At 68.0% G+C, this 40,391-nt stretch carries 27 protein-coding genes (1 of these 27 running past the window's edge); 17 read left to right on the top strand and 10 right to left on the bottom strand.

Going from position 1 to position 40,391, the window contains the following annotated elements; translation table 11 throughout:
- From BT264_RS17130 to ccrA, 5 genes are all read left to right on the top strand, one after another.
- Positions 1-4,899, top strand: a 4,899-nt coding sequence (locus BT264_RS17130; protein ID WP_072439067.1) for an SDR family NAD(P)-dependent oxidoreductase, incomplete at its 5' end; no start/stop codon positions are given.
- A gap of 8 nt (positions 4,900-4,907) precedes the next feature.
- Positions 4,908-12,053, top strand: coding sequence for a type I polyketide synthase (locus tag BT264_RS17125; RefSeq protein ID WP_256260646.1), 7,146 nt, complete (start codon positions 4,908-4,910; stop codon positions 12,051-12,053).
- Between the two features lie 124 nt (positions 12,054-12,177).
- On the top strand, positions 12,178-12,660 hold the full coding sequence (locus BT264_RS17120; protein WP_083534076.1) for an avidin/streptavidin family protein: 483 nt from the start codon (positions 12,178-12,180) through the stop codon (positions 12,658-12,660).
- Positions 12,661-12,820: 160 nt separating this feature from the next.
- Positions 12,821-14,080: an MFS transporter gene (locus tag BT264_RS17115; RefSeq protein WP_072439063.1), complete on the top strand. Its 1,260-nt coding sequence runs from the start codon at positions 12,821-12,823 to the stop codon at positions 14,078-14,080.
- A gap of 34 nt (positions 14,081-14,114) precedes the next feature.
- Positions 14,115-15,329: a crotonyl-CoA carboxylase/reductase gene (gene ccrA, locus BT264_RS17110; RefSeq protein ID WP_072439103.1), complete on the top strand. Its 1,215-nt coding sequence runs from the start codon at positions 14,115-14,117 to the stop codon at positions 15,327-15,329.
- Between the two features lie 48 nt (positions 15,330-15,377).
- Here ccrA and BT264_RS17105 read toward each other — a convergent pair whose 3' ends face one another.
- The 8 genes from BT264_RS17105 to BT264_RS38330 form a co-directional block, all read right to left on the bottom strand.
- Positions 15,378-15,650, bottom strand: coding sequence for a phosphopantetheine-binding protein (locus BT264_RS17105; protein ID WP_110281290.1), 273 nt, complete (start codon positions 15,648-15,650; stop codon positions 15,378-15,380).
- Between the two features lie 23 nt (positions 15,651-15,673).
- Positions 15,674-17,335 carry an AMP-binding protein gene (locus tag BT264_RS17100; RefSeq protein WP_072439059.1) on the bottom strand — a complete coding sequence of 554 codons (1,662 nt, stop codon included), beginning with the start codon at positions 17,333-17,335 and terminating at the stop codon, positions 15,674-15,676.
- A 47-nt stretch (positions 17,336-17,382) separates the two neighbouring features.
- The gene (locus BT264_RS38335; protein WP_110281289.1) at positions 17,383-18,225 is read right to left on the bottom strand and encodes a ferritin family protein; all 843 of its coding nucleotides are present in this window, start codon (positions 18,223-18,225) and stop codon (positions 17,383-17,385) included.
- A 53-nt stretch (positions 18,226-18,278) separates the two neighbouring features.
- Positions 18,279-20,153, bottom strand: coding sequence for an acyl-CoA dehydrogenase family protein (locus BT264_RS17090; protein WP_072439056.1), 1,875 nt, complete (start codon positions 20,151-20,153; stop codon positions 18,279-18,281).
- Positions 20,154-20,289: 136 nt separating this feature from the next.
- Positions 20,290-21,189, bottom strand: a complete 900-nt coding sequence (locus tag BT264_RS17085) for a ferritin-like domain-containing protein (protein ID WP_143155738.1) — start codon at positions 21,187-21,189, stop codon at positions 20,290-20,292.
- A 92-nt stretch (positions 21,190-21,281) separates the two neighbouring features.
- On the bottom strand, positions 21,282-21,515 hold the full coding sequence (locus BT264_RS17080; protein ID WP_072439052.1) for a ferredoxin: 234 nt from the start codon (positions 21,513-21,515) through the stop codon (positions 21,282-21,284).
- Positions 21,516-21,542: 27 nt separating this feature from the next.
- Positions 21,543-22,388 carry a ferritin family protein gene (locus BT264_RS17075; RefSeq protein ID WP_143155737.1) on the bottom strand — a complete coding sequence of 282 codons (846 nt, stop codon included), beginning with the start codon at positions 22,386-22,388 and terminating at the stop codon, positions 21,543-21,545.
- A 341-nt stretch (positions 22,389-22,729) separates the two neighbouring features.
- Positions 22,730-23,209, bottom strand: coding sequence for a hypothetical protein (locus BT264_RS38330; RefSeq protein ID WP_143155736.1), 480 nt, complete (start codon positions 23,207-23,209; stop codon positions 22,730-22,732).
- A gap of 33 nt (positions 23,210-23,242) precedes the next feature.
- On the opposite strand from BT264_RS38330, the gene BT264_RS17070 reads away from it, so the two are divergent.
- The 9 genes from BT264_RS17070 (at position 23,243) to BT264_RS17030 (ending at position 35,638) form a co-directional block, all read left to right on the top strand.
- Entirely contained in the window at positions 23,243-24,217 is a 975-nt protein-coding gene (locus BT264_RS17070) for an ABC transporter ATP-binding protein (protein ID WP_072439047.1), read from the top strand.
- Positions 24,214-24,966 carry an ABC transporter permease gene (locus BT264_RS17065; protein WP_072439045.1) on the top strand — a complete coding sequence of 251 codons (753 nt, stop codon included), beginning with the start codon at positions 24,214-24,216 and terminating at the stop codon, positions 24,964-24,966. Before BT264_RS17070 ends, BT264_RS17065 begins: the two co-directional genes overlap by 4 nt.
- A gap of 115 nt (positions 24,967-25,081) precedes the next feature.
- The gene (locus BT264_RS17060) at positions 25,082-26,779 is read left to right on the top strand and encodes a non-ribosomal peptide synthetase (RefSeq protein ID WP_072439043.1); all 1,698 of its coding nucleotides are present in this window, start codon (positions 25,082-25,084) and stop codon (positions 26,777-26,779) included.
- Positions 26,760-27,665 (top strand): transglutaminase domain-containing protein, encoded by a 906-nt coding sequence (locus tag BT264_RS17055; protein ID WP_072439041.1) that lies wholly within the window; start codon positions 26,760-26,762, stop codon positions 27,663-27,665. The genes BT264_RS17060 and BT264_RS17055 overlap by 20 nt, the downstream gene beginning before the upstream one ends.
- Entirely contained in the window at positions 27,650-28,027 is a 378-nt protein-coding gene (locus BT264_RS39235) for an ester cyclase (RefSeq protein WP_175959322.1), read from the top strand. The genes BT264_RS17055 and BT264_RS39235 overlap by 16 nt, the downstream gene beginning before the upstream one ends.
- A 1-nt stretch (position 28,028) precedes the next feature.
- Positions 28,029-30,701: a beta-ketoacyl synthase N-terminal-like domain-containing protein gene (locus BT264_RS17045; RefSeq protein WP_072439037.1), complete on the top strand. Its 2,673-nt coding sequence runs from the start codon at positions 28,029-28,031 to the stop codon at positions 30,699-30,701.
- Positions 30,686-31,000, top strand: coding sequence for a Dabb family protein (locus BT264_RS17040; protein ID WP_072439035.1), 315 nt, complete (start codon positions 30,686-30,688; stop codon positions 30,998-31,000). Before BT264_RS17045 ends, BT264_RS17040 begins: the two co-directional genes overlap by 16 nt.
- On the top strand, positions 30,997-33,864 hold the full coding sequence (locus BT264_RS17035) for a polyketide synthase (RefSeq protein ID WP_072439033.1): 2,868 nt from the start codon (positions 30,997-30,999) through the stop codon (positions 33,862-33,864). Before BT264_RS17040 ends, BT264_RS17035 begins: the two co-directional genes overlap by 4 nt.
- A 13-nt stretch (positions 33,865-33,877) precedes the next feature.
- The gene (locus BT264_RS17030) at positions 33,878-35,638 is read left to right on the top strand and encodes an amino acid adenylation domain-containing protein (protein ID WP_072439032.1); all 1,761 of its coding nucleotides are present in this window, start codon (positions 33,878-33,880) and stop codon (positions 35,636-35,638) included.
- Positions 35,639-35,702: 64 nt separating this feature from the next.
- On the opposite strand, the gene BT264_RS17025 is transcribed toward BT264_RS17030, so the two are convergent.
- Complete coding sequence (locus BT264_RS17025) at positions 35,703-36,722, bottom strand: AraC family transcriptional regulator (protein WP_072439030.1); 1,020 nt, start codon at positions 36,720-36,722, stop codon at positions 35,703-35,705.
- Positions 36,719-37,174, bottom strand: coding sequence for a GNAT family N-acetyltransferase (locus tag BT264_RS17020; protein ID WP_072439028.1), 456 nt, complete (start codon positions 37,172-37,174; stop codon positions 36,719-36,721). The genes BT264_RS17025 and BT264_RS17020 overlap by 4 nt, the downstream gene beginning before the upstream one ends.
- A gap of 539 nt (positions 37,175-37,713) precedes the next feature.
- Here BT264_RS17020 and BT264_RS17015 point away from each other — a divergent pair.
- The 3 genes in view from BT264_RS17015 to BT264_RS17005 are tightly spaced (each overlapping or abutting the next) and all read left to right on the top strand, a layout consistent with a single transcriptional unit that may run on beyond the window.
- Positions 37,714-38,559 (top strand): ABC transporter permease, encoded by an 846-nt coding sequence (locus BT264_RS17015; protein ID WP_256260650.1) that lies wholly within the window; start codon positions 37,714-37,716, stop codon positions 38,557-38,559.
- Positions 38,546-39,397 carry an ABC transporter permease gene (locus BT264_RS17010; protein ID WP_072439024.1) on the top strand — a complete coding sequence of 284 codons (852 nt, stop codon included), beginning with the start codon at positions 38,546-38,548 and terminating at the stop codon, positions 39,395-39,397. The genes BT264_RS17015 and BT264_RS17010 overlap by 14 nt, the downstream gene beginning before the upstream one ends.
- A protein-coding gene (locus tag BT264_RS17005; protein WP_072439022.1) for an extracellular solute-binding protein crosses the window boundary here: on the top strand, positions 39,394-40,391 show its 5' portion. Its footprint extends 34 nt past the window's final position; only the first 998 of its 1,032 coding nucleotides appear in the window; its start codon is at positions 39,394-39,396; its stop codon lies off the right edge, out of view. Before BT264_RS17010 ends, BT264_RS17005 begins: the two co-directional genes overlap by 4 nt.

The raw sequence follows: 40,391 nt of genomic DNA, 5'->3' as shown, positions 1-40,391 counted from the left end.
TCGGCGGATCTGGCGTCGATCTGCTACACGGCGAACACGGGACGCAGCGCGTTCGAGCAGCGCGCTGCGTGGGTCGTGCGCGAGCGCTCGGAGCTGGTGTCGCGGCTGCGCGCATTCGGCGAGGGTGGTGAGCAGCCGGCGCTGCTGCGCGGGGTGTACCGGAACCGCCGGCCGCGGGTGGCGATGCTGTTCACGGGCCAGGGCTCGCAATACGCGGGGATGGGCCGTGAGCTGTACGAGCGCGAGCCGGTGTTCCGGGCGGCGCTGGACGATTGCGCGAGGCTGCTGGAAGGCGAGCTGGAGGTGGGGCTGCTGGAGGTGCTGTTCGGGGCGTGGACGGCGCTGCTGGACCGCACGGACTACACGCAGCCGGCGCTGTTCGCGCTGGGGTATGCGCTGCGCCGGACGTGGGAGGAGTGGGGTGTGACGCCGCAGGTGGTGATGGGTCACAGCCTGGGCGAGTACATGGCGGCGCAGGCGGCGGGGGTGCTGACGCTGGAGGCGGGGCTGAAGCTGGTGGCGAGCCGTGGGCGGCTGATGCAGGGCCGTTGCGAAGGCGGGGCGATGCTGTCGGTGATGCTGGATGCGGCGACGCTGCGCGAGCGGCTGGCGGAGCAGGGCGGCGGGCTGGTGATCGCCGCGCTGAACGGGCCGTCGCAGCAGGTGGTGGCGGGGACGTCGGCGCAGATCGAGGCGCTGCGTGCGCGGCTGGCGCGGGACGGGGTGCGCACGGACCTGCTGCCGGGCTCGCACGCGTTTCACTCGCCGCTGGTGGAGCCGATGCTGGGGGCGTACGAGGACGTGCTGAAGGCGACGCGGCTGTGGGTGCCGCAACTGCCGCTGGTGTCGAACGTGAGCGGCGCGATGGCGGGCGCGGAAGTGGCGGCGGCGGGGTATTGGGTCGAGCATACGCGCGCGCCGGTGCGGTTCGGCGTGGGGATCGAGGCGCTGGCGGCGCAGGGCGTGGATGTGGTGCTGGAGATCGGAGCGCGTCCGACGCTGACGGCGCTGGCGCGCCAGACGCTGGGGCCGGACAGCGAGGTGGTGTTGCTGGCGAGCCTGCGCCCCGGGCGCGGAGAGGTGGAGCAGATGCTGGAGAGCGCGGCGGCGCTGTACGTGCGCGGCGCGGCGCTGGACTGGGCAGCGCTGCATCGTGTCGACCGGCCGGTCAAGGTCGCGTTGCCGACCTATCCGTTCCAGCGCAAGCGCTACTGGGTCGAACCGGACGATGCCGAGACCGCGGACGGTGCGCCTGGCGTCGCGGTGTCCGGGCTCGGCGCGCGGGTCGACGTCGCGGACGGCACGATCGTGTTCGAGCAGCGTTGCAGCGCGCGCAGCCACGCGTTCCTGCGCGACCACCGGTTGTCCGGAGCGATCCTGGTGCCGGGCAGCTTCTACCTGAGCCTCGCGCTCGAAGCGTGCGACGCGTTGGGCGACGGCGTCGCGACGGGCGTGCGCGACGTGGTGTTGAGCGCGCCGCTGCGCCTCGCCGAGGACGAGACCCGGGTGATCCAGCTGGTCGTCTCCGCGCCGGCGAACGGTGCGCGCCGCTTCGCGATCCACAGCCGGGGCGACGCCGCGCGCACGGAAGCGGGCTGGACCGAGCATGCGCGCGGCGAGCTGGCGCCGGTCGCGCGCGAAGCCGGCGCGCCGCCGTTCGACGCCGCCGACGACGCGCTCGTCGGGCACCTGGGCGGCGCCGCGCTGCGCGCACAATTCGCGCGGCGCGGGCTCGGCTACGGCGGCAGTTTCCAGGCGCTCGCCGACGTGCGTCACGGCGCGCATCGCGCCGAGGCGACCCTGGTCGACCAGGGGACGACGAACGGGCTCGCGGTGCATCCCGGCCTGCTCGACGCCGCGCTGCAGGCGAGCGCCGCGTGCCTCGTCTATCAACTGCGCGACGGGGCCTTCGTGCCGCTCGCGTTCGACGAGGTCGTGCTGTCGCGCGGTACCCGGCCGTTCGCCGCGTCGCGGGTGGCCGTCTGGCTGGACCGCGATGGCGACGCGCAGCCGGACACGATCCGCGCGACGCTGCGCCTTTTCGCGGACGACGGCGCGCCGGTGATGGAGGTGCGCGGCATGACGCTGCGCCGCCTCGCGGAGCCGGCGCTCGACGCGGCGCCCGAGGCGGCGGAGCCGACCGAGCACGCGATCGAATGGACGCCGGTCGACGCAGCCGTCGGGCCGGAGGATCCGGCGGGCGTCTGGCTGCTCGTCGGCACGCCCGCGCGCTGCGCCGCGCTCGAGGCAAGGTTCGCGCGCGGCGGCGCCGGCATGACGTTCGTGCGCGTCGACGAGGCGGCGGGGCGCGACGCGATCGCCGACGCGTTGCGCGACGCGCCCGGCCCGTTGCGGGGCGCGCTGCGCGTCGTGCCGGAGCTGGACGTCGCGGCCGGCAGCGCGGCGATCGCCGGCGTGGCCGCGCGCGTCGGCGCATTGGCCGTCGCGCTCGCCGCGGCGCCGCTGGCGCCGGGGTTCAAGCTCTGGCTCGTGACCGCGGGCGCGTGGTCGCCGGCCGACGATCCGGAGCCGGGCGTGCCGGCGGCCGGCGCGATCGCGGCGCTGGGGCGCACGCTCGCGGTCGAATACCCGGACCTGCGCTGCACCAACGTCGACCTGGCGCGCGGCCTGCCGGACGACGCGGCGGCGGACGCGCTGTGGCCGGAGCTGTGGCGCACCGACGGCGAGACCGATGTGTGCCTGCGTGCGCGCCGCTACGCGTTGCGGCTGCGGATGGCTGCCGGCGACGACAGCCTGGCCGTGCCGTCCGCGGCGTCGTACCGGCTCGCGGCGGCGGCCGACGGCCGGCTGGAGTCGCTGGCGCTGGCCGCCTGCGCGACGCCGCGGCCGGAACGCGGGGAGGTCGCGATCGCGGTGCGCGCCGCCGGCCTCAATTTCCGCGACGTACTGCGCGTGCTCGGCAAGCTGCCGGCGAGCGCGAACGGCATCGGCGGCGAGTTGAGCGGTGTGGTTACCGCGATCGGCGATGGCGTGACGACGCTGCGGGTCGGCGACCGCGTGATGGCGATGGCCGACGGGAGCTTCGCGTCGCATGCGGTCGTCGACGCCCGCTACGTGGCGCGGATGCCCGACGACTGGTCGTTCGAGGCGGCCGCCACCGTGCCCGTCGCCTTCCTGACCGCGCACCATGCGCTGACGACGCTCGGCGGTCTCGCGCGCGGCCAGCGCATCCTGATTCACGCCGCCGCCACGGGCGTCGGCCTCGCGGCGGTCCAGCTGGCGCAACGCATGGGCGTGCAGGTGTTCGCCACCGCGAGCGCGGGCAAGCGCGGTGTGCTGGAGCGGCTGGGCGTCGAGCATCGCTTCGATTCGCGCAGCCTGGGATTTGCCGACGAGATTCTCGCGAGAACCGGCGGCCGCGGCGTCGACGCCGTGCTCAACGCGCTGACCGGCGACTTCATCCCGGAAAGCCTGCGCGCGCTGTGCCCGTCGGGTGTCTTCCTGGAAATGGGCAAGGCGGAGATCTGGCCGCCGGCGCGCGTCGCCGCGCATCATCCGGGCGCGCGCTACCTGCCGTTCGACATTGCCGACGTGCCGGGCGACCGGATCGAGGCGCTATTCAGCGAGCTGCAGGCGATGTTCGCGCGCGGCGAGCTGCAGCCGCTGCCGCGCACGGTCCATCCGCTGCGCGCCGCTCGCACGGCGTTCCGCACGATGGCGCAGGGCCGTCACGTGGGCAAGGTCGTGCTGCGCGTCGCCGACGACGACGCCGATGCGTTGCCGGCCGGCGCGACCTACCTCGTCACCGGCGCAAGCGGCGCGCTCGGCCGGGAAGCCGCGCAATGGCTGGTCGAGCGTGGCGCCAGGCACCTGATGCTGGCCTCGCGCACCCGCAACGCGGCGCTTGACGCGCTGCTCGAACACCTGTCGGCGCGCGGCGTGCGGTGCGGCTGGACGCCTGCCGATGTCGGCGTCGAGGCGGATGTCGACAGCCTGTTCGGCGCGCTCGCGGACGGCTGGCCGCCGCTGCGGGGCGTACTGCACGCCGCCGGCACGCTCGACGACGCGCCGCTGAGCGCGCTCGACGAGATGCGCTACGGCCGCGTGATCGCGCCCAAGGCGGACGGCGCACGCTGGATTCACGAGCGGACCGCGCGGGCGCCGCTGGACTTCTTCGTCGTCTACTCGTCGATCGCGTCGACGCTCGGCGCAGCGGGCCAGGGCAACTACGCGGCGGCCAATGGCTATCTCGACGCGCTGGTCCAGCACCGACGCCGCCTCGGCCTGCCGGCCCTTGCCGTCAACTGGGGCGGCTGGAGCGGAGCCGGCATGGCGGGCTCGATGGAGGCCCCCGCGCTGCGCCGGCTGCACGCACAAGGCCAGTTCCTGCTGAAGCCGGCGAGCGGCATGGCCAGCCTCGCGCGGCTGCTGCGCGCCCCCGACAGCCAGGTCGCGGTGATCGCGGCCGATTGGGCGACGCTCGCGCAGGCGCGCGTCGTGCGCCCGTCACTGCTGGCGGACGTCGGGAGCCCGCCGGCCGCATCGTCGCCGGCCGCCGCCGCGCCGGAGCGCGACGTCGATCCGCGCGCGCTGGTCGAGCAGGCGGTGCGCAAGGTGACCGGCACCCGGCCGTCGACGCGGCTCGACGTGCGGATGCCGTTGCGCGACCTGGGCCTCGATTCGTTGATGGCGATGGAACTGCGCAACGAGCTATGCGCGCTCACGGGCCGGCGCCTCGCGCCGACGATCGCGTTCGACTACCCGAGCATCGAGGCGCTTGCCGCGCATCTCGCCGTGCTGGCGGGCGACGAGGACAAGACGGACAAGACGGGCGCAGCGGCCGCGCCGGCAGCGCCGGTCGCGCGGACCGACCTGTCCGCGGACGAACTGGTCGCCCGGCTCGAACGGGAAATCTCTGCATTGGAAGGACATCTGTGATGACGGCAATGGGTGCTGATTCTTCGCTGTTGCGCGCGCTGTCGGCGCTCGAACGCAGCCGGCTCAAGCTGGAGGCGGTCGAGCGCGAGCGCTCGGAGCCGATCGCGATCGTCGGGGCGGCTTGCCGGCTGCCGGGCGGCGTCGTCGATCTCGACAGTTATTGGGCGTTGCTGGCAAGCGGCGGTGATGCGGTATCCGGGCTGCCCGAGGCGCGCTGGAACGCCCCGGGCCTGTTCGACCGGAATCGCAACGCGGCGGGCAAGGTATACAGCGACGCGATGGCCGTGCTGGACGGCGCGGACCGTTTCGATCCGGCCGCGTTCGGCCTCTCCGCGCGGGAGGCGGAGCGCATGGAGCCGCAGCAGCGGCAACTGCTCGAAGTGTCGTACGAGGCGCTCGACCACGCGGGGCTGGACATCGACGGCTTGCGCGGCAGCGACACCGCCGTCTACGTCGGGATCTGCGCGAACGATTTCGTGCACCGGTTCGCGACCGAGTCCGCCGACACCTACTCGGCAACCGGCGCGTCGCTCGCCACCGCGTCCGGGCGGCTCGCCTACACGTTCGGCTTCCAGGGGCCGGCGCTCAGCATCGACACCGCCTGCTCGTCGTCGCTGGTCGCGCTGCACCTGGCATGCCAGGCGCTGCGCAAGGGCGAGACGCGCATCGCGCTCGCGGGCGGCGTGCACGTGAGCGCCGGCCCGGAATCCTCGGTGGCGCTTGCGAAGCTCAATGCGCTGTCGCCGAGCGGGCGGTGCCGCGCATTCTCGGCGGACGCGGACGGCTACGTGCGCGGCGAAGGTTGCGTCGTACTGGTCCTGAAGCGGCTGGGCGATGCGCTGCGGGATGGCGATCGGATCCTCACGTCGGTACGCGAGACGGCGCTCAACCAGGATGGGCGCAGCAACGGGCTGACCGCGCCGAACCGGCTCGCGCAGACCGAGCTGCTACGCGCGTGCCTGTCGCGCGCGAAACTGAGCCCGAGCGACGTCGGCTACCTGGAGGCGCACGGCACCGGCACCGAGCTGGGCGATCCGATCGAACTCTCCGCTGCGGCGGCGGCCTACGGCATCGATCGCGCGTCACCGCTGTGGGTCGGCTCCGCGAAGACCAACATCGGTCACCTCGAAGCGGGCGCGGGACTGGCCGGGCTGCTGCGCGCGGTGCTCGCGCTGCGGCACGCGACGATTCCGCCGAACCTGCACCTGAACGGAGTCAATCCGCATTTCGACTGGGAGGCCGAGCGGCTGCAGGTGCCGACGGTGCCCACGCCGTTTCCGCTCAACCCGTCCGGCAGCCGGATCGCGGGCGTCAGCTCGTTCGGCTTCAGCGGCACGAACGCGCACGCGCTCATCGAGCAGCCGCCGTCGTCCGCCGAGGCCGCGGCGCCCCTGCCCGGCGACGCGGATGCCGTGTTCCTGAGCGCCGCGTCGGAGGCGGGGCTGCGCGACCAGGCGCGGCGCTTCGCGCGCCGTCTCGCCGATGCGCCCGCGCAGTGGCGCGAGCTCTGCCACACGGCACGCGCGCGGCGCAATCCGGGCGCGCTGCGCATCGCGGTCGCGGGCTGCGACGCGGCCGAACTCGCGGCGCAACTGAACGCGTTCGCGGACGGCGCGGCGCCGGCGGAGGTCATGCGCGGCGAGCGGCTGCCCGGCGAGCGCGGCGTCGTAGCGGTGTTTTCCGGGCAAGGCGCGCAATGGGTCGGGATGGGGCGCGAACTGATCGCGACGAGCCCCGCGTTCGCCCGTGGATTCGATGAGTGCGCGCAGGCGGTCGAGCGCCATTCGGGGCGCGTGATGCGCGACGCGCTCGCCGCCGGCGAAGCGGCCTTCGCGGCGCTCGACGCGGCCACCGTCCAGCCGCTGCTGTTCTCGGTCGCGGTTGCGCTGGCCGCCCACCTGCGGGCGCTCGGCGTGCGCTTCGACGCGGTCGTCGGGCAGAGCATGGGCGAGGTGAGCGCGGCGGCCGTCGCCGGCGCGCTGTCGATCGACGATGCCGCGCGCATCATGTGCGAGCGCAGCCGCCTCGGCGTCTCGGCAAAGGGTGGTGCGATGGCGATGCTCGCGATGAGCCGCGCGGAAGTCGAGGCGCAGGTCGCGGCCGAAGGCCGGGCCGTGACCCTCGCCGCGTGCAACGGGCCGGCGTCGACGCTCGTGTCCGGCGAGGAAGCCGAGATCGATGCGCTCGTCGGCGCGTGGCAGGCGCGCGGCGTGTTCTGCCGCAGGCTGCGGGTCGACTACGCGTCGCACAGCGCGTTCATGGAGCCGCTGCTCGCGCCGCTGAAGGCCGGGGTGGCCGCCATTTCGCCGCGCGCGGCGGAGATCCCGCTGTATTCGACGGTGACGGCCGACGAGATCGACGGCGCGACGCTGACGCCCGACTACTGGGCCGCCAATCTGCGGCAACCGGTGCTGCTCTACCCGACGCTCGAAAGACTGATCGCGCGCGGCTACCGGCTGTTCCTGGAAATCTCGCCCCGTCCGGCGCTGAGCGCCTCCATCGAGGATGCGCTGGCACAGGCGGGCGTCGACGGCTGCGTCGCATGCGCGATGAACGACGATGCCCCGCAGGCACGCACGGCGCTGCTGGCCGCCGGCCGGCTGTTCGCGCACGGCGCGCGCCTCGACGTCGAGCGCGCGCCCGGCCGGGTGGCCGAGATTCCGCCGCGCAGCTGGGAGCACGTCGAGTTTCCGCTGCCCGCCTATCGGCGCGCGGCGGGCGCGGACGGGTACACCGACGCGATCCTCGGCGCCGCGCGCGCGATCGCGTGCCAGGCCGGCACCCTGGTGGCCGACGGCTGGCTGAGCGTCGGGCATCCGCTCGTCGCGCAGCATCGCATCGACGGCAGCGCGCTGCTGCCTGGCACGGGGTTCCTGCGGCTGGCGCTGCAGGCCGCGCTGGCGCGCTGGCCGGACCAGGATCTGGCGGTCACCGACGTCGTGTTCCGGCAAGTGCTGGCATTGCCTGACGACGCGACCGAGCCGCGGCCGCTGCAGCTCGTGCTGGTCGACGAATCGCCCGACGCGGCCGGCTGGCGCGTGAGCAGTCGCGACAGCGAGCGCGACGACCGCTGGGTCGAGCATGCGGGCGGCCGCGTGACCCGCCTGACCCGCGCGAGCGGCCCGGCGGACGACGGCGCGCAGCCGGGGGTTGCCGACGCGCAGGCGCGCATGCGCGACGAGGTGGACGGCGCGACGCTGTATGACGCGCTCGACGGGATGGGGCTGCAATACGGCCCGCGGTTTCGCTGCGTCGAGCGGCTCTGGTGGGCGGACGATGCGTTCGTCGCGAGGCTGGCCGACGGCGGCGCCGCGCAGCCGGACGCATTCAACCTCGATGCGTGCCTGCACGGGCTGGCGTGGCTCGGCTTCCGGCACGGCGAGCCGGCCCGGGTGCCGGTCTCCGTCGAACGGGCGACGATCGCCGCCGGCGCGGGCGCGCCCGCCTGGGTGCACGGGGTGCGCGCGCTCGACGGCGACGCGTCGACGGCTGATTTGGTCGTGTGGGACGCGGCGGGCCGCGTGGTGGCGCGAATCGTCGGGCTGCGCGCGCTGAGCCCCGAGCGCGCCGACGCGGCGCTGCCCGCGCAGGGGCGCTGGCTGCATGGCCAGGCATGGATCGAGCAGCCGTTGCCGGCCGAGGCGCAAGCCGCGCCGCGCGATTGGCTGATCGTGGCCGCCTGCCGCGACGCATCCGGCCCATGGCTGGAGCGGCTGCGGGCGCGGCTCGGCGGCGCTGCGCTGCTGCACTGGATGCCCGACGACGGCATGCCGTTTCCGGCGGTCGCATTGCGCGCGTGGGCGGAATCGGACGGGCACGGCACGCGCTCGATCGTCTGGATCGGCGACAGCGTCGAGCGTGCGCTCGCGGGCGACGCCGGCGGCGATCCGGCGATCCGGGCGAGCATCGATGCGCTCCGCCTCGTGCAGGCCGTCCTTGCCGCGTTCGACGGCCGCGAGGCGCCGCGCCTGAGCTTCGTGTCGGCCGGCGCGCAGGCCGTCGCCGGCCAGTCCGCGCCGGCCCGCGCGGCGCTGGGCGATGCCGGCCTCTGGGGGCTGGCGCGCGCGCTGTCGGCGGAGCACGCGGAATGGCACGTGCGGTGCATCGATGTCGATCCGTGCGACGCGCATGCGCAAGCGGAGCGGCTGGCCGACGAGCTTGCCGGCGGGTCCGCCGAAACGGAAGTCGCGCTGCGCGCGGCGCGCTGGGTCGGCAGGCTGGCGCGCCGGCCGCTCGGCGAAGAGCGCGAGCCGGGCAGCCGGCTGGCCGGCGAACCCTATCGCGTCGAGATCGACCGGCCGGGCGTGCTGGGTTCGATGAAGCTGCGGGCGACGCCGCGCGTCGAACCGCGAGCCGGCGAGGTGGAAATCGAGATCGACGCGGCCGCGCTCAATTTCGCGGACGTGATGCGTGCGATGGGCTTTTTCCTCGCCGACGACGAGCGCTCGGTCGCACTCGGCAGCGAATGCGCCGGGGTCGTGTCGCGCGTCGGCCCGGGCGTGTCGACCGTGGCGGTCGGGCAGCGGGTGGTCGCGATCGGCGCGCACTGCTTCGCGAGCCACGCGTGCGTCGACGCGGCGCTGGTGGCGCCGCAGCCCGACACGCTGTCGGCGGCGCAGGCGGCCGCGTTGCCGATCGCATCGATGACCGCGTGGTACGCGCTGAAGGAGGTCGCGTCGCTGCGCGCGGGGCAGCGCGTGCTGATCCATTCGGCGACGGGCGGCACGGGGCTGGCGGCCGTGCAGCTCGCGCTGTCGCTCGGCGCGGAGGTGATCGCGACGGCCGGCAGCGAAGCCAAGCGCCAGTTGCTGCGCGAGCTCGGCGTGCGGCACGTGTTCGATTCGCGCAACGCGACGTTCGAGCGCGCGACGCTCGACGCGACCGGCGGGCGCGGGGTCGACGTGGTGCTCAATTCGCTCGCGGGCGCGGCGATCGAGCAGAACCTGCGGGTGCTGGCCGCCGACGGCTGGTTCCTCGAACTGGGCAAGCGAGACATCTACGAGGACGGCCGGCTGTCGATGCGCCACTTCAAGAAGCGGCTCCGCTTCGTGGCGATCGACCTGGGCGGCTTGCAGCGGGAACGGCCCGAGCAGTTCGCCGCGCTGTTCCGGCGGGTGCTGGACGCGTTCGCGCAGGGCGAGCTCGCGTCGCTGCCGACCACGGTGCTGCCGGTGTCCCGCGCCGCCGACGCGTTCCGGCAGATGGCGGCGGCGCAGCACGTCGGCAAGCTGGCGCTGGCCATGCAGGACCCCGATGTCGTCGTCGCCGAGCCGGGCGGGCCGGCGCCGCTGCTGCGCGGCACCCACCTGATCACGGGCGGCACCGGCGGCCTCGGCGCGGCGCTCGCCGGCTGGCTGGTCGCGAACGGCGCGCGGCGGATCGTCCTGATGGGGCGCTCGGCCGCGGGCGCGGCGGCGCAGGCGCAGGCCGAGCAATTGCGGCGGCAGGGCGCCGAGGTGCGGACGGTCGCGATCGACGTGGCGTCGCGCGCGGACCTCGCACGCGAACTCGACGCGATCGACGCCGGCTTCGGTCCGCTGCGCGGCGTGTATCACCTGGCCGGCGTGCTGAACGACGCGCTGGTCGACACCCAGACGCCGGACGCGTACCGGCGCGTGCTGGGCCCGAAGGCCGACGCCGCATGGCACCTGCACGAGCTGACCGCCGGGCGCGCACTCGATCATTTCGTCGTCTATTCGTCGGCGGCGGCCTTGCTGCCTTCGCCGTCGCAAACGAGCTATGCCGCGGCGAACGCGTGCCTCGATGCGCTCGCCGCGTGGCGGCGCGGGCAGGGCTTGCCGGCACTCAGCCTCCAGTGGGGACCGTTTTCGGACGCTGGTCTTGCGGCGGCCCGCGGCGACCGCGGCGCGCGCCTCGCGGAGCGTGGCGCGGCCAGCCTGACGACCGGCGAGTCGCACTGCTACCTCGGCATGCTGATGAAGCGCGACGAGCCGGTGGTCGGCGTGTTCCCGTTCGACGCCGCGCGCTGGCTCGATGCGTCGCCCGCGGTGGCGATGCAGCCTCGCTTCGACATCGTGCGCGACGGCGCCGCCGCGCGGCCGGGCCACGGCGCGGCGCAGGCGCGCCTCAAGGACGCGCCGCCGGCGATGCGGCGCGAGCTGATCCAGGCCCTTTTGCGCCGGCATGCCGCCGCGGTGCTGCGGGTGCCGGAAGCCGCGCTGACGCCCGCGACGACCTTTCCGCAGGCCGGGCTGGATTCGCTGACGGGCCTCGAACTGCGCAACCGGATCGAGAGCGAGGTAGGTCTGCCGCTGTCGTCCGCGGTGCTGTGGCGTCATCCGACGATCGACGCGCTCGCCGAGTTCCTGACGCAGCAGCTCGGCGCATCGGACCGTCCGGCCGATGCGCCGCCGCCGGCGCAGACCGTTGCCGCGCCGGCGGCGGAGGCGGGCAAGTGGTTTCTCGTGCCGCGGCCGTCGCGCGCGCCGCGTCTGCGGATCTTCTGCATTCCGTTCCTCGGCGGCCTGGGCTCGGTGTTTTCCGGCTGGATCCGGCACTTGCCCGAGGAGATCGAACTGCAGGCGCTGCAGCTTCCGGGCCGGCCGCCGCGCCACGCCGAAGCGGCGCATTCCCGCTATCCGGCGCTGGTCGACGCGTTGCGCGATGCGCTGCTGCCGCGTCTCGACGCACCGTACGCGATCTACGGGCACAGCCTCGGCGCGCTGCTGGCGTTCGGGCTTGCGCATGCGTTGCGCGACGCGGGGGCGCCCGCACCGGAGCACCTGTTCCTGGCCGCGTATCCGGCGCCGCACCTGCACAACCCTGTCGGCGACATCGCGGGCCTGCCGGAAGCGGAATTCATCGAGGGGCTGAAGCGCCTGCGCGGCATTCCGGAACAGGTCCTCGCGGACAGCGAACTGCTGAACGTGTTCCTGCCCAGCCTGCGGGCCGAGATCGCGCTGCTGAACTCCTATGTCCACGAGGGGCGCGCGCCGCTGGCGGTGCCCGCGACGATCCTCGGCGGCACGCACGACCACGTCGTCACCGCCGCCGAGATCGACGCGTGGCGGCAGCACTTCGCGGGCGCGGTCGACGTACGCGAGATCGACGGCGGGCATTACTTCGTGAAGGACGCGCCCCGCAGCGTGGTCGACGTGGTGCTGGCGCGGCTCGCGCTGGCCCAGCCGGCCTGACGTCGGTGACGTGCGCCCGGCCGGGACTGGCGGGGGCACCCGAATTGCAGGCGAACGCTGCCGTTTGTGCGGAGCGGCAGCGGGGAGCAACGATCCGCACATTCATGACCAAGGAGATGAAAAAGTGAAAAAGATGCTCATGTCGTTCGCGACCGTCGGTGCGCTGTCCTCGTCCGCTCTCATGCTGGGCATGATGCCGGCGCCGGCCTGGGCCGGCACGCCGTCGTGCGCGAGCCTGGTCGGCTCGTGGGGCAACCAGCTTGGCTCGACGATGAACATCCAGTCGGTCGATCCGGTGACGGGCGCGATCGCCGGCACCTACCGGTCGCCGTCGGGTACGAGCGGGCAGCAATTCCCGCTGGTCGGCTGGACCAACACCGCACCGGCGCAGAACGGCCAGGACAACGTCACGCTGGTGTCGTTCGCGGTGAACTGGGGCAACTACGGCACGGTGACGTCGTGGTCGGGTCTGTGCCGCACGCAGAACCAGGTGCCGACCATTTCCGCGCTGTGGCATTTCGCGCAGTCGAACGCGCAGTTCACGTGGAGCCACGTGCAGACGGGCCAGGACGTGTTCAGCCCGTCCAGCTCGTCGACCGCGCGCTGAAGCAACGCGCCCGCGCAAGCAGCAGGCGGGCGCGCGCCGCCGTGGCGCGGCATCATGCAGACCCGGTTTCCCCGCGCCGCGCCGTCAGGCCGGCGCGGGCGAACACCGGCGGCGCGCGAGCGCGCCCACTATCCGGATTCATCAGCAGGGAGACGATTTCATGGCGTCAGCCGCCGAACTGAAACAGAACGCATCGCTGTATTTCCTGGCGCTGGGCGCCTTTGCGATCGGCACCGAAGGATTCATGCTCGCCGGGCTGCTGCCGATCATCGCGAAGGATCTGTCCGTCAGCCTCGCGGCGGCGGGGCAGCTCGTCACCGTCTTTTCGATCTCCTATGCGATCAGCTCGCCGATCCTGACGACGGTCAGCGCGGGGGTCAATCGACGGCGCTTCCTGATCGTCGCGCTGCTGTGCTTCTCCGCGGCCAACTTCGCGGCCTGCGCGTCACCCGGCTATCTGTCGCTGCTGGCCGCGCGCGTGCTGCTGGCCGTGTCGGCCGGCCTGTACATGCCGAGCGCAAATGCGCTCGCCGGCTCGCTCGTCGCGCCGGAGCGCAGGGGGCGCGCGCTCGCGACCGTCCATGGCGGGATCACGATCGCCGTCGCGCTCGGCGTGCCGCTCGGCGCGTGGATCGGCGGCCACTTCGGCTGGCGCGCGACATTCGCCGGCATCGGCGTGTTGTCCGCGATCGTGACGCTCGGGGTGGTGGCGGGCCTGCCGCGCGGGATCGGCTCGAACCTGTCGGTGCCGTCGCTCGCGCAGCGCGTGGCAGTCGGGCGGCAGCCCGCCGTGCTGGTCACGCTGCTCATCACGACCCTGTGGGCCGCGGGCATCTGGACCATCTACCCGTATCTCGCGCCGTTCCTGACGGGCCGCCCCGGCTTCAGCGACGCGGAAGTCGGCGCCGTGCTGCTGCTGTACGGCGTGTTCGCCGGCATCGGCGTGTTCATCAGCGGCCGTGCGATCGACCGCCTCGGCAGCGGCAAGGTGCTGATCGTCTGCCTGGTCGTGATGATGCTGTCGTACGAGAGCCTGACCGCCAGCGCGCTGCACCTGGAGCCGGCGCATGCACGCGTCGCGATCCTGGTCGCGATCGCCGCGTGGGGCGCGGCCGGCTGGGCGTTCAACCCGGCCCAGCAGACCAAGCTGATCGGCATCGCCGGCCTCGACGTCGCGCCGGTCTCGCTGTCGCTCAATTCGTCGTTCACGTATCTCGGCTTCGCGCTCGGCGCGGCGCTCGGGTCGTTCATCGTCGCGTACAGCTCCGTGGCGGACATCGGCGCGATCGGCGGGCTGTGCGAACTGGCCGCGCTGATCGTCACGCTGGCGGCCAACCGCCATGCCCGGCGCGCGGCGACGCGCGTGCACGTCGTGGTCGAGGCCGCCGCGCCGCGCGCCGAACGCTCGACGCAGCCGTGACACGGCGCGTACGCACAACAACGAAGGAGACACCATGAGCAGGGAAACGATCAAGGCGCTGTACGACATCGGCGAAATGCCGCCGCTCGGTGGCGTGCCGCGTCTCATGCATGCGTGGACGATTCGCGCGGATCGCCACGGGCCGCCGCACCGCGCGTTCCAGAGGGAAGTGGTGCCGGTCTGGACGATCGGCGACGACGAGGTGCTGGTTTACGTGATGGCGGCGGGGCTCAACTACAACGGCGTGTGGGCGGCGGCCGGCATGCCGCAATCGGTGCTCGGCATTCACGGGCATCCGTTCCACGTCGCCGGCTCGGACGCGTCGGGCATCGTCTGGGCGGTCGGACGCAACGTCCGGCGCTGGGCGGTCGGCGACCACGTGGTCGTGCATTGCAATCAGGTGGACGGCGACGACGAGGAGTGCAACGGCGGCGATCCGATGCTGTCGCCGAGCCAGCGGATCTGGGGGTTCGAGACGCCGGACGGCTCGTTCTCGCAGTACGCGCGCGTGCATCGGAACCAGCTGCTGCCGAAGCCGGCCGGGTTGGGCTGGGCCGAGGCCGGCTGCTACTTGCTGACGCTCGCGACCGCCTACCGGATGCTGTTCGGCCAGCATGCGCCGGGCATGCGGCCGGGCGGCGCCGCGCTGGTGTGGGGCGCCGCGGGCGGCGTCGGCGCGTTCGCGGTGCAGCTCTGCCGCTTGAACGGGATGGAGGCGGTGGGTGTCGTGTCCAGCGAAGCGCGCCGCGAATTCGTGACCGGGCTCGGCGCGAAGGGCGTCATCGACCGCAGCCGGTATGACTGCTGGGGCGAGATGCCCGACGTCCAGACGCTGCGCTACGACGCCTGGCTCGGCGAGGCGCGGCGCTTCGGCAAGGCGATCTGGGATTGCCTCGGGCGGCGGGAGAACGTCGACGTGGTGATCGAGCATCCGGGGCAGGCGACTTTCCCGCTGTCGTGCTACCTGGTGAAGCGCGGCGGCACGGTGTTGTTCTGCGGTAGCACGACCGGCTACAAGCTGACCTTCGACGCCCGCTACGTATGGATGCACCAGAAGCGCATCCAGGGTTCCCATTTCGCGCACATGAAGCAGGCCGCCGAAGCGAACCGGTTGGTCGAGCGCGGCAAGGTCGAGCCGTGCCTGTCCCGCACGTTCGCATGGGATGCGCTGCCGGATGCGCACGAACTGATGGCGCAGAACCGGCTGCCTCCCGGCAACGCCGCGATCCTGGTGGGCGCGCCGGCCTGACGCCGCGGCGGGCGGCTAGGGGCCCGCCCACGCCCGGGCGGGTTGCGGCTATTCCGCGACCGGCCCGGCCGGTTCCGTCTCGCGCATCAGTTCGTCCACCTTATTGAAGATGTCGCCGAGCTTCATGTCGAAATCGACCTGCAGTTTCTCGAGGTCGATGCGCCGTTCATAGACGACCTCGGCGGCGATCGCCAGCTCGACGAGCATCATCGAATCCCAGCCCATGCCGGCAATCGTCGCATTGGTGTCCAGCTGCTCGACGTCAAGCAGGCGCGCGAGTTCCGCCGCCAGTTTTTCCGTCATCTGTTTACGTTCAGTCATTCTCCCGCTCCTTGGCTTGGTGGCTACACTTCCTGAAGTTCATCGATGATCGCCAGACTTCCGTCGACGAGGCTTTCCCTGCATAGCGATCTGATGAATTTTCCGCTCGACGTCCGGCTCAACGAGCCGCGCAGGACGAAGCAGACCCTCGCGACGCTGACGCCCGCGTGCAGCGAGACGGCCTCGCGGATCTGCGAGACCAGCGTGCTTCGCGCGGACGAGGCGGTCGTTCGCGAGATCTCGACGACGGCCGCGACCGTCTCGTCGCCGTTCGCGGCGGGCAGGCCGACGATGCAGACCGTGTGATCGTCGATCTGCGGACACTCACGCTCGATGATGCTTTCGACGTCCTCGGCGTGATACGTGACGCCGCGAATCTTGATCGTGTCCTTGCGGCGCCCGGTCACGAACAGTTGCCCGCGTTCGATCTTGCCGAGGTCCCCCGTGCGGTGAAACAGCCGGCCCTCGTGGGCCGCGAAGCGGTACGCGAACGGCGCGGTCCGGATGCCGCATTCGTCACGGTAGGCGCTCGCCACCGACGGTCCGGAGATGAAGATCTCGCCGGTCGAGCCATCGTCGAGCGGCGCGAGCGACACGGGATCGGCGACCACGATCGTCGTCTCCGCATCGATCGGGCCGCACGATACAAGCGTACCCGTGGAATCCGTCGCCGGCGCCGCCGTGTCGCCATCCGTCCCGAAGAAGCGGTGGCCAGAGACGAACAGGCTCGCTTCGGCCATCCCGTAGCACGGAAAGATCGACGTGGCCCTGAAGCCGGATGCGCGGAATTTTTCCGCGAATCGCTCCAGCGTGTGGCGCCGCACCGGTTCCGAACCGTTGTACGCGGTTTCCCATGCGCTCAGATCCAGGCTCGCCGCTTCGTCCGCCGACACGCGCCGCACACACATGTCGTAGATGAAATTCGGGCCGCCGCTCGTGTGCGCGCGTGTCCGCTCGATCAGCTTCAGCCAGCTCGCCGGCTTCGACACGACGTCGAGCGGAGACTGCATCAGCGCGGTGCCGCCGAGGAACAGCGGCTGCAGCACGTTGCCGATCAGGCCCATGTCGTGAAAGAGCGGCAGCCAGCCCAGCAGACGCAGGCCGTCGCGATGGCCGAAGTGTTTCGCGATCGCGATCTGGTTGGCGACGATGTTGGCGTGCGAGATGAGCACACCCTTGGGCGTCGCCGTCGAGCCGGAAGTGAACTGCAGCAGCGCGGCAGCCTCGCCCGGGATCCGCCGCACGGGGGGCACGGTCCCGCCGGCCTGCGCCGGCGCGGACAGGTCTAGCGCATGCACGTCGTGGCGCGCGAGGATGCCTTCGGTGAAATCGTTCAGCCCGTCGTGCAGCATCGCGACCGACTGCCCGACCCGCAGCATGGCTTCGAGACGCTGCGACGAGCGGCGGTTCGCCGGCATGCCCGGGATCGCCACGCCGCCGAGCGACAGGATCGCGAGCAGGGCGACGAGGTAGTCGATGCCGTACTTCATCGCGACGAGTGCGGTGTCGCCGGGCCGAACCCGGTCCGCGAGCCGGGCCGCCATTTTCTGCATCGACACGACGAGATCGCCGTAGGTCAATCCGGCGATCGGTTCGAGGTGCGCGTCGTAGTGCTGCATCGCGAGCTGATTCGGGCGGGATGCCGCGTGCTGTTGCAGGACCTCTACGATCGATTCGGGTGTCATGTGGCGAAGGAGGATGAGATTGCGTGAAAACCGGCGAACCTGGCGCTTCAGCCGAGCGCGAGTCGGCGGATCTGTTCCATCACGTCGTCCGCGCTGTCGAGCGAGATGCCGACGAGCGTGCCGATGACCGAGCGCATCCGCGCATCGATCAGCCCGCGATCGTCGACGCCCGGCAGTTCGTCGGACTCCCGGGACAGGCCCGACACGAGGCGCGACACGATTGCAACCGGGTGCTGCACGTCGCGCAGCGAGGTGAGCCAGAAGTACAGGACCTTGAGCGCCTCGATCCGTTCCGTGCGCGGCCGATTCGAGCACGCGATCATCTTGCTCGCATACACGTAGAAGCTGCCGGAGTGGCGCGCCTCGTCCGACGACAGCAATCGCGTGATGGTCTTCAGCACGGGTTCCCGTACGGCCTTCGACAGCCGCATGTAGATCGACGACGCCTCGATTTCGGACAGGATGTTCATCACGAGGGTGCCGACGCGGGAACGGATGAACGGCTCGGTCGCGCGCCCGGACGCGACGAAGTCCGCGTCGAACGAACGCCCGGCCAGCTCGAGCCAGCGCATCAGGACGTACGGGTGCTTGGTCTCCTCGTACATCCAGACGGATACCCATTGCGTGAAATCGACGTCGTCGTGGAATTTCTCGAGGAACATCCGCGAGGCCGACCACGTGGTCAGCTCGGACATCGCAATCTCGGTGACCACGTCCAGCAGCTCGTCCGAAACGAGCGAATGGTCGAGCCGCTCCCACGGCAGGTCCGATATCTTCCAGCGCACCGATTCGGCCTGGTCGAACAGATGGTAGAAGCGCGCGCTGCCGAGCACGGACTCACGGCTGCCGGGCTCGGCGCGGGACGACGGGGACATGCTGGCAAGGGCCATGGTGCTGGATCTCCTGAAAGCGCGGTTCGAACGTCGAAGGGCGGCAGGCCCGCTCACGCGGACGCATGCAGCCGCAGGCCTGCGGTCACGCGCCGGCTGTAGTAGTCCTTCATGACGCCGGACGCGCCGGTGAAGAGGCTCATCACGCGGCCGTCGAGGCGCGCGCGCTGAAGCCACGCGATGTCGCCCGGCGCGCGGCGACCCGCGAGCAGCGCGTCTTCGCACGCATCGATGCAGTCGCGCACGAAATCGCCGCACAGGTACTTGAGCATCGCCGCGTCGGTGGAAATCGACGTGCGTGCCGCCGCGCGCCGTGCCGTTTGCCAGCAGCGCACGCGCAGCGCCGCCGCCTCGCAGCGCAGATCCGCGAGCGCCGCCGCGTCGTTCCGCGCGGGCAACTGCGCGAGCGTACGGTTCAGGCAGTAGAGCGCATACGAAACCGCGGCGGCCGCAATCAGCACGCGCTCCTCGACGATCACGTCGACGACGTATAGCAGGCCGGACCCGACATAGCCGACGGTGTTCTGCTTCGGCACCTTCACGTCGGTAAACCGGATATGCCCGGTTTCCGACGCGTGTGCGCCGAGCTTCGCGTATTTCTCCACGATCTCGACGCCCGGCAGGTCCATCGACACACACAGCAGCGTGAGACCCTGCGCGTCGGCGCCGCGCGTCGTGCGCGTGAGCACGAACGCGACATCGGCGGCGGGCGAGTTCGTGATGTAATGCTTGTCGCCGTTCACGACCCAATGGTCGCCTCGATCGTCTGCGGTCGTCGCGAGCGTGGTCACCATCGCCCCGGCGCTACCGCTCTCGGTCACCGCGAGGCAGGGGATCGTGCGGCCGGCCGCGATCGCCGGCAGGAAGCGGTCCTTCAGGTCCTCCGAGCCGTAGCGTGTCAGGATCGGCACGACCGTATTCGCGATCAGCATCGTGCTGACCGTCAGTCCGAACAGATTTTCGAGCATCATCTGCTCGGTCATGTGCATGTGCCGAATCATGCCGGCGCCGCCACCGCCCCATTCTCGCGGGCACGCCTGCCCGAGGTAGCCGCGCTTGCCCAGTTCCTCGAATCCCTCGCGTGGAATGCGGCCGCCGGCCTCCCATGCGTCGAACACGGGCGCGACCCGTTCGTGCAGATACTCGGCGAAGGTCGCGCGGAACGCGTGCTCGTCGTCGGTGGCCGCGACGAACGGCTGGGTCCAGTCGATCGGGGTGCCCGGGCCGGTCGCGCTGATCCGCAGCAGCGGACGAGCCGCATTCAGGTCGCGGTAGAACGCGGCGACCGGATTGCGCTCGATGTAGCCCCAGCCGCCGTTCAGCTGAACGCACTGATTGGCGAACATCTGCAGTTTCCTGAGCGCGGCGACCAGCAGGACTTCGGCTTCTGCGCACGTGCCCGGCGAAGCGGGCCGCCCGGTCAGTTCGGCGTGCGCGGCCTCGAGCACGTCGAGCCACGCATGGACATGCGAAAGCTGCGTGCGAACGTCCGGCAGGTCGATCAGGACGCCGGTCGTGCTTTTCCTGTCGATCAGGAAGCGCGCGGTCTGCCGCTTGACCTCGGCGGCCTCGCCGACGAGTTCCGCGATCACGCGCAGCAGGTAGCCGGCGCGAATGCGCGACAGCTCGGCGTCGGTCAGCGGCTGCCCTGCGAGGTTCGCGTCATCGGCGATGGAGAGCTGACCGAGCGCGTTGTCGCCGTCGCCGGACGAGCGCAGCGCGATCGCGCTCCGGTACGCGGCGGCGTCGAGATACAGTACGCGGCCGCCGTCGGGCGCCGGTGCGACACACGCGAGCAGTCCGCCGTCCGGAATGCCGAACAGCGCGCCAGTCAGCCCGCCGACGTCGTCGTCGGCCGGCCGCAGGTCGACGAACGCGGCGGCGTCGCCGCGAACCGTCTCCGGCAGGCAGGTATGGCGAAGTTGCATCGCGAATTCGGCATTCGCTGTCCGCAGTCGCTGAAGAAGACCCATTTGATGACCCTTTGCAGATTGGACGACGACGCGAGGCGTGCGGCGTCGGTTGACATCGAATGACGGATGAACGGCGTTTGGCCGGCCGGCGTCAGCTGGCCAGCCCCGCCAACGCCTCGAGGCGTTGGCGAGTCTTCGCACGCGGGTCGAGATCCAGCTCGAGCACCGGCCTGCCGATCTGCCCGAATACCGTCCGGCGGAACTGCTTGCCGAACGACGATCCGTCGATCAGTTGCTTCGCCTGGTCCGCCGAGCATCCGAATCGCGCCAGCACCTCGGTCGGGCGAAGGTACTCGTCGAGTAGGGCGAGCGCTTCGTCGAGGAAATCGTCGAGTTCGGCCGGACCGACTTCGTCGTTGAGTCGCTCGGGCTCGCTGACGATCAGGCGCCCCAGCGCGAAATGGCGGGCCTCGTCCTTCATGATGTAGGAGAACAGCGTGCGCACGAACGCCGACTCGGTCGCGATGCTGATGCGCCGGAACGCGCCGATGCCGACCCCTTCGATCAGGATCTGCATGCCGAGCGACAGGAAGCTGATCCGGTTGTCACGCCCGACCTGGTCAATCAGCGTCCCGAGCGACGGCGTGATCGGGAACGGGGCCGAGCCGATTTCGTCGAGAAGCCGCGTGAACACCTGCACGTGCCGCGCCTCGTCGGCGGCCTGCAACGTGCAGCAGAGCTTGGCCGGCACGTCCGTGTGAAGCTGCGTGAGTTTCGCGCACACGTCGAGCGCGGCCAGCTCCGCGTGCAGCATCTGCGACAGCCGCCAAACCTGGAAGTCGCGTGACAGCGACTCGCGGCCTCTGTCGCCGACCTTGCTCCAGAACGCCCCGTCGCTGATCTCGTATTCGAGGCTCGCCATGCGCAACGGGTTCGCATAGTCCCATTCGACGTTCCATTCGAACGTCTGGCCGGGCACCCACTGTTCCTCGGTGGCATTGCGGAACAGCTTCATCAGGCGTTCGTCACCGGGTAATGCTGTTGGACGCATGGCAAATCCTTCAATCGTTAGGCAAGGCGATGGCCTTGCGGTCATCAGGCGGGCGCGATCGCGGCGGCGCGCCGTCCGTTCGGCGAGCCTCGTCAACGCCTGGCATGCGTGCGCCGGATCGCCGCGGCGGGACAACTGAAGAACGCGGCCGTCATGTCCGCGCGTGCCTCGTCGGTGGCCGGCTGCGCGAAGATCCTGGCGAGACCGCCTTCCATGCGCATGCACGACGGGACGAGGGACGTGCAGGCGCCGCATGCGATGCACTGGCTGTCGTCGACCGAATAGATGTACTGCTCGCTTGCGTGGGTATGCTCGGCTTGCGTCATTTGCTGGAATTCCTCGTCGGGATTGGGTTATCGCAGCGTTTTCAGATGCAGGTACACGTCGTCGACATTGTTGATCCGCAGGCCGAGCAGGTTGCCCAGCAGCGGATAGACACGCGCGTACATCTTCTTCGCGCAGGCCTGGAAATCGGCGAGCGGAATCGCCTCCAGCACTTCGGGGCGGTCCGCCATCCGTCGCAGGAACAGGTTGACCGGATGCTCTACCCGGTGATTGGTTTCGGCCCAGAAGTACATGACCTTCAGCGCCGTCAGCCGCTCGCGGTCCGGTTTGTCCGAGTTCGCAAGCAGCTTCTTCGCATACGAATAAAAGCCGCTCGCGTGACGCGCCTCGTCGCCGGCCAGCAGGCGGGTCACCTGCGCGAGCACCGGCTCGGGCGAGCGCTTCGAGATCAGCATGTACAACGACCAGGCAAGCACTTCCGCATAGACGTTCGTGACGAGCGTCGCCATCAACGAAGGGATGATCTCGACCTTGCGGCCCTCCGTCACGAAGCGGCTGTCGACCGTCTCGCCAAATTCGTGCAGCCACCGGATCATCGCCTGCGGATGCTTCATTTCCTCGTAGAGCCAGACCGTTGCCCACTGCGTAAAATCGATGTCGCTCGCGTAATCCTGCAGATACTGCGCGGTCGCGTTGAACGGTGTGAGCTCGGTATAGGCGATCTCTCTGGCCAGCGCGATCCAGGCCCGCGGGGTGCTGCGGATATCGATCGACGACCACGGTATGTCGCCCATGCGCCACCGGACCGTTTCCGCCTCGAGGAATAGCCGGTAGTAAATCGAGCTGCCGAAGATGTCGTGGTCGACGGGCGATTCGTGCACGGGCGACGCGGGACTACTGCAACGCACATCCATAACGAACTCCTGTTGTCCAACTGGTTCGCATGCTTGATCCGATTCCAATCGTCGCAGTCCGCTCATTCAAAAAAATAACGGGGACGCAATTGCGATCGATATATAAATGGATATTTAAACCGTGCAAACAGGATTAAAATCCGGAATTACAACGGCGCTTCGCCTTTTTGCAGGCGCGCGACACCCATTCGCCTCGAAATAGGTGGCGAATTACTAACGCTCATGATGAAAGCGGGCTGTATGGTTTTCGGGATTATTCCCGGTTACGAATGGAATTGGCGCAAAAGTTCCTGTTTTTAACAAAGGGTCGAATTTCGTTGGATTTTGGTGTCGCATTGAAATTAATCAAGGCGCATCTTCGTATTGCGGGGTGCCGCCTTTTGCAACGAGATTAATACATGGAGTGTGCGGGATTGTATACCTGTTATCTTAGACAGGCCATTTCGATATCCGGATAATCTTTCAATTTCATTTCGCAGATCGTTTCGGATTTTTATTCGATCCATATATTTCGATCGAAAAATGACGGCGATGCCTGTTTCTTTCAAATATCTTTCGCAATCGACAGAAAGGCGATCCCCATTGGATTGCTTGATGTTTTCATCAATGCTGCCGAGGTGGCTGTTAAATCTTGCAGTATGCCTTTTGTTGACAGGCCTGAAACTCACATGATAGAAGTGCGGCTCGTCGAAATTAATTCCGGATTTTCGTCGTTGAAAATCGGTGTCTATTCGGAATGCCGTCAAACGAACCAGAAGCGAGGTTGAATTGATCCCCATAACGTGCGAATCATGCCCGGCCATCGGGCTGGCGGCGCGCATCGATCCAACCCTCCCGGATTCCGGAGAATCACGATGAGTGTCTCTACGCAGCAAAACAGCATTGCCGCACGAGGGCTGAGCAAGAAGTTCGGTGATCTCGTGGTGCTCGACGAAGTCGAGCTGACGGTCCGCCCGGGCGAAATGTTCGCATTACTGGGGCCGAACGGAGCCGGAAAGACCACCTTCTTTTCGATCCTCTCGACCCTGCGCAAGCCGACTTCGGGCGCGCTCGAGGTTTACGGCCGCGACGTGGTGAAAGAGCGTGCGTGGGTGCGCCGCCATATCGGCATCGTCTTTCAGGAGCCCGCGCTGGCCGACATCCTGTCGGTTCGAAAGAACCTGAACCTGATGACGCATTTCTACGGGCTGCCTCGCGCGATCGCGCGGCAGCGGACCGAGGAGATCCTGGCCAGTCTCGAACTCACCGACGTCGCCGATCGCCCGGCGCGGCAATTGTCGGGCGGGCAGCGACGCAGGCTGGAACTCGCGCGGGCGCTGATCGCGGATCCCGCGCTTCTGTGCCTCGATGAGGCGACGCTCGGCCTCGACCTCACCGCGCGCAGGCTGTTCTGGTCGAAGGTGCGCGAACTGGCCGACGCCGGGAAGACGGTTTTCTTCACGACGCACTACATGGAAGAAGCCGACGTTGCCGACCGGATCGCGCTGATCGACAAGGGCCGCATTGTCGCGATCGACACGCCGCAGGCGCTCAAGGCGCAGGTAGGCGGCGGCATCATCCAGCTCTCGACCGACAACGACGCGCTTGCCCATGACTGGCTGGTAGAGCGCGGCTATGCGGTCGACTCGGACGAGAGCGGCCTGTGCATCACCGGCAGGAATCTGTCGAACATGGTGCCGGATCTGGTGCGGGACTTGCCGGCGCGCGTCGAGAAGGTCGAGGTGCGCGAGCCGAGTCTCGAGGATGTGTTCCTGCTGCTGACCGGGCACAGCCTCGTCAACGGGCAGAGGGTCGGCAAAAGGAACGTGAAGGAGGGCCTCGTCGCATGAACGGCATCGTCGGCATCATTTTTCTGGACATCGAGCGTCTGTGGATCAATCGCAACCGGGTGCTGATGAGCCTGGTGCAGCCGCTCCTGTATCTGTTCGTGCTCGGCTCGGGCCTCAGTGCCAGCGCCGGCGCGCATTTCGGGAGCGGCGGGTACCAGAAGTACATCTACCCCGGTATCGTGATCCTGACGCTGCTGTTCAATTCGAGCTCCGCCGCGATCGGCATCGTCGTCGACAGGCAGGTCGGCTTTCTGAAGGCGCTGCTCGTTGCGCCGGTGTCGCGCAATGCGATCGCGTTCGGCAAGATCCTGTCGGGCGCGCTTCAGGCAATGGTGATCGCGATCCTGCTGCTGCTGCTCGCGCCGTTCGTCGGCGTGACGTTCACGGTGGCGAGCCTCGTGAAGTTCGTGCTCGCGATGGCGTTGTCGGCGGTCGTGTTTTCCGCGCTCGGCGTCGGCTTCGCGGCCCGGCTCTCGGCGATCACGTCGTTCCCGGTCTTCACGAACACGATCCTGCTGCCGATGTTCTTTCTGTCCGGTGCCATCTATCCGCTCGACAACGTCCCGGCCTGGCTGCGGGCGCTCGCGTACGTCGACCCGGTCGCTTATGGCGTGGACCTGTTGCGGGGAAGCCTGTCTGGGCACTATGTATTCCCCGTGCCGCTGTCCTTGCTGGTGCTGGTCGGTTTCCTGCTGGCGTTCGCGTATTCGGCCGTGCGGGTGTTCGACGGTCGCGGCGGCGACGACTGACCGGGGAGGCCGGCCGCAACAGCGATGCAACCTGCGCCGGCGAACCGCGGCGCGAATGGACCCAGGGGCGCGGGGCCGGACTTCCGGCGGCGCCCCGCCACATGACTGACCCGCCATGTACGAGCTTATTTCGGATGTTTGCGCCGCGCACGCGCACAAGGAGGCGATCGTCTCCGGCGCGGTGCGACTGCGCTTCGGCGCGCTGCTCGACCGCGCGCGCCGAATCGCCGCCACGCTGCGTATGCGCGCGCCGGGCCCGGTCGTCGGCTTCTGCCTGCCGCACCCGGAAGCCATCGTGTTCATGCTGGCCTGCCTCGACGCCGGCAAGGTGTTCGTGCCGATCGACGCCGGCACGGCCGCGACAGTGCGCTCCGGCATGCTGCGCACCGCCCGATGCTGCGCGTTGGTCGAGCGGCTCGATCTCGATACCGGCGAGCTCGGGCTGACCGGCCTCGATGCCGGCGCGCCCGTGCATACCGGCGCGCTCGACGGCGTGATGTCGATCATGTTCACGTCGGGCTCCACCGGGCAGCCGAAAGGCGTGATGGTGCGCCGCGCGTCGGTGTGCAACCTGCTGCATGCGCCGGACTTCCTGCCGCTCGACCCGCGGGACGTGTTCGCCGCGTATTCGTCGCTGTCGTTCGACGCGTCGACGTTCGAGATCTTCACACCGCTGCTGAACGGCAACACGCTCGTCGTGCTCGACAAGCGCGACGTGCTCGATCACGCGGTGCTGCAGTCGGCGATCCGCCGCGAGCGGATCTCGGTGATGTGGATGACCGCCGGCCTGTTCAACACGCTGGTGCTGGCGGATCGCTGGGCCGCACTGGCCACGCTGCGCACGCTCCTGGTCGGTGGCGAGAAGGTGGATCCCGAGGCGGCGCGCCGCTTCGTCGACGGCGCACGCGGCACGGCGCTGTTCAACGGCTACGGCCCGACCGAGAACACGGTGTTCACGACGATCGCCGCGCTTACGCCCGACGTAATGCGCGGCGGCGTCGACGAGGTGCCGCTCGGCCGTCCCGTGCGAGGCGTGCAGTGCGAGATCCGGCGCGCCGGCACGAGCGAACTGCTCGACGGGGCGGGCCAGGGGCGCCTGCTGGTGTCGGGCGCCGGGCTGGCCGCCGGCTACGTCGGCGAGACGGGCGGGACTGCGTTCGCCGCGCACGAACGTGCGGTCAGCGGACGCTTCTACGACACCGGCGACGAAGTCCGGCGCGATGCGCACGGAATTTACCATTTCATCGGACGATGCGACGCGCAGGTGAAGCTGAATGGCCATCGCGTCGATCTCGGCGGCGTCGAGCGGCGCTGCGTGCAGGCCGGCCTGGCCGAACGGGTTCATGCGTTCCATTCGGAGACGATGCAGGGGCTGGTGCTGGTGTGTCACGCGGCGGGCGTGGCGCGCGACGGCTGGCGTCATGCCGACGCGCGGCTCGACGGCGTGCTGAACGCATGGGAGAAGCCCAGGCGGATCGTGTTCGTCTCCGATTGGCCGCTCACGCGCAACGACAAGACCGACGGCCGGGCGCTCGCGCGCCGCGCGGAAACATTGCTGGCGGAGCAGGCGGAGCAGGCCGGGCGGGATGCGGGGAGTGATGCGCTTGCGCGTCTGATTGCGAGGCTGACTCGCGCGCCGGCGACGAACCGCCAGGCTCGCCTGTTCGACATCGGCTTCGACTCGATCGGCATCGCGCGCCTGCAGGCCGAGATCGAAACCCAGCTCGGCGTGCATCTCGACATCCTGGACATCTACGAGGCGGGGTCGCTGGGCGGGCTTGAGGAGCTGATTCGTGAACGATACGCGTACTGAGCGGGCGTACTACCTGCGGCACACGTCGAATACCGATCCGGGCCGCTACGGGTACCTGTTCGATTCGCTCGGCGACGACATCGACGTGCTGTTTCAGGCCGCTCGCCATGTGGTCGAGCATCACGGCGGCCTGAACGCCGCCCGAATCGGGCCGCATCGACTGGCCGAGATGGATGTGTACCGGGTCGAGGACCTGCTCGGAAAGGTCGCCGCGCACGGTGTCCGGGATTTGCGCGAAGACGTGCCGCTCGAGCACAAGACCATCGGCAACTGCGTCAACATCTCGAAGGTCGCGTGCGGGATGCTGCGGCACAAGGGCATACCCGCGCGCATCCGCTATGCGTATTGCACGTATTTCTATCCGCGCCTCGCGCACGAGCAGACCCTCGTCGAGTACTGGCTCGACGAGCAGGGGCGCTGGCTGCGGGGCGACGCGTCGATGAACTGGCCGGTGCTGCGCGCGCGGAAGATCGACGTCGAGATCGATTTCCGCGATGTGGCCGAGCATCTGTCGAAGCCGGTCGCGAAGGTCTGGCAGGCGTGCCGGCGAGGCGAAGACCGCTTCGATCGGTACGGCAATTACAACCGCGTGGGCATGGGTCATGTCGCGCAGAAGATGCTGCACGACCTCGCATGCCTGAACCAGGTCGAGATGATGCCATGGGATTTCGGCGCGCCCGCGACGTTCTTCTGGACGTCGCGGCCGCTGGACCCGCTCGCGTTCGACGCGCTGGCCGAACAGATGGCGGGCGCGTCGTGGGACGAACTGCTGTACACGGCGCGGCGGCTGCCGTTTTTCGCGGTGCCGCGCCGCGTGCTGCGCAAGAGCCCGTACAGCGGGAACAGCCTGACTTTCGTCAAGGAGGGAGTATGGAAGACACCATGATCGCGGTCGTACGCTCGCTGTATACGGACGTGTTCGACACCGGCAACTGCCCCGCGGTGAATAACCATTATCACGACGATGCCGTCTGCCATTTCAACGGGAAGGATCTGAGCGTCGAGTCGCTGAAGTCGTCGATGCGCGACTTCGTCGCCGCGCACTCGGACATCAGGACAACGATCGAATCGGTGTTTGCGAGCGGCGATCGGACCTTCGCGCGCCTGGTTCGCGACGTCACGGAGAAGGAGAGTGGCCGCAGCCGCCGGATCAATATCATGGTCGAGAAGCGCTTCGTCGGCGACAAGGTGAAGGAGCTGTGGTTCATGGTGGACGACGACCAGTATCGGAACACCTGGGCACGCTGACATGGCACACGTCGCGCAACCGGATGCCAGGGTCGCGGTGATCGGGGTGTCGCTCGCGTTGCCGGGCGCGGGCACGCTCGGCGATTTCGAACGGCTGGTGTTCGCCGGCGAGGACGCGTTTTCGTCGCCCGACGACGCGGCACCGCCTCGCGAGGGGTGGGTCGATCGGGCAGGCTACATGACGGACTGGCCGCGGTTCGACTATCGCCTGTACGGGCTGTCGCTGCGCGACAGCGTCATCATCGATCCGCAACAGCGGCTGTTCATCCAGCACTGCTGGAAAGCGGCGGAATCGGCCGGCTACTACCCGAAAGCGCTGCCCGCGCGCACCGCGGTGATTTCCACCGCATCCGACACCGATTATGCGAGCGTGGTCCGCGCCCGGCACGACGTGGCGGCGAAATACCATCCGTTCGAGATCGAAATCGGCTCGAACAAGGAGCAGCAATCGCTGCGCGTGTCGCACGTGCTGAACCTGCGCGGCCCGAGCTACGGCGTGCAGTCCGCGTGCTCGAGCGGCCTGCTCGTGATCCACGCCGCGATGCAGGCGCTGAGGCTCGGCGATTGCGATCTCGTGCTGGCGGGCGGCGCCAGCCTGCCGTTTCCGCTGCACGACGGGTATGCGTACCATCCCGGCATGAACCTGTCGAGATCGGGCGTGGTGCGCTCGTTCGACCGCGATGCGGACGGAATGGTGCCGGGCTTCGGCTGCGTCGTGTTCGTGCTGAAGCGGCTCGACGACGCGCGGCGCGACGGCGACGCGCTGCTCGCCGTGCTGCGCGGCAGCCGGGTCAACAACGACGGCAGCCACAAGGCGACCTATACGTCGCCCAGCTCCGTGGCGGTTGCCGAGAATCTCGACGGCCTGCTGACGGGAGCGGGGTTGGACGCGAGCGACATCGACTTTGTCGAGGCACATGGTTCCGGGACCTACATCGGCGACGTGATCGAGGCGGCGGCGCTGCAGAAGGCGTTCGCCGGCAGCCGGCGCGGCGCAAACGCCACGGCGGTCGCGTCGGTGAAGTCGTCGATCGGCCACCTGGACACGGTCGCGGGCCTCGCCGGTCTGTTGCGCGCGGCCGTGCAGGCGCGGCGCCAATGCATCGCGCCCGCCGCGAACCATCGCGCGCTGAATCCGCGCATCTCGTTCGACAACGGGCCTCTCTATGTGCCGCAATCGCGCGCGCCAGCGACCGGGCCGTTGACGGGTATCGTCAATTCGCTCGGCATCGGCGGCACCAATTGCGCGGTGCTGGTCGAGTCGCCGCCCGCGTTCGCCGAGCCTCGCGGCGCGGCGCCGCCCGGGCCGCTGCACGTCTACGTCGGCGCCAGCACGCCGGAACGCGTCGCCGCGATGATGCGCGACCTTGCCGAGACCGTGCGGCAATCCGGTGCCGAGTTCCGCGACGTCGCCCGTACGCTGAACCGGCGCGCCGCGGGCAGCGCGTGCGTCGCGTGTGGGACGGCGATGGATCTTGCGGAGCTTGCGCAGCGGTTCGACGGTTTCGGCCGTGCGGGTGTCGACGCGACGCCGGATGGCCTCCCGTGCGTGGCGGACCCGGATGCGCGCATCCTCGATCTCGGCGTGAGTGAAATCGATCCGGGCGTGCGAGTCGACGCACCGGGGCCGGCGGTCGCGATGGATGCCGCGGCGACGCCGCCACTGCCGGGCATCGAACCGGCGCTGGCGGACATCTGGAAGTCTGCGCTGATGCTCAAGCAAGTGAGCGACGCGACGTCGTTTGTCGACGAAGGCGGGCATTCGATGCTCGCGCTGACGATGGTGAGCGATATCAACGACGCGTTCGACGTCGGCATCGACCTCGACTGGATCGACACGCACGATCGCTTCGGCGAGCAGCTGCGGAGCATCGCCGCATTGCTGGCGGCGCCCGCGCGCGCCGACGGCGGGCTCGTGAAGCGGCTGCGCGCGGCGCGCTCGACGCCGCGCCTGCGGCTCGTCCTCGTGCATGCCAGCATTTCCGGCGCCGAGATCTACCAGCCGTTGGCCGCGCATCTGTCGGACGACATAGAGCTGCTTGCGATCGACTCGTACAACCTGTATTCGGACGAAGGCGACCTGATCCGCGACGCCGACGAACTGGCCGCACTGTATGCCGCGCAGATCGCGGAGGCGGTGCCGGACGTCTGCGTGCCGCTTTGCATCGGTGGCTGGTCGCTCGGCGGCATGCTGGCGAACCTGATTGCAGCGCGGCTCGCGGCGAGCTATCCGGTCGCGGGCCTGCTCGCGATCGATTCGGTCGTGTTTCACGAACGCCACGCCGCGCTGTTCGACGATGACGCGCTGCCGTATTTCATTGACAGTGCGGGCCTGCTGGTCGAGCGCTTCGGGAAGGCGCACTACGAACGGCAGTTGCGGCGGCTGAACGCGGTCTTCCGGGTCGAGCGCGACATGGCGCGCGCATTCAGGCCCGCGCTGCAGGCGTTGCCGTTCCTGAATATCATCGCGACGGGTAGCCGCTTGCCGATCGCCGGCGGGCCGCTGCGCCGCGCATTCGACGCGGCGAAGGCGGACAACGGCTGGGGCGGGTGCCCGCATGCGGAGATCGTGCGGATCGACGCGCACCACGTCGACATCGTCGAGGCCACCCGGCTTGCGGAGGTCGCCGCGCACGTCAACCGCTTCGCGGAGGCGCTATGTATTTCCACGTGATCCTGTTCGCGTTCGCCGAAGGCGTGAGCGCGTCGCAGGCGGATGATGCGCTGCGCGCGCTGGGCGGGCTGCGCACCCGGATACCGACGATCCGCGCGTATCACTTCGGCCGCAACGACGCCGACAACCCGCACAACGGCCGCTTCAGCCATTGCTTCGTGATGGCGTTCGACAGCAAGGCGGACCGCTACGCGTACCAGAATCATCCGTTGCATCTCGCGTTCATCCGCACGCGGCTGGATCCGATGCTGGCCGACAGCGCGGTGCTCGACTTCACCGACATGGACGACACCAAATGAATCCGGGCACCCGCGAGCCGATCGCCATCGTCGGCATGGCCTGCTGCGTGCCGGGCGCCGGCGACTACGAAGCATTATGGGCGTTGCTCGCAGCGCCGCCTCGCGGCGGGCGGCCTGAGCGGCGGCTCGAATCCGCCGAGCTGTTCGACGCCGCCCGTTACGGCATCAGCGAACAGGAAGCGCAGGTGATGGACCCGCAGTGCCGCCGGTTCCTGATGCTCGTCGACGCCGCGTTTGCCGATGCCGGCTACCCGCGCGGCGCGCATCCCGGCACGGTGGGCGTCGTTGCGTCGCAGGCGGCCAACGGCACCTATCACGACCATCTCGCAGCGCTGGCCGCACAGGGGCGCGTGGCGCCGCCGCCTGCGCTGCTGGAGACGGTCAACCGGGGTGCCGATTTTCTCGCGACCCGCGTCAGCTACGTGTTCGACCTGCAAGGGCCGTCCTTCAACCTGCAAAGCGGCTGTTCGTCGTCGCTGGTCGCGGCGGCCGAAGCCTGCCATCTGCTGTGGGCCGGCCGCTGCGACGCGGTGGTGGCGGGCGGCATGACGATCACGTATCCGCTCGACGGGGCCTACGCTTACGAGCCCGGCTCGATCTATTCGCGACTGGGCGTGTGCCGTCCGTTCGATGCCGAGGCGGACGGCACCGTTCCGGCCGATGGCGGCGGCGCGGTCGTGCTGAAGACGTTGAGCCGGGCGCGGCGAGACGGCGACCGGATTCATGCGCTGGTGCGCGGCGTGGGCGTCAACAACGACGGCGCGCACAAGGTCAGCTTCGCCGCGCCGGCGGTGGACGGGCAGGTGGCGCTCCTGAAGGGCGCCTATGCCGATGCGGGCGTCGCGCCCGATCAACTGGCCTTCGTCGAATGCCATGCGACGGCCACGGCGATCGGGGATCCGATCGAGGTGCGTGCGCTCCGGCGTTTCGTCGAATCCTATCCGCCGCCCGCGACGCCCGAACCGATCCTGCTGGGCTCGATCAAGGGGCATATCGGCCATCTGTTCTGGTCGTCCGGCATCGTGTCGATGATCAAGTCGGTACTCGCGCTGAAGCATCGCGTTTATCCCGGCACAGCCGGGCTCGTCAATCCGAACCCGTTGCTGGCCCTCGTCGACTCGCCATTCAGCATTTCGGCCGACGCAAACGTGCTCGACCTGCGTGAACGCACGTGCTGCGGCGTCAGCTCGTTTGGCGTCGGTGGCACGAACGCGCACGTGATACTCGAACAGGCGCCGGACGACGTGTGCCGTGCGTTCGACGCGGCACTGCCCGAACTGTCGGCACGGCGCTACACGCTGGTGCCGGACGCAGGCGGCGCAAACGCGGCTGCGGGCGTGAGCGAGCGGCCCGAGGCCCCGCCCGCCCGGGGAGCGGGGGAAGCGCGAACAGCGTCGTGCGACGAGATCGTCGAACTCTACACGGCGGTGCTCGCCGAGCCGTCGGTCACCCCCGACAGCGACTACTTCGAACTGAACGGCGACTCGATCTCTGCCGTCGAATTGATCGCACATGTCAGCGAGCGTTACGGCGTGATGCTGGCGCAGACGGACATCTACGACTGTCCGACGCCCGCGTTACTGACCGCGCGCATCAATGCGCGCGTCGGCGCGCGCGCCGGGTCGAACGGGCCCGATGCACCGCCGCGCACGCGCCTGAACGCCTACCAGGCACGCTTCTACCTGCTCGAGAAGCTGCAGCGCGGCGACTTCAGCCATTACAACGTGCCGCTGTGCCTGTCGGCGGGTGTCGCGCCGGACTGGCCGGCTTTTTGCGCCGCGCTCGACGCGATCCTGAGCGGGCTTCCCGATTTCTCGATGACGCTGAAATGGACGGGCGACGGCATCATGCTGGGCGAGCGGCGCGAGCGGGTGACGACCGCGGAGGCGGTGACGCTCGCGGAATCGGACGATCCCGAGCGCTGCCTGACGGCGTTCTTCGGCCGGCGCTTCGATCTCGAGCGCGGTCCGGCCGCGCGTGTGCTGTACGTGCGGCACGGCGAGCGTCATCATGTCGCGATCAATTTTCCGCATCTCCTGATCGACGGCACCGGGTTGGAGAACCTGTTGCGGCGCGTCGAGCGCACGCTGAAGGGCGAGCGCACCGCGGAGCCGGTCCCGGTATCGGATACGCCGAACTGGCGGCCCGAGGACGCGACGTACTGGCGCGAGCAGCTTGCGGGGGCACCGGCCAGTACGCTCGCCTCGACACCGGGACGCGCGCCGCGTGAGGCCGGCGCACCGCTGCCGTATCCCGCGGCGGAGCGGTGCGCAATCCTGCCCGACAACCTGCTGCGCGCGGTACGGGCGGTTTGCCGGGTGCGCAAGATCACGCCGTTCGTTCTGTTCTACGCGGTATTCAACACGCTGGTGGCACGGCGGACCGGCATGCGCCGGGTCCTGACCGGCACCACGCTGAACAATCGCGACGCACACACACTGGGGCAGATCGATTGCCGGATCACGAACCTCCCGATCGGTGTCGAGATCGACGAAACGCGCGGATACGACGCGATCCTGGCGGCCGTCCGCGAACGTCTCGCCGAATCGATGCAACACGCCAACGCACCGCTCGACGTGATCGTGCAGGCCTCGGGCCGCGCTGGCGCGCCGTACCGGATGCTGTTCATGTTCCAGAACCAGAACACCGGTTATCGGATCGAGATGAACGGGCACGTGTGGGAGGAGGGGCCGTACCGCTACCGGCCGCTCTACACCGAGCTGTGCCTGCAATTCCAGGCGGACGCGGACGAGCGCATCCGGCTCGTCGCGCACTACGATCCCGGGATTTACAGCGAGACGGATATCAGCCGCTTGACGGGCGAGTTCATCGCGCTTGCCTACGAATTCACCAGCCAGGTATGACGGAGTCCGACCGATGCTCAGCGGTCAAACAAAGACGCATTACCGGGATTTCATCGCGCGGTTCTCGGAAGCAGCGCAACGCGACCCCGACCGGATCGCGCTGATCGCCGGCCGCGAGCAATTGACCTACCGGCAACTGCACGAGCGAGTGCTTGGATGCGCGGCGTCGCTCGACACGCTGAGGCAAACGAGCGACGCCATGCTGCTCTGCCTGCCGCGCGGCGTGCCGCTGATCGTAGCGATGATCGCGTGCCAGCGTCAGGGCGTGCCCTACATCCCGATCGACTTCCGGACGCCGGCACCGCGCATGAGGCAGATGCTCGACGTGAGTGCGGCAACCGCGGTGCTGCACGATACGGCCGGCACGCCGCATCCGTTCATCGCCGATTTGCCGGTCGGCACCCCGCAACTCGATATGGCGGTGTGCTCCGCCGCGCCGACGTGCACGCCGCCAGCAGGCGCAAGCCGCGAAGCGTACCGGATCTTCACGTCCGGCTCGACGGGCAAACCCAAGATGGTCAGGGTCACGACCCAGGGATGCGCGAACCTGATCGACTGCCTTGGCGAACTGCTCGGATGCGATGCGGACACGAGCGTGCTATCCAGCACCTCGCCCGGCTTCGACATTTTCTATCTGGAGTACGCGCTGCCGCTTGCCAACGGCGCAACCCTGACACTCGCCGATGACGGCCGGGCGGCATCGCCGCAGTTGCTGGCCCGGCTGCTGGAGCAGGTCCGTCCGGCGATTTACCAGTCCACACCGTCGCTGCTGAAGTGCCTGTTGCCGTACCTCGGCGCATCGTTCCGATTCGACCGCCTGCTGGTCGGCGGCGAGCCGCTCGGCCAGGCGCTCTCGGCCGAGATCCACGCGCGTGCGGCGCGGCCGTACAACATGTACGGTCCGACCGAAACCACCGTGTGGTCGACCTGTCAACGGATCGATCGGCCCGGTGAACGGCGCATTGGGCTGCCGATCCAGAACACGCATGTGCTGGTCGTCGACGAACATGGCTCGGAGGTGCCGCTTGGCGTGGAGGGACGCATCCTGATCGGGGGGGACGCGGTCGCGCTCGGCTATCTGGGCAACGCCGCGCTTACGGCGGAGAAGTTCATCGCGAGCGCCGACGGCCGCACGATCCGTTATGACACCGGCGACGTCGGCTTCGTCGATCGGGAGGGATGCCTGAATTTCGTCTCGCGCGCCGGCGACTTCGTGAAGATCAACGGGCATCGGGTCGACCTGCAGGAGATCGGCGACACGCTGGAGGCGCTGCCGTTCATCAGCGAGGCGGCGGCGATCCACACGCGCGACCAGAGCGAGATCGACAGCCTGTCCGCATTCATCACGCTCGATCCGCGCCATGTCATCGCGGATCCGGTGGAACTGGCGCACGCGCATCTGCGCCAATGTTTGCCCAAGTATCTGTGGCCGCGCGAGCTGACCGTGATCGACACGCTCCCGCGCAACGGCTCCGGCAAGCTCGATCGGAAAGCGCTTGCGAGCCTGCCGCCTGAGCAACCCATGCCGCTTCCCGTCAAACGGAACGCGGCACCCGATAGCCCCGAACACGTGCTGATCGTCCTGCTCTCACCCTACCTGAACGTGAGCCGGCTCGGCGAGCACGATAACTTCTTCGCGCATGGCCTCACGTCGATGCACGCGGTTTCGTTTCATCTGTCGCTGGCCGACCGGTGGCCGCGCATCGAACTCTTTCACATCTTCGAGTACCCGACAATTTCCGGCTTGTCGCGGATCGTGGCAAATTTGCATTGACGCCTCTGGAGTTCGGCGGAGTAGATGCTGGCCATGTCCATACGGGCAGTCCTGGCCTATTTTTTCATTCGGTCGCTTCTTTCGACCAGCGCTTCATCGCTCGGCTGAACGCGGATGTACTTTTGTATCCCAATCGCGCCGCGATCTCCTTGATCGAATATTCCTTTTTGGCCAGATATTGCGATGTCAGATCTTGACGTACAAGGTTGTGCATGGCACTGAACGACGTCCCCATCTCCTGGAGTTTCCGCTGCAAACTGCGCAGTGAAAGTCCGAGCTCTCTGGAAAACTCGGCGATGTCTTGACACGCGGGGTTGTCGTACATCAGGCCAAGTAGTCGTCCGATGAGGTCCGACGGGACCCAGTGCGCAAGTTCGAATTCGCGCTTTGCGCACGCCTTTTTTGCCAATTCGAATTCTATCGGGTGTGCGAGCGGAAGCGCGATTTCAAGTGTCGATCGATCGAACTCGAGAAAACTTTCGCGAGAATTGAATTCGATTGGACAGTTGAAATAGGCCCTGTAAGATTCCGCGTGCGGCGGTTCCGGATAAGCAAATCCTATCCTCAGGAATTCCGGATATTGCCCGATCAAATCACGCATCTCCCGGCGAATGGCGGTGAAAACCATGTCGGTATTCAAAACCAGGAGATCCGTGCGATAGGTATAGCCGCCAACCGTAATTCTGGCCACATCACCCGTTGTCGTTATCCTCATTCTGAAATAGCTGATCCCCAGCAACGGATGCTCGAAGCCCAGGCGCAGCGCGTCACCCAACGTCGGGCTCACCAGCATGGCGTGGGCTCGCAGGCCGTACGATGTCACCGGGATCGCGTTTCCGATATGAAGCCCGATCGCGGTGTTGCCGGTCGCCTCGAGTGCATTCGCAAACAGCACCATTTCCTGCGCATGCGTCACCATTGCGTTGGGTCGCTCGACGTCCGACGGAGAAATGCCCGCGCCTCTCAGCAAGACGTCGACGGGAACCCCCATACGCTTCATGAAGTCGATCGTGATGAAGATGGTGTGAAGCGGCGCCGGACGTTGCGCGGCAGTGCGGTGACTCATGTCGGCTACCGGCTTCATTCGACTCCTAGCGACTTCGTAAACACGACCTGGCATCCATACTCGTCCAGTTCGCCGCGCTTCCACCCGAGACGCTGGTAGAAGCCATCGGCTCGCGAGCCCGGATCGGTCACGAGCGTGACTTGCGCCACTCCCTTTTCCTTCAACCATGTCAGCGCACGGTCGAGCAGCTCCCGGCCGATGCCGGCGCCATGGAACGACGGATTCACAAACAAGGCGGTGATGAACGGCTTTTCGGTGATGACCGGCAGACAGATCCCGACCACCTCATCACGACATTCACAAATCCAGCCGCCTCCCTGCCTGATTTTCTCGATCAGGAGGTTGCGGTTGAGCAGATGAACCTGGTGGGGATGGATTCTATTCTCGCTCACGGAGAATCGCACGTCATAAAAGGCGCCGATGTCGCGCTCGGTCATTCGGCGGTATTCCAGCTTATCAGCAATGGCCATATTCGTTATCGCCTCTCATCTCGTTATATGAAATATGCATGGTGCGAATCGGGCAACTATCTCACGATTTTTGCAAATCCGCCAACGATCATGCCGCGGAAGCCGGATAGCTGCCACGTGTGCCGCGGCGGACCGGGGTTGGCCGAGCCATCGGCGAAGCCGCATGGCGCCACATGGGGCGCCCATCGGGGCGCCGGCGTGCGGCGCAGTACCCGGTGTACCGTTCCCGGTGACCTGACGATTGGTCAACGCTTTAATGTTCCTGCATCGATCTAAATTGCACGAGTACGAGAATTTCTGTTGGCGAAATAATCCAATATAAAATGCCGTTCGCCAAACTTATAATGTCATTGGCGCTGACGGGTAACACATTGGCGCGAACGGCACGGGCAACCCCTATAAATGGAGCGATCTATTTGATACGCTTCCTGCCAATCGAACCGGCCTAATTGAGGTAATTGGTAGTGCGTCAAGTCCCTATGGTCCACCTGCCGAAGCTGAAATCATGGCGGAAGATGTATAACCCGGCGGTGCTCGTCATGGTCGCGGGTGTTGTTCTTCCCATGATCATCCTGGCAGTGGTCTCGCTCAGCGTGCCGCTCGACTTCGGCGGCGTCGCGTGGGGCGACTTCACTGCCCGGGCGTACGAGCGGGTCGTCTTCGATCGGGACTTCGACGGTTCGCTTGTCCTTCAGCGGGGCTATCTCGCCATTTTCGCCCGGTCGATGACCATGGCCCTGCTGACCACCGCGGGATGTCTGCTGATCGGCTTCCCGACGGCGCTTTTCATGGCGACGCGCCCTCGGAAGTGGAAAGCCGCGTTGCTGATCCTGATCACGATCCCGTTCTGGACCTGCGTCGTCGTCCAGATGTACGGGTGGATCATCGTCATCGCAGACAACGGCCTGGTGAATCGGATCTTGATCGGAGCAGGCATCATGCACGGCCCGCTCGGCTTGCTCTACACCGATCTCGCGACCTTGATCGGCCTCGTCTATGCGTTCACGCCATTCATGGTCCTGCCGATCTTTGCCGCGCTCGATGATCTCGACTGGCGGCTGGTCGAAGCGGCCTACGACCTGGGGGCAAACAAGCCGGCCGCACTTGTCCATGTGGTTGTGCCGTGCTGCCGTCCGGGCGTCATGGCGGGCGTAGGGCTCGTCTTCGTCCCTGCACTGGGTTCCTACACGATCCCCGGGCTTCTTGGCGGCAATCACGCGTTCATGATCGGCAACTTGATCGATTTCCAGTTTGCCGGCGGCCGGGATTGGCCTTTGGGCGCCGCCATGTCGTTTGCGTTGCTCGCGATTGTGCTTCTGGCGATGCTCATGCCCCGGCTGGGCGCGCTCTTTCAACGACAGGAGCGCATTCATGAATTCGCCTGAACTGCGCCGGTTTCCGTTGGCCGCGGCAATCGCGATCGCGGTTCTGTTGTTCCTCTATTTGCCGATGCTGATCGTGATAGGGATGAGCTTCAACGTTGGCCCGTCCGCGCTCGTCTGGGACGGGTTCGGTATCCGCGGCTACGAGGAGGCGTGGTCCGATCCGACGCTGGTCCGTGCCGCGAAGAACTCGCTCGTTCTGGCGTTGATGTCGATGGTGCTTTCCACCGTCCTTGCGACGAGCGCGGCGGTTGCCTGGTGGTCGAGAAGTGATCGGCACGGGTTCGACCGGGCGGGACTTCTCGTCGCGCTTCCGCTTGTCATACCTGAAATCGTGCTGGCGATCGCGACGATGATGCTGTTCTCGATGTTCAAGACCGAGCTCGGATTCGGCGTCGTCCTGTTTGCGCATGTGGTCTTCAGCGTGCCGCTTGCTTACCTTCCGATCAAAGCCAGGCTCAAGACGATCGATCGCACGCTGCTCGAGGCTGCTGCGGACCTGTCAGCCACACCCTGGGCCGCATTTCGGCAAATCACCGTGCCTTTGGCGCTGCCCGGCATCGTCGCAGGGGCGCTGCTGTCGTTCGTCGCGTCGATGAATGATTACGTCACCAGTTACTTTCTCGCTGGCGCCGGCATGACCACATTGCCGATGTACATCTTCAGTGCGATGAAGATCGGGATCACCCCAAAGGTCAGCGCTGTCTCGACCGTCGTCATCGGCCTTTCGTCGGTGCAACTGATGGCGGTCTGGGTCATCGGTGCTCGAGGCAAAAGAAGATCCACACCCAAGCAGTCCGAGATACACCATGCAAATCTCCAAGCAATAGGAACAGTATGAAAAAAACAATCGGGGCGATGTTGCTCCTCGCCGCTGTGACGACGCAGGCCGCCGAGCTTCATATCGGAAGCTGGCCGGGCATCCTGCCCGTGAACTTGCTCAAGAAGTTCCAGGCAGATACCGGTATCGAGACGACGCTTGACACCTATGCAAGCGATGCCGCACTGACCCAGAAACTGCAGGCGGGGGGAGGAGGCTACGACGTCGTGGTGGCCGGCGACTACTACGTCCCGGTGCTCGTGAAATCCGGCCTGTTGCTCAAGCTCGACAAGAGCAAGTTGCCGAATATCGCAAACATCAAGCCTGAATACCGTCATCCGGCATTCGATCCTCAGCGGGACTATGCGATGCCCTTTACGGTCGTCCTGACCGGGTTTGCATACGACAGCGCGCGCGTGCCGGGTGGCCGGCTCGACGATAGCTGGAAATCCTTTTTCGAGCCGCCCGAGGCGCTGCGCGGCCAGATCGGCGATCTGGACGTCGAGGAGGAACTGTACATGGCCGCGAGCTGGTATCTGGGGCAGGACGAATGTACCGAACGTCCCGAGGATGCGAAGCGCGTGCTTGACGTCCTGCAGAAGCAGAAGCCCTTCGTGAAGACCTACAGCAACGACGGCACGATCGACCGTCTCGCGTCCAGGCAAATCACCGTTCAGCACGTCTGGAACGGTGCCGCTGCGCGCGCGCAGGATCGTCTGCCGACCATCCGGTTCGTGTATCCGAAAGAGGGCGTCCGGCTGTTCATGGATAGTCTGCTTATCCCGGCAAAAGCGCGGAACGTCGAATCGGCCTACAAGTTCGTCGACTGGATGATGCGGCCCGAGAACATTGCACTGGTGACGAACGCGATTCGGTACAGCAACGAGATCGTCGGGTCGGAGCGCTACATCGATCATGCGCTGCTGAACAACCCCGCGACCAAGACGCCCGAGCAATACAAGGATCGCCTCAAGCCGTACAAGATGTGCTCGCCTGCGGCACTTCAACTACGCAA

Source organism: Burkholderia sp. NFPP32 (genome assembly GCF_900119325.1).
In the GTDB taxonomy this organism is placed as follows: Bacteria; Pseudomonadota; Gammaproteobacteria; order Burkholderiales; family Burkholderiaceae; genus Burkholderia; species Burkholderia pyrrocinia_C.
The sequence above is the reverse complement of the archived record's forward strand: the minus strand, read 5'-3'. Positions and strand labels throughout refer to the sequence as shown.

What these genes read in the sequence shown, in the direction of transcription:
- BT264_RS17105 (WP_110281290.1), bottom strand. Translation starts at nt 15,650, where the DNA reads ATGACTGAACGTAAACAGATGACGGAAAAACTGGCGGCGGAACTCGCG.
- BT264_RS17045 (WP_072439037.1), top strand. Translation starts at nt 28,029, where the DNA reads ATGGCACACGTCGCGCAACCGGATGCCAGGGTCGCGGTGATCGGGGTG.
- BT264_RS17115 (WP_072439063.1), top strand. Translation starts at nt 12,821, where the DNA reads ATGGCGTCAGCCGCCGAACTGAAACAGAACGCATCGCTGTATTTCCTG.
- BT264_RS17060 (WP_072439043.1), top strand. Translation starts at nt 25,082, where the DNA reads ATGTACGAGCTTATTTCGGATGTTTGCGCCGCGCACGCGCACAAGGAG.
- BT264_RS17035 (WP_072439033.1), top strand. Translation starts at nt 30,997, where the DNA reads ATGAATCCGGGCACCCGCGAGCCGATCGCCATCGTCGGCATGGCCTGC.
- ccrA (WP_072439103.1), top strand. Translation starts at nt 14,115, where the DNA reads ATGAGCAGGGAAACGATCAAGGCGCTGTACGACATCGGCGAAATGCCG.
- BT264_RS17070 (WP_072439047.1), top strand. Translation starts at nt 23,243, where the DNA reads ATGAGTGTCTCTACGCAGCAAAACAGCATTGCCGCACGAGGGCTGAGC.
- BT264_RS17015 (WP_256260650.1), top strand. Translation starts at nt 37,714, where the DNA reads ATGGTCGCGGGTGTTGTTCTTCCCATGATCATCCTGGCAGTGGTCTCG.
- BT264_RS38330 (WP_143155736.1), bottom strand. Translation starts at nt 23,209, where the DNA reads ATGCGCGCCGCCAGCCCGATGGCCGGGCATGATTCGCACGTTATGGGG.
- BT264_RS38335 (WP_110281289.1), bottom strand. Translation starts at nt 18,225, where the DNA reads ATGGCCCTTGCCAGCATGTCCCCGTCGTCCCGCGCCGAGCCCGGCAGC.
- BT264_RS17065 (WP_072439045.1), top strand. Translation starts at nt 24,214, where the DNA reads ATGAACGGCATCGTCGGCATCATTTTTCTGGACATCGAGCGTCTGTGG.
- BT264_RS17100 (WP_072439059.1), bottom strand. Translation starts at nt 17,335, where the DNA reads ATGACACCCGAATCGATCGTAGAGGTCCTGCAACAGCACGCGGCATCC.
- BT264_RS17080 (WP_072439052.1), bottom strand. Translation starts at nt 21,515, where the DNA reads ATGACGCAAGCCGAGCATACCCACGCAAGCGAGCAGTACATCTATTCG.
- BT264_RS17075 (WP_143155737.1), bottom strand. Translation starts at nt 22,388, where the DNA reads ATGGATGTGCGTTGCAGTAGTCCCGCGTCGCCCGTGCACGAATCGCCC.
- BT264_RS17010 (WP_072439024.1), top strand. Translation starts at nt 38,546, where the DNA reads ATGAATTCGCCTGAACTGCGCCGGTTTCCGTTGGCCGCGGCAATCGCG.
- BT264_RS17030 (WP_072439032.1), top strand. Translation starts at nt 33,878, where the DNA reads ATGCTCAGCGGTCAAACAAAGACGCATTACCGGGATTTCATCGCGCGG.
- BT264_RS17025 (WP_072439030.1), bottom strand. Translation starts at nt 36,722, where the DNA reads ATGAAGCCGGTAGCCGACATGAGTCACCGCACTGCCGCGCAACGTCCG.
- BT264_RS17125 (WP_256260646.1), top strand. Translation starts at nt 4,908, where the DNA reads ATGGGTGCTGATTCTTCGCTGTTGCGCGCGCTGTCGGCGCTCGAACGC.
- BT264_RS17040 (WP_072439035.1), top strand. Translation starts at nt 30,686, where the DNA reads ATGTATTTCCACGTGATCCTGTTCGCGTTCGCCGAAGGCGTGAGCGCG.
- BT264_RS17090 (WP_072439056.1), bottom strand. Translation starts at nt 20,153, where the DNA reads ATGCAACTTCGCCATACCTGCCTGCCGGAGACGGTTCGCGGCGACGCC.
- BT264_RS17020 (WP_072439028.1), bottom strand. Translation starts at nt 37,174, where the DNA reads ATGGCCATTGCTGATAAGCTGGAATACCGCCGAATGACCGAGCGCGAC.
- BT264_RS39235 (WP_175959322.1), top strand. Translation starts at nt 27,650, where the DNA reads ATGGAAGACACCATGATCGCGGTCGTACGCTCGCTGTATACGGACGTG.
- BT264_RS17085 (WP_143155738.1), bottom strand. Translation starts at nt 21,189, where the DNA reads ATGCGTCCAACAGCATTACCCGGTGACGAACGCCTGATGAAGCTGTTC.